General features: G+C 71.7%; 55 protein-coding genes (2 of these 55 running past the window's edge). 40 read left to right on the forward strand and 15 right to left on the reverse strand.

Translation table 11 applies throughout. The annotated features are described in order from the left end of the window. The 7 genes from hemL to B0I33_RS22140 all read left to right on the forward strand — a co-directional run. Nucleotides 1-1,066, forward strand: the 3' portion of a protein-coding gene (gene hemL, locus B0I33_RS22110; protein ID WP_106180752.1) for a glutamate-1-semialdehyde 2,1-aminomutase. It extends 239 nt beyond the left edge of the window; 1,066 of the gene's 1,305 nt are visible here — the last part of the coding sequence; its start codon lies off the left edge, out of view; its stop codon occupies nt 1,064-1,066. Beyond that, on the forward strand, nt 1,063-1,689 hold the full coding sequence (locus B0I33_RS22115) for a histidine phosphatase family protein (RefSeq protein ID WP_106180753.1): 627 nt from the start codon (nt 1,063-1,065) through the stop codon (nt 1,687-1,689). The genes hemL and B0I33_RS22115 overlap by 4 nt, the downstream gene beginning before the upstream one ends. Then, nucleotides 1,686-2,264, forward strand: a complete 579-nt coding sequence (locus B0I33_RS22120; protein WP_106180754.1) for a TlpA disulfide reductase family protein — start codon at nt 1,686-1,688, stop codon at nt 2,262-2,264. The genes B0I33_RS22115 and B0I33_RS22120 overlap by 4 nt, the downstream gene beginning before the upstream one ends. A gap of 46 nt (nt 2,265-2,310) precedes the next feature. Further along, nucleotides 2,311-3,084: a cytochrome c biogenesis CcdA family protein gene (locus tag B0I33_RS22125; RefSeq protein ID WP_106180755.1), complete on the forward strand. Its 774-nt coding sequence runs from the start codon at nt 2,311-2,313 to the stop codon at nt 3,082-3,084. Continuing rightward, nucleotides 3,081-4,679: a cytochrome c biogenesis protein ResB gene (gene resB / locus B0I33_RS22130; RefSeq protein WP_245900928.1), complete on the forward strand. Its 1,599-nt coding sequence runs from the start codon at nt 3,081-3,083 to the stop codon at nt 4,677-4,679. Before B0I33_RS22125 ends, resB begins: the two co-directional genes overlap by 4 nt. Then, complete coding sequence (gene ccsB / locus B0I33_RS22135; protein WP_106180756.1) at nt 4,679-5,662, forward strand: c-type cytochrome biogenesis protein CcsB; 984 nt, start codon at nt 4,679-4,681, stop codon at nt 5,660-5,662. The genes resB and ccsB overlap by 1 nt, the downstream gene beginning before the upstream one ends. A 77-nt stretch (nt 5,663-5,739) precedes the next feature. Continuing rightward, nucleotides 5,740-7,020: a MinD/ParA family ATP-binding protein gene (locus B0I33_RS22140; protein WP_106180757.1), complete on the forward strand. Its 1,281-nt coding sequence runs from the start codon at nt 5,740-5,742 to the stop codon at nt 7,018-7,020. Between the two features lie 36 nt (nt 7,021-7,056). Here the strand turns inward: B0I33_RS22140 and B0I33_RS22145 are convergent, their stop codons facing one another. Beyond that, nucleotides 7,057-7,239, reverse strand: coding sequence for a hypothetical protein (locus tag B0I33_RS22145; protein WP_106180758.1), 183 nt, complete (start codon nt 7,237-7,239; stop codon nt 7,057-7,059). A 95-nt stretch (nt 7,240-7,334) separates the two neighbouring features. Beyond that, nucleotides 7,335-7,556 (reverse strand): BldC family transcriptional regulator, encoded by a 222-nt coding sequence (locus B0I33_RS22150; protein WP_106180759.1) that lies wholly within the window; start codon nt 7,554-7,556, stop codon nt 7,335-7,337. A 191-nt stretch (nt 7,557-7,747) separates the two neighbouring features. Here B0I33_RS22150 and B0I33_RS22155 point away from each other — a divergent pair, with 191 nt between their 5' ends. The 3 genes from B0I33_RS22155 to cds1 are packed head-to-tail and all read left to right on the forward strand — an operon-like array spanning nt 7,748 to nt 9,591. Continuing rightward, nucleotides 7,748-8,236 (forward strand): Lrp/AsnC family transcriptional regulator, encoded by a 489-nt coding sequence (locus B0I33_RS22155; RefSeq protein ID WP_106180760.1) that lies wholly within the window; start codon nt 7,748-7,750, stop codon nt 8,234-8,236. Between the two features lie 3 nt (nt 8,237-8,239). After that, nucleotides 8,240-8,527 (forward strand): DUF4229 domain-containing protein, encoded by a 288-nt coding sequence (locus tag B0I33_RS22160; protein ID WP_106180761.1) that lies wholly within the window; start codon nt 8,240-8,242, stop codon nt 8,525-8,527. Continuing rightward, nucleotides 8,524-9,591 carry an L-cysteine desulfhydrase Cds1 gene (cds1, locus tag B0I33_RS22165; protein ID WP_106180762.1) on the forward strand — a complete coding sequence of 356 codons (1,068 nt, stop codon included), beginning with the start codon at nt 8,524-8,526 and terminating at the stop codon, nt 9,589-9,591. Before B0I33_RS22160 ends, cds1 begins: the two co-directional genes overlap by 4 nt. 4 nt (nt 9,592-9,595) lie before the next feature. On the opposite strand, the gene B0I33_RS22170 is transcribed toward cds1, so the two are convergent. The 3 genes from B0I33_RS22170 to menE all read right to left on the reverse strand — a co-directional run bounded on the left by B0I33_RS22170 (nt 9,596) and on the right by menE (nt 13,149). Continuing rightward, on the reverse strand, nt 9,596-10,468 hold the full coding sequence (locus tag B0I33_RS22170) for a 1,4-dihydroxy-2-naphthoate polyprenyltransferase (RefSeq protein ID WP_106180863.1): 873 nt from the start codon (nt 10,466-10,468) through the stop codon (nt 9,596-9,598). A gap of 286 nt (nt 10,469-10,754) precedes the next feature. After that, complete coding sequence (locus B0I33_RS22180) at nt 10,755-11,933, reverse strand: hypothetical protein (RefSeq protein WP_146147543.1); 1,179 nt, start codon at nt 11,931-11,933, stop codon at nt 10,755-10,757. Between the two features lie 76 nt (nt 11,934-12,009). After that, complete coding sequence (gene menE, locus B0I33_RS22185; protein ID WP_106180864.1) at nt 12,010-13,149, reverse strand: o-succinylbenzoate--CoA ligase; 1,140 nt, start codon at nt 13,147-13,149, stop codon at nt 12,010-12,012. A gap of 56 nt (nt 13,150-13,205) precedes the next feature. Here menE and B0I33_RS30740 point away from each other — a divergent pair, with 56 nt between their 5' ends. Then, nucleotides 13,206-13,334, forward strand: a complete 129-nt coding sequence (locus tag B0I33_RS30740; RefSeq protein ID WP_281259454.1) for a hypothetical protein — start codon at nt 13,206-13,208, stop codon at nt 13,332-13,334. Here B0I33_RS30740 and B0I33_RS22190 read toward each other — a convergent pair. Continuing rightward, a complete protein-coding gene (locus B0I33_RS22190) occupies nt 13,328-14,251 on the reverse strand; it encodes a 1,4-dihydroxy-2-naphthoyl-CoA synthase (RefSeq protein WP_106180764.1) in 924 nt (307 codons plus the stop codon). The genes B0I33_RS30740 and B0I33_RS22190 overlap by 7 nt on opposite strands. Nucleotides 14,252-14,308: 57 nt before the next feature. Here B0I33_RS22190 and menD point away from each other — a divergent pair, with 57 nt between their 5' ends. The 3 genes from menD to B0I33_RS22205 all read left to right on the forward strand — a co-directional run bounded on the left by menD (nt 14,309) and on the right by B0I33_RS22205 (nt 18,089). Then, complete coding sequence (gene menD / locus B0I33_RS22195; protein WP_106180765.1) at nt 14,309-15,988, forward strand: 2-succinyl-5-enolpyruvyl-6-hydroxy-3-cyclohexene-1-carboxylic-acid synthase; 1,680 nt, start codon at nt 14,309-14,311, stop codon at nt 15,986-15,988. Nucleotides 15,989-16,115: 127 nt separating this feature from the next. After that, nucleotides 16,116-17,630, forward strand: a complete 1,515-nt coding sequence (locus tag B0I33_RS22200; protein WP_106180766.1) for a M1 family metallopeptidase — start codon at nt 16,116-16,118, stop codon at nt 17,628-17,630. A gap of 24 nt (nt 17,631-17,654) precedes the next feature. Further along, nucleotides 17,655-18,089, forward strand: coding sequence for a DUF3592 domain-containing protein (locus B0I33_RS22205; protein ID WP_106180767.1), 435 nt, complete (start codon nt 17,655-17,657; stop codon nt 18,087-18,089). On the opposite strand, the gene B0I33_RS22210 is transcribed toward B0I33_RS22205, so the two are convergent. Then, entirely contained in the window at nt 18,016-18,903 is an 888-nt protein-coding gene (locus tag B0I33_RS22210; RefSeq protein ID WP_106180768.1) for an inositol monophosphatase family protein, read from the reverse strand. The two genes, B0I33_RS22205 and B0I33_RS22210, sit on opposite strands and share 74 nt — an antisense overlap. Nucleotides 18,904-19,080: 177 nt before the next feature. Here B0I33_RS22210 and B0I33_RS22215 point away from each other — a divergent pair, with 177 nt between their 5' ends. The 20 genes from B0I33_RS22215 to B0I33_RS22310 all read left to right on the forward strand — a co-directional run bounded on the left by B0I33_RS22215 (nt 19,081) and on the right by B0I33_RS22310 (nt 42,025). After that, nucleotides 19,081-20,199, forward strand: coding sequence for a glycosyltransferase family 4 protein (locus B0I33_RS22215; protein ID WP_181193409.1), 1,119 nt, complete (start codon nt 19,081-19,083; stop codon nt 20,197-20,199). A gap of 1 nt (nt 20,200) precedes the next feature. After that, nucleotides 20,201-21,307, forward strand: a complete 1,107-nt coding sequence (locus B0I33_RS22220) for a glycosyltransferase (RefSeq protein ID WP_106180865.1) — start codon at nt 20,201-20,203, stop codon at nt 21,305-21,307. Between the two features lie 95 nt (nt 21,308-21,402). Then, nucleotides 21,403-22,119 (forward strand): demethylmenaquinone methyltransferase, encoded by a 717-nt coding sequence (locus B0I33_RS22225; protein WP_106180770.1) that lies wholly within the window; start codon nt 21,403-21,405, stop codon nt 22,117-22,119. Nucleotides 22,120-22,156: 37 nt separating this feature from the next. After that, nucleotides 22,157-23,431, forward strand: coding sequence for a geranylgeranyl reductase family protein (locus B0I33_RS22230; RefSeq protein WP_106180771.1), 1,275 nt, complete (start codon nt 22,157-22,159; stop codon nt 23,429-23,431). 474 nt (nt 23,432-23,905) lie between these two features. Continuing rightward, nucleotides 23,906-24,262, forward strand: coding sequence for an NADH-quinone oxidoreductase subunit A (locus B0I33_RS22235; RefSeq protein WP_106180866.1), 357 nt, complete (start codon nt 23,906-23,908; stop codon nt 24,260-24,262). A 3-nt stretch (nt 24,263-24,265) separates the two neighbouring features. Next, a complete protein-coding gene (locus B0I33_RS22240) occupies nt 24,266-24,814 on the forward strand; it encodes a NuoB/complex I 20 kDa subunit family protein (RefSeq protein WP_106180772.1) in 549 nt (182 codons plus the stop codon). A 7-nt stretch (nt 24,815-24,821) separates the two neighbouring features. Continuing rightward, the gene (locus tag B0I33_RS22245; RefSeq protein WP_106180773.1) at nt 24,822-25,592 is read left to right on the forward strand and encodes an NADH-quinone oxidoreductase subunit C; all 771 of its coding nucleotides are present in this window, start codon (nt 24,822-24,824) and stop codon (nt 25,590-25,592) included. Then, nucleotides 25,589-26,962, forward strand: coding sequence for an NADH-quinone oxidoreductase subunit D (locus B0I33_RS22250; protein WP_106180774.1), 1,374 nt, complete (start codon nt 25,589-25,591; stop codon nt 26,960-26,962). Before B0I33_RS22245 ends, B0I33_RS22250 begins: the two co-directional genes overlap by 4 nt. Beyond that, nucleotides 26,959-27,828, forward strand: a complete 870-nt coding sequence (locus B0I33_RS22255) for an NADH-quinone oxidoreductase subunit NuoE family protein (protein WP_106180775.1) — start codon at nt 26,959-26,961, stop codon at nt 27,826-27,828. Before B0I33_RS22250 ends, B0I33_RS22255 begins: the two co-directional genes overlap by 4 nt. Continuing rightward, the gene (gene nuoF, locus B0I33_RS22260) at nt 27,825-29,126 is read left to right on the forward strand and encodes an NADH-quinone oxidoreductase subunit NuoF (RefSeq protein ID WP_106180776.1); all 1,302 of its coding nucleotides are present in this window, start codon (nt 27,825-27,827) and stop codon (nt 29,124-29,126) included. The genes B0I33_RS22255 and nuoF overlap by 4 nt, the downstream gene beginning before the upstream one ends. Next, complete coding sequence (locus tag B0I33_RS22265; protein ID WP_106180777.1) at nt 29,123-31,603, forward strand: NADH-quinone oxidoreductase subunit G; 2,481 nt, start codon at nt 29,123-29,125, stop codon at nt 31,601-31,603. Before nuoF ends, B0I33_RS22265 begins: the two co-directional genes overlap by 4 nt. Beyond that, complete coding sequence (gene nuoH / locus B0I33_RS22270) at nt 31,600-32,934, forward strand: NADH-quinone oxidoreductase subunit NuoH (protein WP_106180778.1); 1,335 nt, start codon at nt 31,600-31,602, stop codon at nt 32,932-32,934. The genes B0I33_RS22265 and nuoH overlap by 4 nt, the downstream gene beginning before the upstream one ends. Then, nucleotides 32,921-33,487: an NADH-quinone oxidoreductase subunit NuoI gene (nuoI, locus tag B0I33_RS22275; RefSeq protein ID WP_106180779.1), complete on the forward strand. Its 567-nt coding sequence runs from the start codon at nt 32,921-32,923 to the stop codon at nt 33,485-33,487. Before nuoH ends, nuoI begins: the two co-directional genes overlap by 14 nt. Beyond that, a complete protein-coding gene (locus tag B0I33_RS22280) occupies nt 33,487-34,356 on the forward strand; it encodes an NADH-quinone oxidoreductase subunit J (protein ID WP_106180780.1) in 870 nt (289 codons plus the stop codon). Before nuoI ends, B0I33_RS22280 begins: the two co-directional genes overlap by 1 nt. Next, on the forward strand, nt 34,353-34,652 hold the full coding sequence (nuoK, locus tag B0I33_RS22285; protein WP_106180781.1) for an NADH-quinone oxidoreductase subunit NuoK: 300 nt from the start codon (nt 34,353-34,355) through the stop codon (nt 34,650-34,652). The genes B0I33_RS22280 and nuoK overlap by 4 nt, the downstream gene beginning before the upstream one ends. A 16-nt stretch (nt 34,653-34,668) precedes the next feature. Next, complete coding sequence (gene nuoL, locus B0I33_RS22290) at nt 34,669-36,567, forward strand: NADH-quinone oxidoreductase subunit L (protein ID WP_106180782.1); 1,899 nt, start codon at nt 34,669-34,671, stop codon at nt 36,565-36,567. Next, nucleotides 36,564-38,111, forward strand: coding sequence for an NADH-quinone oxidoreductase subunit M (locus B0I33_RS22295; protein WP_106180783.1), 1,548 nt, complete (start codon nt 36,564-36,566; stop codon nt 38,109-38,111). The genes nuoL and B0I33_RS22295 overlap by 4 nt, the downstream gene beginning before the upstream one ends. A 9-nt stretch (nt 38,112-38,120) precedes the next feature. Further along, nucleotides 38,121-39,695 carry an NADH-quinone oxidoreductase subunit NuoN gene (gene nuoN / locus B0I33_RS22300; protein WP_106180784.1) on the forward strand — a complete coding sequence of 525 codons (1,575 nt, stop codon included), beginning with the start codon at nt 38,121-38,123 and terminating at the stop codon, nt 39,693-39,695. A 166-nt stretch (nt 39,696-39,861) separates the two neighbouring features. Then, nucleotides 39,862-40,881, forward strand: a complete 1,020-nt coding sequence (locus B0I33_RS22305) for a polyprenyl synthetase family protein (RefSeq protein WP_106180785.1) — start codon at nt 39,862-39,864, stop codon at nt 40,879-40,881. Between the two features lie 16 nt (nt 40,882-40,897). Continuing rightward, nucleotides 40,898-42,025 carry a sunset domain-containing protein gene (locus tag B0I33_RS22310; protein ID WP_106180786.1) on the forward strand — a complete coding sequence of 376 codons (1,128 nt, stop codon included), beginning with the start codon at nt 40,898-40,900 and terminating at the stop codon, nt 42,023-42,025. Between the two features lie 135 nt (nt 42,026-42,160). Here B0I33_RS22310 and B0I33_RS22315 read toward each other — a convergent pair whose 3' ends face one another. The 4 genes from B0I33_RS22315 to B0I33_RS22330 all read right to left on the reverse strand — a co-directional run bounded on the left by B0I33_RS22315 (nt 42,161) and on the right by B0I33_RS22330 (nt 46,498). Then, nucleotides 42,161-43,222: a 2-oxoacid:ferredoxin oxidoreductase subunit beta gene (locus B0I33_RS22315; protein WP_106180787.1), complete on the reverse strand. Its 1,062-nt coding sequence runs from the start codon at nt 43,220-43,222 to the stop codon at nt 42,161-42,163. Next, nucleotides 43,219-45,129: a 2-oxoacid:acceptor oxidoreductase subunit alpha gene (locus B0I33_RS22320; RefSeq protein ID WP_106180788.1), complete on the reverse strand. Its 1,911-nt coding sequence runs from the start codon at nt 45,127-45,129 to the stop codon at nt 43,219-43,221. The genes B0I33_RS22315 and B0I33_RS22320 overlap by 4 nt, the downstream gene beginning before the upstream one ends. A 148-nt stretch (nt 45,130-45,277) precedes the next feature. Further along, the gene (locus B0I33_RS22325; protein ID WP_106180789.1) at nt 45,278-46,039 is read right to left on the reverse strand and encodes an enoyl-CoA hydratase; all 762 of its coding nucleotides are present in this window, start codon (nt 46,037-46,039) and stop codon (nt 45,278-45,280) included. 12 nt (nt 46,040-46,051) lie between these two features. Next, nucleotides 46,052-46,498, reverse strand: a complete 447-nt coding sequence (locus B0I33_RS22330; protein ID WP_106180790.1) for an Lrp/AsnC family transcriptional regulator — start codon at nt 46,496-46,498, stop codon at nt 46,052-46,054. A gap of 75 nt (nt 46,499-46,573) precedes the next feature. Here B0I33_RS22330 and ddaH point away from each other — a divergent pair, with 75 nt between their 5' ends. Continuing rightward, nucleotides 46,574-47,422, forward strand: coding sequence for a dimethylargininase (ddaH, locus tag B0I33_RS22335; RefSeq protein ID WP_342750082.1), 849 nt, complete (start codon nt 46,574-46,576; stop codon nt 47,420-47,422). 7 nt (nt 47,423-47,429) lie between these two features. On the opposite strand, the gene B0I33_RS22340 is transcribed toward ddaH, so the two are convergent. From B0I33_RS22340 to B0I33_RS22355, 4 genes are all read right to left on the reverse strand, one after another. Next, nucleotides 47,430-48,302, reverse strand: coding sequence for a metal ABC transporter permease (locus B0I33_RS22340; RefSeq protein WP_106180791.1), 873 nt, complete (start codon nt 48,300-48,302; stop codon nt 47,430-47,432). Between the two features lie 286 nt (nt 48,303-48,588). Beyond that, entirely contained in the window at nt 48,589-49,473 is an 885-nt protein-coding gene (locus B0I33_RS22345; protein ID WP_106180792.1) for a metal ABC transporter permease, read from the reverse strand. Further along, on the reverse strand, nt 49,470-50,225 hold the full coding sequence (locus B0I33_RS22350) for a metal ABC transporter ATP-binding protein (RefSeq protein WP_106180793.1): 756 nt from the start codon (nt 50,223-50,225) through the stop codon (nt 49,470-49,472). The genes B0I33_RS22345 and B0I33_RS22350 overlap by 4 nt, the downstream gene beginning before the upstream one ends. After that, nucleotides 50,222-51,220, reverse strand: a complete 999-nt coding sequence (locus tag B0I33_RS22355; RefSeq protein ID WP_106180794.1) for a metal ABC transporter solute-binding protein, Zn/Mn family — start codon at nt 51,218-51,220, stop codon at nt 50,222-50,224. The genes B0I33_RS22350 and B0I33_RS22355 overlap by 4 nt, the downstream gene beginning before the upstream one ends. Nucleotides 51,221-51,420: 200 nt before the next feature. Here B0I33_RS22355 and B0I33_RS22360 point away from each other — a divergent pair, with 200 nt between their 5' ends. The 5 genes in view from B0I33_RS22360 to B0I33_RS22380 are tightly spaced (at most 4 nt apart) and all read left to right on the forward strand, a layout consistent with a single transcriptional unit that may run on beyond the window. Further along, entirely contained in the window at nt 51,421-52,656 is a 1,236-nt protein-coding gene (locus B0I33_RS22360) for a class I SAM-dependent methyltransferase (protein WP_106180795.1), read from the forward strand. Continuing rightward, nucleotides 52,653-53,450 (forward strand): sugar phosphate nucleotidyltransferase, encoded by a 798-nt coding sequence (locus B0I33_RS22365; protein WP_106180796.1) that lies wholly within the window; start codon nt 52,653-52,655, stop codon nt 53,448-53,450. Before B0I33_RS22360 ends, B0I33_RS22365 begins: the two co-directional genes overlap by 4 nt. Next, nucleotides 53,447-54,094, forward strand: a complete 648-nt coding sequence (locus B0I33_RS22370; protein WP_106180868.1) for a PIG-L deacetylase family protein — start codon at nt 53,447-53,449, stop codon at nt 54,092-54,094. The genes B0I33_RS22365 and B0I33_RS22370 overlap by 4 nt, the downstream gene beginning before the upstream one ends. Before the next feature lie 4 nt (nt 54,095-54,098). Further along, complete coding sequence (locus B0I33_RS22375) at nt 54,099-55,121, forward strand: NAD-dependent epimerase/dehydratase family protein (RefSeq protein WP_106180797.1); 1,023 nt, start codon at nt 54,099-54,101, stop codon at nt 55,119-55,121. Continuing rightward, a protein-coding gene (locus tag B0I33_RS22380; RefSeq protein ID WP_106180798.1) for a DUF4910 domain-containing protein crosses the window boundary here: on the forward strand, nt 55,121-56,210 show its 5' portion. The gene runs 179 nt beyond the window's last position; the window shows 1,090 of its 1,269 coding nt (coding positions 1-1,090); its start codon is at nt 55,121-55,123; its stop codon lies off the right edge, out of view. The genes B0I33_RS22375 and B0I33_RS22380 overlap by 1 nt, the downstream gene beginning before the upstream one ends.

Raw genomic sequence — 56,210 nt, forward strand, 5'->3', positions numbered from 1 at the left:
CGAGGCCGCCTCGTCCGGGCTGTCGTTCGGCACGCCGACCACCGGTGAGGTGGAGCTCGCCGAGGAGATCATCCGGCGGGTCGAGCCGGTCGAGCAGGTGCGGTTGGTCAACTCCGGCACCGAGGCCACGATGAGCGCGATCCGGCTCGCCCGCGCCTTCACCGGTCGCAGCCGGATCGTCAAGTTCGCCGGCTGCTACCACGGGCACGTGGACGCCCTGCTGGCGCAGGCCGGTTCGGGCGTCGCGACGCTCGGCCTGCCGACCTCACCCGGCGTCACCGGCGCCCAGGCCGCCGACACCGTCGTCCTGCCCTACAACGACCTCGATGCGGTCCGGCGGACCTTCGCCGAGGACCCCGACGGCATCGCGGCGATCATCACGGAGGCCGCCGCGGGCAACATGGGCGCGGTCGCGCCAGGCGACGGCTTCAACGCCGCACTGCGCGACATCGCGCACGAGCACGGCGCGCTGCTCGTCATGGACGAGGTGATGACCGGTTTCCGCGTCTCCGCCGCGGGCTGGTACGGCCTCGACGGAGTCCCCGGCGACCTGTACACCTTCGGCAAGGTCATGTCCGGAGGGCTGCCCGCGGCGGCGTTCGGCGGGCGCGCCGACGTGATGGCGCGGCTCGCCCCGAGCGGCCCGGTGTACCAGGCGGGCACGCTCGCCGGGAACCCGGTGGCCGTCGCCGCGGGCCTGGCCACGCTGCGGGCCGCCGACCAGGAGGTGTACCGGGCGCTCGACGCGAACGCGCGGCGGCTCGGCTCGCTGCTCGGCGCGGCGCTGGAGAAGGAGGGCGTCGCGCACACGGTCTCCTTCGCGGGCAACCTGGTGAGCGTGTTCTTCACCGGCACCCCCGTGCGCGACTACGCGGGCGCGGCCGCGGCCGAGTCCTGGCGCTTCCCGCCGTTCTTCCACGCGCTGCTCGAACACGGTGTCTACGCGCCGCCGAGCGCGTTCGAGGCGTGGTTCGTCAACGCGGCGATGGGGGACGCGGAGTTCGAGGCGATCGAGGCGGCACTGCGGCCAGCCGCGGCCGCCGCCGCGGCGGCGGAACGGCCATGAGCACGATCGTCCACCTGCTGCGGCACGGTGAGGTCGACAACCCGGCGGGTGTGCTGTACGGCAGGCTGCCCGGGTTCCGGCTCTCCGAGCGCGGCAGGCAGCAGGCGCTGACGGTGGCGGAGGCGCTCGCCGGGCACCACCTCGTGCACGTGGTCGCGTCCCCGCTCGACCGCGCCAGGGAGACCGCGGCGCCGATCGCGGCCGCCCACCGGCTGGACGTGCGCACGGACGACCGGTTGATCGAGGCGGGCAACCTGTTCGAGGGCGAGCGGGTCGGCGTCGGTGACGGCGCGCTGCGGGAACCGAGGCACTGGCCGAAACTGGTGAACCCGCTGAAGCCGTCGTGGGGCGAGCCGTACGTCGAGATCGCCCACCGCATGCTGGGCGCGGTGCACGCCGCGCGCGTGGCGGCGGAGGGCGCCGAGGCCCTGTGCGTGTCCCACCAGCTGCCGATCTGGACCCTGCGCCGGTTCCTGGAGGGGAGGCGGCTGTGGCACGATCCGCGCAGGCGGCAGTGCTCGCTGGCGTCGCTGACCAGCCTCGTCTTCGACGGCGACCGGCTCGCCGAGGTCGTCTACAGCGAACCGGCTGGCTCGACGGACCCCACGGTGACCGGCGCATGAGCCGCGCACTGCTGGGGTCGCTGCTGGCGGTGCTCCTCGTGCTGGCCGGGTGCTCGACCGGGGACGACGCCGTGTCACGGGGCAGCAGCTTCTCGTTCGTCTCGCCAGGAGGGCAGACCGACATCAGCTACCCGCCCGGCGAGCGGCAGGAGCCGATCGAGCTGTCCGGCGAGGACCTCTTCGACCCCTCGAAGACCATCTCCACCGCCGACTTCGCGGGCAAGGTCGTCGTCGTCAACATCTGGGGCCAGTGGTGCGGACCGTGCCGTGTCGAGGCGCCCGAGCTGCAGAAGGTGTACGAGCGCACGCGGGACGAGGGGGTCCAGGTCCTCGGCATCGACGTCCGCGACTACGACCGCGAGCCGCCGCAGGATTTCATGCGCGACCGGGGGCTGACCTACCCGTCGATCTACGACCCGCCCGGCCGCTCGCTGCTGAAGCTCAAGGGCTACCCGCGCAGCGTGGTGCCCTCGACGATCGTTCTGGACAAGCAGCACCGGGTGGCCGCGATCTTCCTGCGCGACCTGCTCGCCTCCGACCTGCTTCCGGTGGTGCGGCGGCTCGCGGCGGAATGACCGGCCCGGACGCTTCACACGAAACCCATTCCTTACGCTGAGGCGTGTGGATGCGGTGACCGAGCTGGCGATCTCGGGACCGCTGCTGCTCGCCGCGGGGGTGGCGCTGCTGGCCGGTGCCGTGTCGTTCGCCTCGCCCTGCGTGGTGCCGCTCGTGCCCGGTTACCTCGCCTATCTCGCCGCGCTCGTCGGCGCCGACGCACCCGCGGTCGGTCCCGGCGAGGCCCGCAAGAAGGGCCGGTGGGCGGTGGTCGGCGCGGCGGCGCTGTTCGTCGCCGGTTTCACCGTCGTGTTCACGGCGGGCGTCGGCACCGTCGTGTGGCTCGCGGACGCGCTCCTGCTGAACCAGGACCTCCTGCAGCGCGTGGGCGGGGTGGTCACCATCGCGATGGCCCTGGTGTTCCTCGGGCTGGTTCCCGGCCTGCAGCGCGACCTGCGCTCGCACCACGTCCCGCGCACGGGGCTGTGGGGCGCGCCGCTGCTGGGTGCCGTGTTCGGCCTCGGCTGGACGCCGTGCATCGGGCCGACGCTGTCCGGGGTGCTGGTCATCGCCACCGCCAGTGGCGGGACAGGGATGCGCGGGTTCCTGCTGGTGCTCGTCTACTGCGTGGGGCTGGGCCTGCCGTTCCTGCTCATCGCGGCGGGCGCGGGCTGGGCGGTGCGCGCCACCGACTGGCTGCGCCGCAACGGCCGCCGGGTCCAGCTCTTCGGCGGCGGCCTGCTGCTGGTGGTCGGGATCATGCTGGTCACCGGGCTGTGGGGGGAGCTAGTGGCCTGGCTGCGCGATGCCTTCATCACCGACACGAGGCTCCCGCTGTGACGGCCACCGCCCCGCCCGAGCAGCGCGCGTACCGCGTCACGCGCGCCGGCCGGGTGCTCGCCTTCCTGCGCAACACCTGGCGCGGGCTGACATCGATGCGCACGGCGCTGATCCTGCTGTTCCTGCTGGCGCTGGCCGCGATGCCCGGCGCCCTGCTGCCGCAGCGCCAGCTCAACCCACCCAAGACCGCGGAGTACATCGAGCAGCACGGCTGGTGGGGCACGCTGCTGGACCGGCTGCAGTTCTTCGACGTGTATTCCAGCGTCTGGTTCTCGGCGATCTACCTGCTGCTGATGGTGTCGCTCGTCGGCTGCCTGCTGCCCCGCAGCGTCGAGTACGTGCGGTCGATGCGCGCGAAGCCGGTGCTGACCCCGCGCAACCTCGCGCGGATGCCGCACTTCAGCCGGGCCGAGGTGGCCGGGGACGTCGACGAGGTCATGTCGGCGACGCGGTCGCGGCTGCGCGGCTGGCGGCTGGCCGAGCGCGGCGAGGACGGTGGCGCCCGCACCGTCAGCGCGGAGCGCGGGTATCTGCGCGAGACCGGCAACCTGCTCTTCCACTTCGGCATGCTCGGCCTGGTCGTCGCGTTCGCACTCGGCAAGATGTACTTCTACGAGGGCCAGGTGATCGTGCATGCCGACGGCAGCCAGTTCTGCAACTCCGGCACGTTCGCCTACGACTCGTTCAACCCCGGCCTGCGGGTCGACGGCACCGAACTGACCCCGTTCTGCGTACGGGTCGACGACTTCGCCGCCCAGTACACCGCCGTGGGCCAGCCGGTGAGCTACGAGGCCGACCTCGGCTACCAGATCGGCGACGACCTCACGACCGGCACGTGGCGGCCGTACCACCTCGAGGTGAACGAGCCGCTGCGCCTCGGCGGAGACCGGGTGTACCTGCTCGGCCACGGGTTCGCACCGACCTTCACGGTGACGTTCCCCGACGGCACGTCCCGTACCCAGACGATCCAGTGGCGGCCGGTGGACCAGACGACGCTGCTGTCCGAGGGTGCCACCAAGTTCGACCCGCCCGGGGTCACCGACCCCGAGAAGCGGCGGCAGAACCAGATCGCGATCACCGGGCTGTTCGCGCCGACGGCCGCGTTCCAGGGCAAGATCCTCTCCTCGGCCGACCCGCGCCTGCGCGACCCGGCGGCGGCGGTCGACGTCCTGCGCGGGGACCTCGGGCTCAGCTCCAGCCAGTCGATCTTCGAGATCGACCAGTCCATGGTCGACAGCGGCAGGCTCGAACGTGTCGCGAGGGAGAACCTCCGGGTCGGCGAACGGATCACCCTCGACGACGGCACCCGGATCGAGTTCGAGGGGGTCCGGCGCTGGGTGTCCCTGCAGGTGTCGCACGACCCGACCCAGATGTGGGTACTGGGCTTCGCCGTCGCCATGTTCGTCGGGCTGGCGGGGTCGTTGCTGGTGAAGCGCCGCAGGCTCTGGGTGCGGGCCACCCCCGCCGGGGACACCGACGGTGAACGACGTACTGTAGTAGAAGTGGGTGGCCTGGCCCGCACCGACCAGGCCGGTTACGGGGAGGAGTTCACCAGGATCGCTGGTGACCTCCTCGCGCAGAGAAGGGCACGCTGATGCCGGTGAACGAGACGCTTTCGCAGTACAGCGACTGGTCCTACACCACCGCCGTCGCGGTCTACGTGCTGGCGATGGTGTTCTTCCTCGTCGAGCAGTCGTTCGGGCGCAAGGGCCGGGCGGCCGCCGAGCGGACGCGGGAGCGGGCCAGGGAACTCGTCGGCGCCGGGGGAGTCCCGGTCGAGGCCGGGCAGGTGCCCGCCACCCCCGCGGACCGGCCCGCGCGCTCCCGGCCCGAACGGATCGGCCGGATGGGTGTCGCGCTCACCGTGCTCGGCGCGCTGCTGCACCTGTCCGCGCTGGTGCTGCGCGGCCTGGCGACCAGCCGCGTGCCCTGGGGCAACATGTACGAGTACATCATGGCCGTGTGCTTCATCGCGGTCGTGACGTGGCTCGTGGTGGTGCGCAAGTTCCCGGTGCGGCGCCTCTCGGCGCTGGTGCTGCTGCCGGTGGTGATCCTGATGTTCGTCGGCGGCACGATGCTCTACGCCGTGGCCGCCCCCGTGCAGCCCGCGCTGCAGTCGTACTGGCTGGTCATCCACGTCTCCGCCGCCGCGGCGTCCTCGGGCGTGTTCCTGGTGCCCGGTGTGGCGAGCGTCCTCTACCTCATCCGGGCGCGGCACGACCGCGACCCGGCCGCGTTCGCGCGGTTCGGTCCCCGGCTGCCCGGTGCCGACGTCCTCGACCGCATCGCCTACCGGACCACGGTGTTCGCGTTCCCGGTGTTCACCTTCGGTGTGCTCTGCGGAGCGATCTGGGCGGAGGCCGCGTGGGGCAGGTTCTGGGGCTGGGACCCGAAGGAGACCACCGCGTTCGTCGCATGGGTCGTGTACGCGGCGTACCTGCACTCGCGGGCGACCGCGGGCTGGCGCGGGCAGCGGGCCGCGGTGATCAACGTCGTCGGTTTCGCCGTCACCGTGTTCAATCTCTTCTTCGTCAACCTGGTGACCACCGGACTTCACTCGTATGCCGGAGTGGGCTGACGCGAATGGTCGATACGGGCTACCGTCGCAGGTGAGAGCAGGGGGAACGCGATAGCAACCAGCGGAGGATTGACGCGGTGACCGGACCCAACGAGTCGGTGCCTGGCCACCAGGACAGCCCGGACAGCCCGACGCGGTGGCAGCAGCCGCCCGCGGCGCCGCCGGAGGGCAACGGGCAGGAACCGCTCTACTCCGACAACTCCGAGGAGCGCACGGACTCCACCCCGCACCCCGCGGTGCCCGGCCCTCCACCACCGGCACAGCCGCCCTACCCGCCCCAGCAGGGCTATCCGGTGGGCCAGGACCCGAACCTGCCGCCACTTCATCCGCCGTACCAGGAGACCGGCTACCCCCAGCAGCCGCAGCCCGGTCAGCCACCACAGCCCGGTCAGCCGCCGCTGCCGCAGCCGCAGCGGGGCAGACACGCGCTGTCGAACGGCACCGAGCTGGCGAGCGCGCACCTGGTCCGGCGCGCGAAGCGGCGCCCGCAGTCGGGCTGGCGCAAGGCCGTCTATCTGGGCACCGGCAAGCTCATCAATCCCGGGGAGAGCCCGGCCGACCGCAGGCGGCGCGAGCTGATCTCGCGGGTCAACCAGCCGCTGCGCGGGTGCTACAAGATCGCGATGCTGAGCCTGAAGGGCGGCGTCGGCAAGACCACCATGACGACGACGCTCGGGGCGACGTTCGCCTCGCTGCGCGGCGATCGCGTCATCGCCGTCGACGCCAACCCCGACCGGGGCACGCTGTCCCAGAAGATCCCGATCGAGACCACGGCGACCGTGCGGCACCTGCTGCGCGACGCCGACCGGATCACCCGCTACAGCGACGTCCGTTCGTACACCTCGCAGGGCTCGAGCCGGCTGGAGATCCTCGCCAGCGAGCAGGACCCCGCGGTGTCGGAGGCGTTCTCCGAGCGTGACTACCGGCGCACGGTCGACCTGCTGGAGCACTTCTACAACATCGTGCTCACCGACTGCGGCACCGGGCTGATGCATTCGGCGATGAAGGGCGTGCTCGACGTCGCCGACTCGCTCGTCGTCGTGTCGTCGGGGTCGGTCGACGGAGCGCGCAGCGCCTCGGCCACGCTCGACTGGCTGGACGCGCACGGATACGGTGAGCTGGTCAAACGGTCGGTCGCGGTGATCAACTCGGTACGGCCGAGGGCGGGGTCGGTCGATCTGGACAAGCTCGCCGCCCACTTCGCCGCGCGGACGCGCGGCGTCTGCCGGATCCCGTTCGATCCGCACCTCGAGGAGGGCGCGGAGATCGAGCTGGACCGGCTGCAGGATCAGACGCGGGTGGCCCTGCTGGAACTGGCCGCGACCGTCGCGGACGGGTTCGCGGCGCTGCCTCGCTGAGCGCGGGTTGGCCGGGCGGGGTGCCCGGCCAACCGGTCACGAGTCCTCGTCCTCGCGGTGCTTGCGCTGTTCCTCGCTCAGCTTGCGCAGGAAATCGGGGTCGTCGTCGGGAGCGACAGCAGGCGGCCGCGAAGCCACTCCGACGCGTTCGGCGCCGAACGCTCGCCACAACAGTACGGCGATGGTGAGCGCGCCGATCGCCGCGAGCAGGTAGAGCATGCCCGCTCCCTTCCGGAGTGTGCGCGGTGAACTGCTGCCCCGAGATTAACCCTTTTGCCGGGATCGCGGGCGCGCGGTGCCTCGCGGCACCGCGGTCAGTCCCGCCGCTCCGTGTCGTTGCCGTCGCTGGCGTCGGTGGTCAGGCGGGCCAGCAGCTCGTTGACCTCGGCCTCGCGGAACCTGCGATGACCACCGGGCGTACGGATGGAGCCGATCCGGCCCGCGGTCGCCCAGCGGGTCACGGTCTTCGGGTCGACTCGGAACAGAGCGGCGACCTCACCCGGGGTGAGGAGCCTGCCTCCCATCGTCGCGGTCACTTTCCGCCTCCTTCACGCGCTGAGTGCTACACCGGGAGCGCGTCGAGCTTCACGTGCCGTGCCCGGTTGATTGACACCTCAATCGTTACACTCCACGTGCCGGGTACTCGAACGGTTGTCAGACGGTAAAGGGGTAGTAAGGGACAAAAGGGCCGGTTCGGACAGGGTTTCGGCCTGGTTACAGTGGACTGGTGGACCGGCTCGACCGCAAGATCATCGCTGAGCTCCGGCGCAACGGCAGGGCGACGTACGCCGAGCTGGGCAGGATCGTCGGCCTGTCCGCGTCCTCGGTGCACGAGCGCGTGGGCAAACTCGAGGCCGCCGGCGTGATCACCGGCTACCACGCGATGGTCGACCCGCGCACGGTCGGCCTCGGCGTCACCGCCCTCGTCGGCATCCAGCCCACCGACACCGCGTCCGACGAGGACGTCGCCGACGCCCTCGCGGAGCTGCCCGAGGTGGAGAGCTGTTACGGCGTGGCGGGCGAGGAGGCCTTCGTCGTCAAGGTGCGGGTCCCCACGGTCGACGAGCTCGAGCACACGCTCGGCCGGCTCCGCCGGATCGACGGGGTCGCCCGCACGCACACCACCGTCGTGCTGTCGACCCGGTTCGAGGGGCGCCCCAACAACACCGGCCTGGACCTGCCTGAGGACACCGGGCGCGGCGGCGTAGCCTCGTAGGACGTGAGCGAACACCCCGGTGACCACCTTTACCGCGACCTGACTCTGTACCTGCTGGCGCGCTTCGCGCTGGTCGCGGTCGTCGCCGCCGTCCTCGTGCTGTTCGGGGTCCCGCTGCTGGTGGCGCTCGCGGTCGGGCTCGTCGTCGGGCTGCCCGTCGGGCTGCTCCTGCTGCGCCCGCTCAACGCCAGGGTCACCGCGGGACTCGCCGCCCGCAACGAGCACCGCGCCCGGGAGCGCGCCCGGCTGCGAGCGGAGCTGCGCGGCGAGGACCGGCGGGACACCGAATGAACCGCGCCGAGTGGGTGCGCGAGGCAGTCCGCATCATCGAGGCCGACGCCAACCGCAGCGCCGACACCCACCTCCATTGCTTCCCGCTGCCCCCGGACTGGGGCATCGATCTCTACCTGAAGGACGAGTCGGTGCACCCCACCGGCTCGCTCAAGCACCGGCTCGCCCGCTCGCTGTTCCTCTACGGTCTGGTGAACGGGCAGATCGGGCCCGCAACCCCGCTCATCGAGGCCTCCAGCGGCTCCACGGCGGTGTCCGAGGCCTACTTCGCGCGGATGCTCGGGCTGGAGTTCACCACCGTGGTGCCGCGCAGCACCAGCCGGGAGAAGATCGACCTCATCGAGTTCTACGGCGGCCGCTGCCACTTCGTGGACGTGCCGCCTGCCATGTACTCCGAGGCCGAGCGGCTGGCTGCGGAGTGCGGCGGTCACTACCTCGACCAGTTCACCTACGCCGAGCGGGCCACCGACTGGCGCGGCAACAACAACATCGCCGAGTCGGTGTTCGCGCAGCTGCGCTCGGAGCGGCACCCGGTCCCGTCGTGGATCGTGGTGGGCGCCGGGACGGGCGGCACCAGCGCGACCTTCGGCCGGTACGTCCGCTACCGCAGGCACGACACGAAGATCGCGGTGGTCGACCCGGAGAATTCGGCGTTCTACGGCGCGTGGGAGACCGGCGTGCGGGGCTACGCGACCGGCATGCCGTCCCGCATCGAGGGCATCGGGCGGCCGCGCGTCGAGCCGTCCTTCCTCCCCGAGGTCATCGACGAGATGTTCCAGGTACCCGACGCCGCCTCGCTCGCGGCCATCCGGTTCCTGCGGGAACGCACCGGGCACTGGGCGGGTGGCTCGACGGGCACGAACCTGTACGGCGCGTTCAGCCTCATCGCGCGCATGCTCGCGGCGGGGGAGCGGGGCAGCGTGGTGACGTTGCTCTGCGACGGTGGCGAACGTTACGCGAACACCTACTACGACGACGGGTGGATCGCCGAGAAAGGGTTCGACCTGGCGCCGCACCGGAAGGCCATGGAACGGTTCCTGGAGACCGGCCGCTTCCCCTCGTGAACGGTCACGCCAGGGCGAGGCCGGTGGCGGTGAGCACGGACCAGGCGAGCATGGCCAGCCCGGTGTCGCGCAGCACGGGCACCAGTCCGAGACCGTCCCTGCCCGCGACGATCGTGCGCACCGGCCGCACCAGCAGCGGGGCGGCGAGCAGGGCGAGCAGCGTCACCGGGTGCGCCAGCCCCATGGCCACCGTGATCACGAACGGCACGGTCACCAGCGCCAGGTAGAGACTGCGGGTGCCCGCGTCGCCGAGGCGCACGGCCAGCGTGCGCTTGCCCGCCGCGCGGTCGGTGGGGATGTCCCTGAGGTTGTTGGCGCCGAGCACCGCCATGGAGAGGCTGCCGACCGCGACCGCGCAGCCCGCCGCCGCCCAGCTGATCGTCTCCGCCTGCACGTACACGGTGCCGAGCACCGCGGCCAGCCCGAAGAACAGGAACACGGCCACCTCGCCGAGGCCCGCGTAGCCGTACGGCCGCCGCCCCCCGGTGTAGAACCAGGCGGCCGCGAGGCACGCCGCGCCCATGACCAGCAGCCACCACGTGCCGGTGAGGGCCACGAGCACGAGACCGAGCACCCCGGCGAGGCCGAGCGCGGCCAGCGCCGCGCCGAGCACCGCCTTCGGCCGCGCGGCGCCGGAGCCCACCAGCCGCGGCGGTCCCACGCGGTCGGCGTCGGTGCCACGGACGCCGTCGGAGTAGTCGTTGGCGTAGTTGACGCCGACGATCAGGGACAGGGCGACCAGCAGCGCCAGCAGCGACCGCCACCACGAGAACGCGCCCAGCTCCGCCGCCGCACCCGCACCGGCCACGACCGGCGCGACGGCGTTGGGCAACGTCCGCGGCCGCGCCCCCTCGATCCACTCCGCAAGACTCGCCATGCGGGCCATTCTTCGCCATGCACCCGCCGTGCCGATCACGTCCCCACTGTGGCGTTGGTTGCGGTGGACGCACCGAGTGCCGCGTTGATTGCGGTGGACGTACCGAATGTGGCGTTGGTTGCGGTGGACGTACCGAATGCCGCGTTGGTTGCGGTGGACGCACCGAATGCCGCGTTGGTTGCGGTGGACGTACCGAATGTGGCGTTGGTTGCGGTGGACGTACCGAATGCCGCATTGGTTGCGATGAACGCACCCAATGCCACATTGGGGAGCTCGAACGCGCGCGTCAGCAGGGGCGGGGCGCGGGGGCGCCCTCGGGGCGGTCGACGTAGGCGGCCGACACGTGCTTGCCGGGCGCCAGGCGGTACCAGACGTCGGTGCTGCCCTGGGTGCCGTTCGCCACGGCGCCGCGCAGCGAGCACACGATCCGGACGCGCGCGTGCCGCGCCGCGAAGCCGACCTGCTGCGTACCCGCCGAGGTGCCCCGCCGCACGTTGAGGTGGACGCCCCTCGGGGTCACGACCGTGCCCCACGGCCCGCGCCGGGCCCACTCGTACGTCACGTTCACCCACGCGTTCGTCTTCAGCCGCAGCCCGTCCCAGAACGTGCCGTCGGCCAGGTCGATGCCCGCGGGGTTGCGCACCTCGCGCCCGAACCCGTCCCGGCCGCCGTTGTGGCCGTCCTGGTACGCAGCCTCCGCCTGCGGCCTGCCGTGCGGCAGGTCCGGCCAGTGCTCGCGGCCGGGGTTCCAGTGGTCGTCCCGCACGTTCCACGGTCCGACATCCCACACCGGGGCCCACTCGCAGCGCGCGTTGTCGGTGGTGCACACGCGGACCGTGTACTCGCCGCTGCCCCTGCCCGACAGCCCGCGCCGGGACGGCAGCGCCACGAAGTGGTCGCGCCGGGTGATCTTGTGGCCGTTCGCGGTGGTGTGGCCGACCAGGCCCTCGCGGGTGGCGAAGATACGGAACGTCGGGACCCGCTGTGCCGACTGCGCGCTCGCCGGTGAGCCACCCGGTGAGTCCGCCTGCGGCCCCGCCGCGGCACGCCACGCGGTGAGCTCGATCCGCCGCACGTCGTCGGCGGTTCCGGTGGCCGCGCGCACCAGGCGTGCCTGCACGGCCGTCGTCGCCTCCGGCAGCGTGGCGCGACCGCCCCCGGGCACCGGCAGCCATTCGGTCCACCCGCCGTCGGCCCGCTGCCCGCGCACGTCGACGGTGGTGCCCGGGGCGTGCTCGTACCGGGCGGACACGGTGTCCACGGGCCGGTCCAGCCGCTCGGCGGGGAACGTCCGGACCCCCATGCGGTGGGCGTCCATGGTGGTGGAAAGCGCGCCCGCACCGGCCGGGTGGGGGTGCAGCGTCCAGGTCACGGAGTCCTGCGCCGTCGCGGGGAGGGGCGCGAGCCCGAGCGCGGCACAGGCCAAGGTCAGCAGCACGGCCGAGTGCCGTCTTCCACGTCTCACGGCGAGAAGCCAAAACCCCAGCTCAGAGGCTGTCAACGCGAGCAGCCGGGGCAGGGCCGCACGCCAGCCGGACGAGTTAACCCGCCAGGGTGGCCCGCACCCGCGCGCGGTCGACCTTGCCCGGCCCCACGAGCGGCAGTTCCGCGACGAACCGCCAGCGTTTGGGCACCCCGGCCGGGCCGATCTCGGCGCGCACGGTAGCGCGCAGCTCGGCCAGGCCGGGTGGTGGGTCCCCGGCGACGACGGCGGCGGCCACCACCTGACCCCACTCCGGGTCCGGCAGCGGCACCACGCAGGCCTCCCGGACCCCCGGATGGGTCCGCAGCGCCCGCTCGACCTGACCGGCGGACACCTTCACCCCACCGGTGTTGATCACGTCGTCCAGCCTGCCGAGCACCTCCAGCCGCCCTCCGGGGCGCAGCCTGCCGAGGTCACTGGTGCGGAACCAGCCGTCGGCGAACGCCTCGGCCGTGCGGTCCGGGTCGAGCCGGTAGCCGTGCGCGAGGGTCACCCCGCCGATCTCGACCCGGCCGCCCTCGCCGAGCCGCACCCGCACCCCGCCGAGCGGGGACCCCTCGTAGACGCAGCCGCCCGCGGTCTCGCTCATGCCGTACGCGGACACCACACGCACCCCCGCCGCGGCGGCCCGCTCCCGCAGCCGGTCGTCCAGCGCAGCCCCGCCGACCACGATGGCGGTGAACCGCTCCGCACCGGCCCCGCCCGCGTCGAGCAGGCGGGCCAGCTGCGTCGGCACCAGCGCCGTGTAGTGCGGCCCGCTCCCGGTGCACGTCGCCCGCGCGGCCTCGGCGAACGCGTCCGGGTCGAACCCCCTCGCCGTGTCGAGCACCACCGGCTCCGTGCCAGCCAGGTGCGCGCGGACGAGGACCTGCAGGCCGCCGATGTAGTGCGCGGGGGTCGCCAGCAGCCACCGGCCCGGCCCGCCGAGCCGGTCGTGGGTCGCGCCCGCCGAGGCCAGCAGCGCCGCGGCCGAGAGCAGCACGCCCTTCGGCGCGCCCGTCGAACCGGAGGTGGGCACGACCACCGCCGTTCCCGGTTCGGCGGGCCGGTCGGGCGCCATGGCGGCCCGCACCCGCTCCGCGCCGGGGTCTCGCGGATCGAGCGGCAGCACGGCGGCGCCGCCGTCGAGCGCGCCGAGCACGGCGGCCCGCAGGCGGGCGACCGCCTCCGGGCTGCCGTCGGTGTGCACCGTGCGCATGTCCCGCCCCGTCTCGTGCCTGAAGCCGGTGGCCAGCACCACGCTAGGGTGCCCGCATGGTCGCTCTGCCCGGCTTCGCCCTCCACCTGGTCCTGGTCGCCCTGTTCTTCGTGGTGCTGTACTTCGTCGTGCGCGCCGCGGTCCGCGACGGCGTCCGCAAGGCGCGGTCGGACGGCGATCAGTAGTAGTACGGGTAGGCGCTCCAGTCGGGTTCGCGTTTGCCCAGGAAGGCATCGCGCCCCTCGACGGCCTCGTCCTGCATGTAGGCCAGCCGGGTGGCCTCGCCCGCGAACACCTGCTGGCCGACCATCCCGTCGTCGACCAGGTTGAACGCGTACTTCAGCATCCGCTGCGCGGTCGGTGACTTCCCGATCACCTCCCACGCCCAGTCCAGGGCCTCCGCCTCGAGCCGGTCGTGCGGCACGGCGGCGTTCGCCGCGCCCATCGCCACCGCCTGCTCCGCCGTGTAGGCCCGGCCGAGGAAGAAGATCTCCCGCGCGAACTTCTGGCCCACCTGCCGCGCGAGGTAGGCCGACCCGAACCCGCCGTCGAACGACCCCACGTCGGCGTCGGTCTGCTTGAACCGGGCGTGCTCCGCGGACGCGAGCGTGAGATCGCACACGACGTGCAGCGAGTGCCCGCCGCCCGCCGCCCAGCCGGGAACGACGGCGATCACCACCTTCGGCATGAACCTGATCAGCCGCTGCACCTCCAGGATGTGCAGCCGCCCCGCCCGCGCCGGATCGACCGTGTCGGACGTCTCGCCGGTGGCGTACTGATACCCGGACCGACCGCGAATACGCTGGTCACCACCGGAGCAGAACGACCAGCCGCCGTCCTTCGGCGAGGGGCCGTTTCCGGTGAGCAGGACGCACCCGACGTCGGGGCTCATCCTGGCGTGGTCGAGCGCGCGGTACAGCTCGTCCACGGTGTGCGGCCGGAAGGCGTTGCGCACCTCCGGCCGGTCGAAGGCCACCCGCACGACGCGCTTGCCGGACCGGGATGCCGTGGAACGGTGGTAGGTGATGTCGGTGAAGTCGAACCCCTCGACCGGGGTCCATGTTTCCGGGTCGAACAGTTCGGATACCTGGGCGTCACGCACGTTTGGGAGAATAGGCCGTGTGCTCATGTCGACCGTGACAGCGTGGGGGGTCGCCCGGTGAACCCGTCCACCGCGCAGGCGAGGGTCATCGTCGACGAGCTCGTGCGCAACACCGTGTCCCACGTCGTGCTCAGCCCCGGCTCCCGCAACGCGCCGCTGTCGCTGGCGCTGTACGACGCCGCGGCGGCGGGCAAGCTGACCCTGCACGTCCGGATCGACGAGCGCGGCGCCGCGTTCCTCGCACTGGGCATGGCGGCGCGCACCGGCCGCCCGGTCGCGGTCGTGTGCACGTCGGGCACCGCCGCCGCGAACTTCCACCCCGCCGTGCTGGAGGCCGACCGGGCGGGCGTGCCGCTGATCGTGCTCACCGCCGACCGGCCGCCCGAGCTCCGCGCCGCGGGCGCCAACCAGGTCGTCGACCAGCAGCGGCTCTACGGCGACGCCGTGCGCTATTTCGACGAGCTCGCCGTCGCCGAGCGCAGGGCCGGGCAGAACGCGTACTGGCGCAGCCAGATCTGCCGCGCCTGGAACGCGGCCTACGGCGAGTGGCGGTGCGGGCCCGTCCACCTCAACGTGCCGTTCCGTGAACCGCTCGTCCCGGACGGCGGGGACGAGGCGGACGACTGGTACGAGTCGCTCGAGGGCAGGCCGCGGGGTGCGCGCTGGACCGAGCTGCGCGACTTCGGCGCCCTGCCGTCCTTCGTGGTGCCCTCGACCCGGCACGGCCTGGTGATCGCGTGCGACGCGGGCGTGCGCGCCGCGAGCGAGTGGGCCGAGCAGCACGGCTGGCCGGTCATCTCGGAGACCGGCGGTCTCGGCCTCGGCGGGTCGACGGCCGTCTCCTCCGGCGCCTGGCTGCTCGGCGTGGAGGAGTTCCTGGAACACCACCGGCCCGAGCAGGTGCTGTGCATCGGAAGGCCCACGGTGTTCCGGCAGCTGCAGGGACTGCTGTCCGACCCCGCCGTCGAGGTGCTGCTCGTGCGGCCCGACTCCGACTGGCCCGCGCCCGCCCACAACGTGCGCCAGGTGGGCCAGTGGTTCGACGAACCGACCAAACCGGCTGATCCGGACTGGCTCGGTCGCTGGCAGCGGGCCGACGCGGCCGCCGCGGCGGCGGTGCGCGAGGCCGTCGCCGCCGAGCCGTGGCCGAGCGGGCTGCGGGTGGCCACCGAGCTCGTGGACACCCTGCCCCGGGACTCGCTGCTCGTCGTCGGCTCCTCCAACCCCACCCGGGACGTCGCGCTCGCCGGCGGGCTGCGTCCGGACGTCCTCGTGCACCGCAATCGCGGGGTCGCCGGGATCGACGGCACGGTGTCCACCGCCATCGGGGCGGCGACCGTGCACCACGGTCCCTCGTACGCGCTGCTGGGCGACCTGACGTTCCTGCACGACGCGAACGGCCTGCTCACCGGCACCGGGCAGAGCCGCCCCGACCTGACGATCGTCGTGCTCAACGACGACGGCGGCGGCATCTTCTCGCTGCTGGAGCAGGGCGCGCCCGAGCACAGCCAGAGCTTCGAGCGCGTGTTCGGCACGCCGCACGGCGCCGACCTCGGCGCGCTGTGCGCCGGCTACCGGGTGCCGTACACGCTCGCCGAGACCGCCGCCGACCTGCGGGCGGCCCTGCGGCCCGAGCCCGGCCTGCGGGTGGTCGAGGTGCGGGTGGACCGCACCCGGCACCGCGACCTGCACGCCCGCGTCCGGCAGGCCGTCACGGCCGCCGTGCTCGGCGCCTGACCCGCGCGAACGCAGCACTCGCGGCGGCCACCAGTGCCGCGTTCAGGGCCGTGCGTGCCGCGTTCGGGGAGTGCGGACCCCACGATCGGCCGTGTCGGCGGTGGGAACTTCCCGCTAGTTTCCCGCCATGGGGAAAACTTCTCGCGCCGCCATCGGCGCGATCGCGACCGGCTTCGCGACCGTCCTGCTCGTGACCACCGCGACAAGCACAGCCGCGGACGGCACCGCCCCCGGCGCGCCCGGCCTCGGCGACCCGTACTACCCGGGCCAGGGCAACGGCGGCTACGACGTCGCCCACTACGACATCCGGCTGACCTACCACCCCGGTACCGACCGGCTGGCGGGCACCACGACCATCCTCGCCACCACGACCCAGGAGCTGTCCAGCTTCAACCTCGACTTCGGGCTCGCCGTCCGCTCGGTGCGCGTCGACAACCGGCCCGCCCGTTTCGCCAAGGACGCCGACGACCCGAGCGAGCTCGTGGTCACGCCGAGGCGGCCCCTCGCCGAGGGCGAACCGGTGACCGTCGCCGTGAGCTACGCGGACGTGCCCTCCGAGGTCGCCCTCGACGGCTTCACCGCCTGGAAGCGCACGGCCACCGGGGCGCTCGCGGTGGACGAACCGCACATCGCCGAGTGGTGGTTCCCCGCCAACGACCACCCCACCGACAAGGCGACGTTCGACGTGTCGGTCGAGGTACCCGACGACGTGGCCGCCCTGTCCAACGGCAGCCTCGTGCGCAAGTCCAAGCAGCGGGCCGGATGGACCAGGTGGAGCTGGCGGAGCACCCAGCCGCAGACGACCTACCTGGCCTTCCTCGCGATCGGCGACTACGAGGTCCGGCAGTCCACCACCCCCGACGGGCAGCCGTTCATCACCGCCTACGACCCCGCGCTCGGCGCGAGCCTGCCCGCCGCGAAGGCCAGCATCGAACGCAGCCCCGAGGTCGTCGAGGTGCTGGCGGAGTACTTCGGTCCCTACCCGTTCGAGGCGCAGGGCGGCATCGCCACCACCGGGCTCGGCTTCGCGCTGGAGAACCAGACCCGCTCGGTGTACGACGCCGCGTTCTTCCGCGCGGGCGCCAACCTGTCGGTGGTCGCGCACGAGAGTGCGCACCAGTGGTTCGGCGACTCCGTGGCGCTCGGCAGGTGGAGCGACATCTGGCTCAACGAGGGCTTCGCCAGCTACGCCGAGTTCCTCTGGTCCGAGCACGAGGGCGAGGGCACGGCCGACGAGCTCGCGCAGTACCTGTACGACTCGGTGCCCGCGGACGACCCGTTCTGGCAGATGCTGCCCGGCGACCCCGGTGCGGACAACCAGTTCCACGCCGCCGTCTACGACCGGGGTGCCCTCGCCGTGCACGCGCTGCGCAAGACCGTCGGCGACGAGACGTTCTTCCGGATCCTGCGGTCGTGGCTGGCGGAGAAGAAGGGCGGCCACGGCACGATCGAGGAGTTCGTGGCGCTGGCCGAGCGCCTTTCCGGGCAGCGGCTGGACGAGCTGTTCGACGTGTGGCTGTTCACCCCGGGCAAGCCGGCGACCGGCCCGAACGGTGCCGGGGCGCGGACGGCGGCCGTCGCCGAGCCGGAGTCCTACCGTGAGCTGCGGCTCACCCACGAACTGCTGGCCAGGCGGAACTAGCGAGGTGGCTATGCTCGCCGGGTGATGGCGAGCAACGAGCGAGCGTGGCGCATCGGGGCCCGGGCGGTGCTCGGGATCGCCGGTGTCATCACGCTGCTCTGCGTGCTGCTCGTGTTCGGGGCGATCCGCAACGACAACGCCATCGAGAGCAACCTCGGCACCGCCACCGCCCAGGTCGAGCAGGTGAACTTCGACCGGACCATCATCCGGTTCGAGACGCCCGACGGGGTGGCGCACAACCCGCGCAACGGGGTGCTCTACCCGCGGGGCCTGCTCGAAGGGCAGCTGGTCCGGATCGAGTACGACACCACCGACCCGGACCTCGCGCGGGTCGCGGGCCGCACGTGGCTGCTCACCCTGCTGCCGGTCGGCACCACGATCGCGCTCACGTGGCTGGTGGCGGGCCCGGTGCTGTGGTGGATCCGTTCGCGGCTGCGGGTGCCGATCCTCCGCTCCTGAGCCACCAGGCCAGCACCTCCTCCGCCACCTCGGGCGCCGCGACGAGCAGGCCGTCGGGCGGGAGGGTGGTGCCCTCGCCGTGCCGGTCGAGCACCACGGCACCGGCCTCCACGGCGAGCGCGACCGCTCCGGCCACGTCCCACTCGTGGTAGCTGTGCAGCACCGCGGCCGCCGCGTGGCCCAGCGCCACCTGCGCGACCGACAGCGCGGCCGAGCCCAGCACCCGGACGCCCGCGTGCGCGGCCGCGGCCTGCTCGATGAACCCGCCGAGGCCGGGCCACGGCCCGCCGCGGGTCAGCTCGGTGCACACGATCGCGCCCGCGGTGCCGTGCCTGCCGGGCAGCCGGACCGGTGTGCCGTTGGCCCGGGCACCCCGGCCTCTGGCGGCGGCGTAGATCTGTCCCCGGTACGGGTCGGCGACCACGCCGACCACCGGGCCCGAGGCGTCCACCAGGGCGAGGCTGTACGCGCACCACGGCACGCCCGCGACGTAGTTCGCCGTGCCGTCGACGGGGTCCACCACCCACCGGTACTCGGCGGTGTCCGCGCCGGTGTCGGCGCCGAACTCCTCGCCGACCACCGGCATCCCGGGGAACTCGGCGGTCAGCACGCGGCGGGTGTGCCGCTCCAGGGTGCGATCGGTGTCGGTGACCCAGTCGAACGGCGACTCCTTGGTGTCGGGGTGCGCGCCGCGGCCCGCGGTCGCCGTGATCACGTCGGTCGCGTCGTTGGCGAGCCTGCCCGCCACCTCGAGCGCCTTGGACAGCAGGCCGGGCTCGACGGGAAGCCAGGTGCGAGAGGACAGGAGGGTCATGCCGGTCTAGCATGGCCACGCCGAGTGACCGGAATGCGACATCGAGGTGACGCCCGGTCCGCCATTGCCCGACGATCGGCGAGAGCCCGTACGTAGGCGAAGTGTTTCGGTAGCGTTGACCCGCCGGTCACGCGACTGTGGTCCGGATGGCCCAGCTCGGCTGCGACAGTTCTCGCTGTGCGAGTCGCGATTGTCACCGAGAGCTTCCTTCCGCAGGTGAACGGCGTGACCAACTCCGTGCTGCGGGTCGTGGAGCACCTGCGGGAACGGGCGCACGACGTGCTGGTGGTCGCGCCCGGCCCCGGTCCCGGCGAGTACCGGGGCGCCCCGGTGGTGCGCGTGCCCGCGGTCGGGCTGCCGGTCGTGAACTCGCTGCCGATCGGCGTGCCGACCAGGACCGTGCTCACGGCGCTCGCCGAGTTCCGCCCGGACGTGGTGCACCTGGCGTCCCCGTTCGTCGTCGGCGCGCGCGGGCTCGCGGCGGCCAGGCGGCTGCGGGTGCCGTCCGTGGCCGTGTACCAGACCGATGTGCCCGGTTTCGCCGCCGCGTACGGGCTCGGACTCGGCGCCAGGGCCGCCTGGCGCTGGGTCCGCAGGCTGCACTGCAGGGCCGACCGGACGCTCGCCCCGTCCACCCACTCGGTGCGGGAGCTGCGACTGCACGGCGTGCCGCGGGTGCACCGCTGGGGACGTGGCGTCGACATCGAGCGGTTCCACCCCGCCCACGCCGATCCGGCACTGCGAGCCGAGCTGGCCCCGAACGGGGAGCTGCTCGTCGGTTTCGTCGGGCGGCTGGCCCCGGAGAAGGAGGTCGAGCGGCTCGTGCCGCTCGACCGGGTGCCCGGGGTCCGGGTGGTGGTCGTCGGCGACGGTCCCGACCTGCCCGTGCTGCGCGAGCGGATGCCGGGGGCGGTCTTCCTCGGCGCCCGTTACGGCGCCGAGCTGGCCACCGCGTACGCGAGCCTCGACGTGTTCGCGCACACCGGCCCGCACGAGACGTTCTGCCAGGCCGTGCAGGAGGCGATGGCGTCCGGGCTGCCCGTGCTCGCCCCGGCCGCGGGCGGGCCGAAGGACCTCGTGCGGCACGGCCGGACCGGCTACCTGCTGCCCGTGGAGCCCACCGCGTTCGAGCGGGAGCTGCTGGCCCGCGTCGCGGAGCTGCGGCACGACGGCGTGCGCGCCCGGATGGGGGAGCAGGCGAGGCGCGCTGTGCTCGGCCGCACGTGGCCCGCGGTCTGCCAGGAGCTCGTCGGCCACTACGAGGCCGTGCTGGGTGGGCTGGCCCGTGCCGCGTGAGCTGCACATCGTCCAGCTGGCGAACTTCTACGGCCCGCGCTCGGGCGGGCTGCGCACCGCCCTGCACCACCTCGGCGCGGGCTATGTCGCGAGCGGGCACCGGGTGACGCTCGTGGTACCCGGCCCCCGGCAGGCCGAGGAGGTGCTGCCGACCGGGGTGCGCCGGTGCACGCTGCCCGCGCCCCGGATCCCCGGCACCGGTGGCTACCGGGCGGTCGACCCCTACCGGGTGCGGGCGCTGTTGCGGCGGCTGCGGCCGGACCGGCTGGAGGTGTCCGACCGGCTGACGCTGCGGGGCATGGGCCGGTGGGCCCGCGAGCACGACGTCCCCAGCCTGGTCATCTCCCACGAGCGGCTGGACCGGCTGCTGGAGCAGTTCCTGCTGCCCGCGCCGCTGGCCAGGCGGGTCGCGGACACGGCCAACCGGCGGATGGCGGCGAACTACGACTCCGTGGTGTGCACGACGGGCTTCGCCCGCGCCGAGTTCGACCGGATCGGCGTGCCGAACGTGCGGCGGGTCCCGCTGGGGGTGGACCTGCGCACGTTCACGCCCGCCGCGCGGGACGACGGCTGGCGGCGCGAGCTGGCGGGCGGCGCCGATGCCCTGCTCGTTCACTGTGGCCGGTTGTCGCCGGAGAAGCACGTGGAGCGCAGCGTCGACACGATGGCCGCGCTGACGGACGCGGGCGTGCGGGCGCGGCTGGTGGTCGCCGGGGACGGCCCGCGCCGCCGCGCGCTGGAGCGCAGGGCCCGCGGGCTGCCGGTGACGTTTCTCGGCTTCGTCGCCGAGCGGCACACCGTCGCGCGGCTGCTCGCCAGCGCCGACGTCTCGCTGGCCCCCGGCCCGCACGAGACGTTCGGCCTCGCCGCGCTGGAGGCACTGGCCTCGGGCACGCCCGTGGTGGTGTCGGCGTCCTCGGCGCTGCGGGAGATCGTGCGGCCGGGCTGCGGTGCCGCGGTCGCCGACCACGCGCCTGCCTTCGCCACCGCGGTCACCGGCCTGCTGGACGCGCCGGAGCCCGCGCGCCGCGCGGCCGCCCGCGCGCGGGCGGAGGAGTTCGCCTGGCCGGTGTCCGTGCGCGGGATGCTGGCCGCGCTGCCCGGCTGACGCCGTGTCCGCCGTCCGTGCACGCGTGCCCGCGTCGCACGACGCGGGCACGTGTACGTGGATCGCGGACACGGTGGCGGGGATAGGGTCGGGGTATGTCCCGAGCCAGCCTGGACAAGGACCCGCGCGAGGTCGCCGCGATGTTCGACGACGTCGCACCCGGCTACGACCGCGCCAACTCCGTCATGACGTTCGGCTTCGACCGGCGCTGGCGCACCACCACGGCGCGGGTGCTCGACGCCAGAGCCGGTGAGACCGTGCTCGACCTCGCGGCGGGCACGGGGGTGTCCACCCAGGAGTACGCCCGCGGCGGGGCGTACTGCGTGGCGGCGGACTTCTCGCTCGGCATGCTGCGCAGCGGGAGGCACCGGGGTGTGCCGATGGTCGCGGCCGACGCGCTCCGGCTGCCGTTCGCCGACGAGAGCTTCGACGCCGCGACGATCACCTTCGGCATCCGCAACTTCGTGGACACCAAGGCGGCGCTCACCGAGATCGCCAGGGTGGTCAGGCCCGGCGGCAGGCTCGTGATCTGCGAGGTGTCGACGCCCACGTTCGCGCCGATCCGGTTCGTGTACCGCAAGTTCCTGCTGCGGGCGATGACGTGGCTCGGCCGCCGCTCGTCCAGCAACCCGGAGGCGTACGCCTACCTCGCCGAGTCCATGCTCAACTGGCCCGACCAGCGCAAGCTCGGCGAGCTCATCGCCGCCTCGGGCTGGCACAACGTCGAGTGGCTCAACCTCACGTTCGGCGTCGTCGCCATCCACCGGGCACGGCGGGCGCCCGCCCGGCACCCGACCACCACCCCCCATTGAGGCGCTCCGCGCCGCCGTGCCCCATAGACTCGGCCCCATGACGCAGGATGCCGAGGTCATCGTCGTAGGCGCAGGGCCGGCGGGCTCGACCGTCGCCACGTATCTCGCCAGGGCGGGCGTGGACGTGCTGCTGCTGGAGAAGACCACGTTCCCCCGGGACAAGGTCTGCGGCGACGGCCTCACCCCGCGTGGTGTCAAGCAGCTCATCGACCTCGGCATCGACACCAGCCAGGAGGCGGGCTGGGTGCACAGCAGGGGGCTGCGCATCCTCACCGGCGAGCTGACGCTGGAGCTGGACTGGCCGGATCTGGCCAGCTACCCGCCGTACGGTGTGGCGCGCACCCGGCACGACTTCGACGACCTGCTGGCGCGGACCGCGGTGAAGGCGGGCGCGCGGCTGCGGGAGCGCACCACGGTCACCGGCGCGATCACCGACGAGCGCACGGGCCGGGTGGTCGGCGTCGAGGCGAAGGCCGGGGAGGACCGCCGCCCGGTCAGCTACCGGGCCCCGCTGGTGCTGGCGTGCGACGGGGTGTCCGCGCGGCTGGCCCTCTCCGTCGGCATCGAGAAGGACGACCGGCGGCCGATGGGGGTCGCGGTGCGCCGGTACTACCGGAGCCCGCGGCACGCCGAGCCGTACATCGAGGGCCACCTGGAGCTGTGGGACCGCAGCGACCCGGCGCGGCCCCGGCTGCTGCCCGGCTACGGCTGGGCCTTCCCGCTCGGGGACGGCACGGTGAACGTCGGGCTCGGCATCCTGTCCACGTCCAAGGCGTTCCGCAACACCGACTACCGGGCGTTGCTGCGGTCGTGGCTCGACTCGACGCCGGAGGAGTGGGGTTACCGCGAGGACAACGCCGTGGGCCGGATCGGGGGCGCGGGCCTGCCGATGGGTTTCAACCGCACTCCGCACTACCGCGACGGCCTGCTGCTGCTCGGCGACGCGGGCGGCATGGTGAGCCCGTTCAACGGCGAGGGCATCTCCGCGGCCATGGAGTCGGCGCAGCTCGCGGCCGAGCACGTCGTCCAGGCGCTGGCCCGCCCCGAGGGGCCGTCCCGTGAACGCGTGCTGCGCGGGTATCCGGTGGCGCTCGGTGAGCTGATGGGCGGCTACTACCGGCTGGGCAACCTGTTCGCCAAGGCGATCGGCAAGCCGTCGGTGATGCGGGCGGCGACCAGGTACGGGCTGCGGGTCAATCCGCTCATCCCGCTCGTCTACAAGGGCCTCTCCGGGTGCTACGACGCCAAGGGTGGCGACTTCGTCGACCGCCTCATCTCGGCCGCCTCGCGCCTCACCCCCAGCCCCCGCTGACCGGGCGTCCCCTGCCGAGCCCCGGCTCCCGGGCCCACGTGGGAAAACTCACAGGACGGGCGTACTCCAGCGGGCCGGGCTCTCCGGATGTCCCTTTTGTGCTGGTCCCGGGCCCGCGTGCGGGGTCGCGGACAGGTCGCTGGCCTGCGCAGTGAGGCGACCCTTATATCGCAGGGGCTAGCGACAAGGCTGTGACCCGCGTCCTACACTGACGCCATGCTTTGTGAACGCGTTCACAACGTCGTCGACAAGCTTGTGAAGCTTTTCACAAGCGACCGAAGTGGTTGAGTACCCGCGGTAAGGCTGCCCTAACCCTCGGACGTGTGATCCAGGTCCCTTAGGGTGCGCCCCAGGTAGTTGCAACAGACCACGTGCACAACGCAGCGGCGCGGAAAGGATGGGTGCCCAGTGTTGCTGTCGCAGGCCACGGGAGGGGCGGCGCTGGCGCAGGAAGGCGCGGGACCCGGGCTGGACATGTACCTGCCGTTGGTGATCCTGTTCGCGCTCGCGCTGGGTTTCGCGCTCTTCTCCGTCCTGCTCGGCCCGCTCGTCGGTCCCAGCAGGTTCAACAAGGCGAAGCTCTCCGCCTACGAGTGCGGTATCGAGCCCTCCCCGCAGCCGGTGGTGGGCGGTGGCCGGATGCCGGTCGCCTACTACGTCACCGCGATGCTGTTCATCCTGTTCGACATCGAGATGGTGTTCCTCTTTCCGTACGCCGTCTCGGCCGACGCGCTCGGGTTGTGGGGCGTCGCCGCCATCACCCTGTTCATCGCCACGTTCTTCATCGCCGACATCTACGTGTGGCGGCGCGGCGGCCTGGATTGGAACTAGCTCATGGGTCTGGAAGAGAAACTCCCCAACGGGATCCTGCTGGCCAGCCTCGAAGGGCTGGTGAACTGGGCACGGAAGAACTCGCTGTGGCCGGCGACCTTCGGGCTCGCCTGCTGCGCGATCGAGATGATGACCACCGGCGGCTCCCGTTACGACATCGCGCGGTTCGGCATGGAGCGGTTCAGCGCCACCCCGCGCCAGGCGGACCTGATGATCGTCGCGGGCCGCGTGACCCAGAAGATGGCGCCGGTCCTGCGCCAGATCTACGACCAGATGGCCGAGCCGCGCTGGGTGCTCGCCATGGGCGTGTGCGCCTCCTCCGGCGGGATGTTCAACAACTACGCCGTCGTGCAGGGCGTCGACCACATCGTGCCGGTCGACATGTACCTGCCCGGCTGCCCGCCGAGGCCGGAGATGCTGCTCGACGCGATCCTCAAGCTGCACGCGAAGATCCAGGACGAGCCGCTGGGACCGCGCCGCGCCGCGTTGCGCGCCGCCAGCGGCGAGCGCACCGAGATCGTCCCGTCGTCCATCAAGTACGCGAAGAAGTAGGTCGCCGATGCCTGAGCACGACCCAGAGAAGCCGGTACCCGGCGACGAGCAGTCCAGCGCCGACCGGGCCGAGGCCGGGCTGGAGCCGCGCGGCTCCGAACCCGCGCGGCCGGTGGAGCCGGTCGTCGCGGGCCGGGAGCGCCGGGGCATGTTCGGCGTGCACGGCACCGGCGACACCTCCGGCTACGGTGGCCTGCGCCTGCCCGCCTACACACCGCCGCCCGCCGAGCGGCCCTACGGTGGCTGGTTCGACGAGTTCGCCGACGAGTTCTTCGCCGCGCTGGCCGACAACGGAATCCCCGCCGAGGCGGTCCAGCAGGTGACGGTCGACCGCGACGAGATCACCTTCTACGTGGCCCGCGAGCACCTGGTCGCGATCTGCCGCACCCTGCGCGACGACGCGGGGCTGCGCTTCGAGCTGTGCAGCTCGGTGTCCGGTGTGGACTACGGCGAGGGCGTGCCGCAGCGGCTGCACTCGGTCTACCACCTGACGTCGATGACCTACCGGCGCCGCATCCGGCTCGAGGTCACGCTCGAAGTCGATGACCCACACGTGCCGTCCATCGTGGACGTCTACCCGACGGCGGACTGGCACGAGCGTGAGGCGTACGACATGTTCGGGATCGTCTACGACGGTCACCCCGCGCTGACCCGCATCCTCATGCCGGACGACTGGGACGGCTTCCCCCAGCGCAAGGACTACCCGCTCGGCGGGATCCCGGTGGAGTACAAGGGCGCGGAGATCCCGCCGCCCGATCAGCGGAGGTCTTACTCATGACCACGAGCGATCGCATCGCCGAGAAGAGCACCGGCACCGACACCACCCCCGAGGGCTCCGACAGCGCGCCCTACGCCGAGTCGCGGGAGACCACCGAGGGGCGCGTCTACACGGTCAGCGGCGGTGACTGGGACGACGTGCTCTCCGATGCCACGCACGACGAGCGCATGGTCATCAACATGGGCCCGCAGCACCCCTCGACGCACGGCGTGCTCCGCCTCGTGCTCGAGATGGAGGGCGAGCGGGTCACGCAGCTCCGCTCGGTCATCGGCTACCTGCACACCGGGATCGAGAAGAACTGCGAGTACCGCACGTGGACGCAGGGCGTCACGTTCGTGACGCGGATGGACTACCTGGCCCCGCTGTTCAACGAGATGGGCTACTGCCTCGGCGTCGAGAAGCTGCTCGGCATCGAGGTACCCAGGCGGGCGCAGCTGCTGCGCGTGCTGCTGATGGAGATCAACCGGATCGGCTCGCACCTCGTCTACATCGCCACCGGCGGCATGGAGCTCGGTGCCACCACCGCGATGACGCTCGGGTTCCGGGAGCGCGAGGAGGTCCTGCACCTGCTCGAGTACCTCACCGGCCTGCGGATGAACCACGCGTTCATCCGGCCCGGCGGGCTCGCCCAGGACATGCCGGACGACTTCCACGAGGTCATCACCAAGTTCTGCCAGGTGATGGACGAGCGGCTGCCGCTGTACGACAAGCTGTTCACCGGCCAGCCCATCTGGCGCAACCGGCTCAAGGACGTCGGCTACCTGCCGGTCGACGCGTGCATCGCGCTCGGGGTAACCGGGCCGGTGCTGCGCTCGGCCGGGATCCCGTGGGATCTGCGCAAGGTCGAGCCCTACTCCTGCTACGACGAGCTCGAGTTCGACGTGCCGACCTCCACCGACGCGGACTGCTGGGCGCGTTACCTCATCCGCGTCGAGGAGATGCACCAGTCGCTGCGGATCATCCGGCAGGTGCTGAAGATGCTGGAGCCGGGTCCGGTCATGGTGGAGGACAAGAAGGTCGCCTGGCCCGCGCAGCTGTCCATCTCCAGCGACGGCATGGGCAACTCGCTGGAGCACGTCCGCAAGATCATGGGCCAGTCGATGGAGTCGCTCATCCACCACTTCAAGCTGGTCACCGAGGGCTTCTCGGTGCCGCCGGGGCAGGTGTACACGCCGGTGGAGTCGCCGCGTGGTGAGCTCGGCTACCACCTGGTCTCCGACGGCGGCACCCGCCCGCTGCGCGTGCACGTCCGGGAGCCGAGCTTCGTGAACCTGCAGTCGATGCCCGCGATGTCCGAGGGCGGTCTGGTCGCCGACGTGATCGCCGCCATCGCCTCGATCGACCCCGTGATGGGGGGAGTGGACCGATGACCGAGCACCCCGAGGTCACGCCGACGCCGCGCCCCGGCTCGCGGCTGGCGGAGCAGACCCACGCCGCGGCCGACGACCAGGTCGACGTCATGGCCATCTCGCCGGTGCGCGAGGAGGGCATGCTGGAGGAGTCCACGGCGGACTCGCCGTTCGGCCCGGACATCGTGGCGAAGGCGAAGGACCTGATCGGCCGGTACCCGCAGTCCCGCTCGGCCCTGCTGCCCATGCTGCACCTGGTGCAGTCGGTGCAGGGCTTCGTGAGCCAGGAGGGCATCACGTTCTGCGCCGAGCAGCTGGACCTCAGCGAGGCCGAGGTGAGCGCGGTCGTGACGTTCTACACGATGTACAAGCGCAAGCCCTGCGGCGAGCACCTGGTCAGCGTCTGCACCAATACACTGTGCGCCGCGCTCGGCGGGGACGCGATCTACCGGCGGCTGGCCGAGCACCTCGGCGAGGACGGCAGGCCGCTGGGGCACGAGGAGGTCGCGGGCACGCCCGGCGAGCGGGGCTCGGTGATGCTGGAGCACGCCGAGTGCCTCGCCGCCTGCGACCTCGCGCCGGTGCTACAGGTCAACTACGAGTACTTCGACAAGCAGACGGAGGAGTCGGCGGTCGAGCTCGTGGACGCGCTGCGGCGCGGCGAGAAGCCACAGCCGAGCCGGGGCGCTCCGCTGGCCGACTTCAAGTCGGTGGAGCTGCAGCTCGCCGGGTTCTTCCCGGAGGAAGAGGACGCCTACCGCGCCGACGTGGACGGTCCTTCCCGGGCCGTCGAGACGGTGCGCGGCGCGCAGCTGGCCGCCGACCGCGGCTGGACGGCGCCGTCGATGCCGGACGATGCCCCGCTGCCGGAGGTGGAGGCGAAATGAACACCGACCCGTTGACCCCGGTCCTCACCAAGCGGTGGCTCTCGCCGCAGTCGTGGCGGATCTCCACCTACGAGAAGCTCGAGGGCTACACCGCCTTCCGCAAGGCACTGGCCGGAACGCCGGAGCAGCTGGTCCAGCTCATCAAGGACGCGGGCCTGCGCGGCCGGGGCGGTGCGGGCTTCCCCGCGGGCGTGAAGTGGTCGTTCATGCCGCAGAACGAGGAAAAACCTCACTACCTGGTCATCAACGCCGACGAGGGCGAGCCGGGCACGTGCAAGGACATCCCGCTGATGATGGCCGACCCGCATTCGCTCATCGAGGGCTGCATCATCGCGGCGTACGCGATGCGCTCGCACCACTGCTTCATCTACGTACGCGGTGAGGCGCTGCACTGCATCCGCAGGCTGAACGCGGCGGTGCGGGAGGCCTACGACGCGGGCTACCTCGGCCGGAACATCATCGGCTCGGGCTTCGACCTCGACATCACGGTCCACGCGGGCGCGGGCGCCTACATCTGCGGCGAGGAGACCGCGCTGCTCGACTCGCTGGAGGGCCGCCGCGGCCAGCCCCGGCTCAAGCCGCCGTTCCCCGCGGCCGCCGGGCTCTACGCGGCGCCGACCACGGTGAACAACGTCGAGACGATCGCCAGCGTGCCGTTCATCGTCAACGGCGGCGCCGACTGGTTCCGGCAGATGGGCACCGAGAAGTCGCCCGGCCCGAAGATCTACTCGATCTCCGGGCACGTCGAGCGGCCCGGCCAGTACGAGGCTCCGCTCGGCACCACGCTGCGCGAGCTGCTGGAACTGTGCGGCGGCATGAAGGACGGCATCCCGCTCAAGTTCTGGACCCCGGGCGGGTCGTCGACCCCGCTGTTCACCGCGGAGCACCTCGACGTGCCGCTCGACTTCGAGGGCGCGGCGGAGGCGGGCTCGATGCTCGGCACGACCGCCGTCCAGGTGTTCAACGAGACGGTGTCGGTGCCCTGGGCCGTGATGAAGTGGACACAGTTCTACGAGCACGAGTCCTGCGGCAAGTGCACGCCGTGCCGGGAAGGCACCTACTGGCTGGCCCAGGTGCTCGAGCGCATGGTCGAGGGCAGGGGCACCGAGGAGGACATCGACACACTGCTCGACGTCTGCGACAACATCCTCGGCCGTTCGTTCTGCGCGCTCGGTGACGGCGCGGTCAGCCCGATCACCAGCGGCATCAAGTACTTCCGGGACGAGTTCCTCGCCCTGTGCCAGGACGCCAGGGAGCGGAACGCGACGGTTCCCGAACTCGTGGGAGCGCAACAGTGACGATCGCACCCGACAAGTCGGCCACCGCCGAGACGCCCGTCCCCGAGGGGCACGTCCGGCTCACCATCGACGGCGAGGAGGTCATCGCCCCGAAGGGGGAGCTGCTGATCCGCACCGCCGAGCGGCTCGGCACGGTCATCCCCCGGTTCTGCGACCACCCGCTGCTCGACCCGGCGGGCGCGTGCCGCCAGTGCCTCGTCGAGGTCGAGATGAACGGCAGGCCGATGCCGAAGCCGCAGGCCTCGTGCACGATGACGGTCGCCGACGGCATGGTGGTGAAGACCCAGCTCACCTCGCCGGTCGCCGACAAGGCGCAGCAGGGTGTGATGGAGCTGCTGCTCATCAACCACCCGCTCGACTGCCCGATCTGCGACAAGGGCGGCGAGTGCCCGCTGCAGAACCAGGCGATGGCGCACGGCAGGGCGGACTCGCGCTTCCGCGACCGGAAGCGGACCTTCCCGAAGCCGTTGCCGATCTCCACGCAGGTGCTGCTCGACCGGGAACGCTGCGTGCTCTGCCAACGGTGCACCCGGTTCTCCGACCAGATCGCCGGCGACCCGTTCATCGACCTGCTGGAGCGGGGCGCCCACCAGCAGATCGGCACGGCCGAGACGGCCGACGTGTTCGACCTCGCCTCGCGCACGAGCAGCGGCAAGCCGTTCCACTCGTACTTCTCGGGCAACACGATCCAGATCTGCCCGGTGGGTGCGCTGACCAGTGCGCAGTACCGGTTCCGGTCCCGGCCGTTCGACCTGGTGTCCTCGCCGAACGTCTGCGAGCACTGTGCCTCCGGTTGCGCGGGCCGCACCGACTACCGGCGCGGGCGCGTCATGCGCAGGCTGGCCGGGGACGACCCCGAGGTGAACGAGGAGTGGCTGTGTGACAAGGGCCGCTTCGCGTTCCGCTACGCGCAGGCGGCCGACCGGCTGCGCAGGCCGCTGGTCCGCGACCGGGAGACCGGCCGCCTGGAGGAGGCGCCCTGGACCGAGGCGCTGCGGGTGGCCGCCGAAGGGCTGGCGAAGGCGCGGGACGGCAAGGGCGCCGCGGTGCTCACCGGGGGCAGGCTGACCGTCGAGGACGCCTACGCCTACAGCAAGTTCGCCCGGATCGCGCTGCGCACCAACGACATCGACTTCCGGGCGCGGGCGCACTCCCCCGAGGAGCTCGACTTCCTGGCCTCCCGCGTGGTGGGGACGAACCCGGACAACGGGGTGACCTACGCCGAGCTGGAGAACGCGCCGCTCGTGCTGTGCGTCGCGTTCGAGCCGGAGGAGGAGTCGCCCATCGTCTTCCTGCGGCTGCGGAAGGCCGCACGGAACAAGGGCACCAAGGTCGTCCACGTCGGACAGTGGTCGACCCCCGCCGTGCGGAAGACGTTCGGCGAGCTGCTCGCGTGCGTGCCCGGCGGCGAGGCCGCCGCGATCGAGGGCATCGCGGAGCACGCGACCGACCTGGACGAACAGCTGCAGCAGGACGGCGCGGTGGTGCTCGTCGGGGAGCGGGCGGCCGAGGTGCCCGGCCTGTTCTCCGCGCTGCACCGGCTGTCCTCGCGCACCGGCGCCCGCCTCGCGTGGGTCCCGCGACGCGCGGGTGAGCGGGGCGCGCTGCACGCCGGTGCGCTGCCGACGCTGCTGCCCGGCGGGCGGGCGGTCACCGACGCCGACGCCAGGGCCGAGGTGGAGCGCACCTGGGGTGTCGAGGCGGGGGCGCTGCCCACCGAGCCGGGACGCGACACCGCGGGCATCGTCGCGGCGGCGGCCTCGGGCGAGCTGGACGCGCTGCTCGTGGGTGGCGTCGACCCGGACGACCTGCCCGACCCCGCCCTCGCGCGGAAGGCGCTCGCGGCAGGCTGCTTCGTGGTCAGCCTCGAACTGCGGCCGAGCGCCGTCACCGAATACGCGGACGTGGTGCTGCCCATCGCGCCGGTGGACGAGAAGTCCGGCAGCTACCTCAACTGGGAGGGCCGCCGCCGGGAGTTCTCGGTGACGCTGGAGGGCACCGGCGCGCTGCCCGACTGCCGGGTGCTCGACACCCTCGGCGTCGAGATGGACGCCGACCTGTTCACCCAGACCCCGGAGGCCGCCTGGGACGACCTGTCCCGGCTGCCCACGCGGCCCCAGCGCAACGGCGCGCCGGACGTCCCGCACGCGCAGCCGCCGGCGCCGGGCAGCGGGCAGGCGGTGCTCGCCACGTGGCGGCAGCTGCTCGACGACGGTTCCCTGCAGGTCGAGGAGCCGCACCTGGCCGGGACGGCGAGGCGGGTGGTCGCGCGCCTGTCGAAGGCGACCGCCGAAGGCCTCGGTGACCGGGTCACCGTGTCGACCGGCCGGGGCTCGGTGACGCTGCCGGTCGAGGTGGCCGATCTGCCGGACGGCGTGGTGTGGCTGCCCGGCAACTCCGAGGGTTCGAAGGTCCGCGCGTCGCTCGGCGCCGGACACGGTGCCGTGGTCTCGATCGCGGCCGGAGGTGAACGATGACCCCGATGCTGGCCCAGGCGCAGGAGCCGATGACCAGGGCCGAGCTGCTCGCGGACGATCCGCTGTGGCTGATCCTGCTCAAGTGCGTCGTGGTGCTGCTGATCGGCCCGATCCTGACGATCTTCCTGATCGTGTGGGAGCGGAAGGCGGTCGGCCGGATGCAGAACCGGACCGGCCCCAACCGCGTCGGCCCGCACGGTTACCTGCAGTCGCTCGCCGACGCGATCAAGCTGCCGTTCAAGGAGCAGGTGATCCCGGACACCGCCGACCGCAAGATCTACTTCATGGCTCCGGTGATCGCGGTCGTGCCGGCGCTGATCGGGCTCGCGGCCATCCCGTTCGGGCCCGAGGTGTCGATCTTCGGCGAGCGCACCGTGCTCCAGCTGGTCGAGCTCCCGGTCGGGGTGCTGCTCGTGCTCGCGGGCGCGTCCATCGGCGTGTACGGGATCGTGCTGGCCGGCTGGTCGTCCGGGTCGCCGTACCCGCTGCTCGGCGGGCTCCGCTCCACGGCACAGGTGATCTCATACGAGATCGCCATGGGCCTGGCGATCATCGGCGTCGCGCTCTACGCGCAGTCGCTGTCCACCGGCCAGATCGTCGACGCCCAGCAGTCGGGCTGGTTCTTCTACCTGCTGCTGCCGAGCTTCGTGATCTACCTGATCTCGATGGTCGGGGAGACCAACCGCGCGCCGTTCGACCTGCCGGAGGCCGAGTCCGAGCTGGTGGGCGGCTTCCACACCGAGTACAGCTCGATGAAGTTCGCGATGTTCTTCCTCGCCGAGTACGTCAACATGGTGATCGTCTCGGCGTTCGCGACCACGCTGTTCCTCGGTGGCTACCTGTTCCCGTTCGTGGGTGCCGACTCGCCGCTCAACCAGGGCTGGCTGCCGGTGCTGTGGTTCTTCGCCAAGACGTTCCTGCTGCTGTTCTGCTTCATCTGGCTGCGGGGAACGCTGCCCCGGTTCCGCTACGACCAGTTCATGAAGCTGGGCTGGAAGGTGCTCGTCCCGCTCGGCCTGATCTGGGTCGTGCTCATCTCGGCGGTCCGGGCCATCCGCAACGACGGCAACGTGTCGACCGGGCAGATCCTCGTCATCGGCGGCATCGTCATCGCGGTGATCGTGCTGCTGAGCCTGCTGCTGCCGGAGAAGAAGGTGCCGGACTCCGACTCGGTGCCGGTCACGGGCGGTGGTCACCCGGTGCCCCCGCTGGACCTGCGGGTGCCGGAGACCACCCCGCGCCGCAAGGCGCTCAAGGCCAAGGCGAGGTCCAGCAGGAAGCAACCGGCCGCGGTCGCCTCAGCCAAGGAGGATTCCGATGGGGATGTTTGATCCCATCAAGGGTTTCGGCGTCACCTTCTCGAACATGTTCAAGAAGGTGGCCACCGAGGAGTATCCGGAGATCGGTGCCCCCGCGGCGCCGCGCTACCACGGCAGGCACCAGCTCAACCGGCACCCGGACGGGCTGGAGAAGTGCGTCGGCTGCGAGCTGTGCGCGTGGGCCTGCCCCGCGGACGCGATCTACGTCGAGGGCGGCGACAACACCGACGAGGAGCGCTACTCGCCGGGCGAGCGGTACGGCAAGGACTACCAGATCAACTACCTGCGGTGCATCGGCTGCGGCCTGTGCATCGAGGCCTGCCCCACCCGGTCGCTCACCATGATCAACTTTTACGAGCTGGCCGACGACGACCGGCAGAAGCTGATCTACACCAAGGAGGACCTGCTGGCGCCGCTGCTGCCCGGTATGGAGCAGCCGCCGCACCCGATGCGGCTCGGTGACGACGAGCAGGACTACTACGTCAACGGTCCGGATCTCGCCCGCGGCCGCGGCGTCCCCGAGGGGGAGACGGTGGAGACGTCCGAAGAAAAGGCGATGCAGTGATGACGCCGATGACGCCGACGACGCCCCTGCTCGCTCAGGCCACGGCCGAGGCGACCGTCTCGACGGGGGAGGCGATCGCGTTCTGGATCCTCGGCCCGCTGGCGCTCGCCGGCGCCCTCGGCATGGTGTTCGCCCGCAACGCCGTGCACTCGGCGCTGTGGCTGGTCCTGACGATGCTCACGCTCGGCCTGCTCTACCTGGCCCAGCAGGCGCAGTTCCTCGGCTTCACGCAGATCATCGTCTACACCGGCGCGATCATGATGCTGTTCCTGTTCGTGCTCATGCTCGCCGGGCGCGACTCCTCCGACTCGGTCGTCGAGGTCCTGCGCGGGCAACGGCTGGCCGGTGCGCTGCTCGGCGTCGGCGTCGCCGGGCTGTTCGCCACGGCGATGGCCAGGGGACTCGCTGACGTCACGCCCGCGGCTCCGCTCGACCCGTGGAGCCCGGAGGGCGGCGGCGCCGGTGGCCTCGGCCGCGTGATCTTCGGCGACTACCTGTTCCCGTTCGAGCTCACCGCGGCGCTGCTGATCACCGCGGCGATGGGCGGGATGGTCCTCTCGTTCACCACCCGCCACGGCAAGGGCGGCCGGAAGACACAGCGGGAACTGGTCGAGGCGCGCTTCCGCGGCGAGTACGAGCGGCCTTCGCCCAAGCCGGGGCCGGGTGTGTTCGCCACCGCCAACTCGGTGGCCACCCCCGCGCTGCTGCCCGACGGCTCGGTCGCGCCGGAGTCGCTGTCCGAGCTGATCGAGAACACCTCGGCGGCGCGGCTGGAGGAGCAGCGCAGGCAGGTGGCCGGTGACGTGCCCAAGCCGGACGCGCACGCGCTCGTCGCGCCGGACGAGTCCGAGGAGGGGAAGGGCAAGTGACGCCGACGTACTACCTGCTGCTGTCCGCGCTGCTGTTCACCATCGGCGCGGTCGGTGTGCTCGTGCGGCGGAACGCCGTGGTGGTCTTCATGTGCGTCGAGCTCATGCTCAACGCGGTGAACCTCTCCCTGGTCACGTTCGGCCGCATCAACGGCGAGATCGACGGTCAGGTGATGGCGTTCTTCGTGATGGTGGTCGCCGCGGCCGAGGTCGTGGTGGGGCTCGCGATCATCATGGCGATCTTCCGCACCCGCCGGTCGGCCTCCATCGACGACACCAACCTGCTCAAGTACTGAGGGACGGGATTCCAAGGTGATCGCATCATCGTGGCTGCTGGTCGCGTTCCCCGCGCTGGGTGCGCTGATCCTGCTGGTCGGCGGCAGGCGTACCGACGCGTGGGGGCACCTGCTCGGCTGCGCGACCGTCATCGCGTCCTTCGGGTACGCCGTGGCGATGTTCGTCAGCAGCTCCCTGGCTGAGGCCACCGACGTCGCGCTGTACTCGTGGATTCCGGTCGATGCGCTGCAGGTGGAGTTCGGCCTGCGGATCGACCCGCTCTCGATGACGTTCGTGCTGCTGATCACGGGCGTCGGGGCGCTGATCCACGTCTACTCGATCGGCTACATGGCCGACGACGCCGGGCGCCGCCGCTTCTTCGGCTACCTGAACCTGTTCGTGGCGTCGATGCTCGTGCTGGTGCTCGGCAACAGCTTCGTGACGCTGTACCTCGGCTGGGAGGGCGTGGGCCTCGCGTCGTACCTGCTGATCGGCTGGTACACCGGGCGGCCGAGCGCGGCCACCGCCGCGAAGAAGGCGTTCCTGATGAACCGCGTCGGCGACGTGGGGCTGGCGCTGGCGATCTTCCTGATGTTCTCGGAGATCGGCAGTACGAGCTACGCGGCGGTGTTCGCGGGCATCGGCGACCTGTCGCCGGCCGTCATCACGGCCATCGCCCTGCTGCTCCTGCTCGGGGCGTGCGGCAAGTCCGGTCAGTTCCCGCTGCAGGCGTGGTTGCCCGACGCCATGGAGGGTCCGACCCCGGTCTCGGCGCTGATCCACGCGGCGACGATGGTCACCGCGGGGGTGTACCTCGTCGCCCGCGCCGCGCCGATCTACAACCTGACGGAGACCGGCCGCCTGCTCGTCACGATCGTCGGCGCGTTCACGCTGTTGCTCGGCGCGATCATCGGCTGCGCCTACGACGACATCAAGAAGGTGCTCGCGTACTCGACGGTGAGCCAGATCGGGTACATGATGCTCGCCGTCGGCCTCGGCCCGTTCGGCTACGCGCTCGGCATCATGCACCTGCTGACGCACGGTTTCTTCAAGGCAGGGCTGTTCCTCGGTGCCGGTTCGGTGATGCACGGCATGAACGACGAGGTCGACATGCGCAAGTTCGGCGGCCTCTACAAGCGGATGCCGATCACCTTCGCCACGTTCGGCCTCGGCTATCTCGCGCTGATCGGGTTCCCGTTCCTGTCCGGCTTCTACTCCAAGGACGCGATCATCGAGGCGGCCTTCGGCAGTGAAGGCTGGCAGGGCTGGGTGTTCGGCGGCGCCGCGATGCTCGGCGCCGGGATCACCGGCTTCTACATGACGCGCCTGGTGCTGATGACGTTCTTCGGCAAGGAGCGCTGGCGGGAGCTCAAGTCCGCGGACGGCAGGGAGTTCCACCCGCACGAGTCGCCACCGGTGATGACCGTTCCGATGATCGTGCTGGCGGTCGGCTCCGTCGGTGCCGGATTCTTCTTCGCCCTCGGCGACCGCCTGGTGGAGTTCCTCGCCCCCTCGGTCGGCGCGCTGTCCGAGGCCGAGCACACGGCGTTGCCGCACGCGCTGATCCCGTGGCTCACCGTCGGGCTGTCGCTGTTCGGTGCGCTGGTGGCCTGGCTGATCTTCGGCAGGCGCGACGTTCCGGTGGAGCGGCCGCAGAACGTCTCGCCGGTCACCCGCGCCGCCCGTAACGACCTGTACGGCAACGCGCTGAACGAGGCGCTGGTGGCCACGCCCGGCCTCTGGACGACCCGGTTCGCGGTGTACCTGGACAACAAGGGCGTCGACGGCGCGGTCAACGGGCTCGCGGCCGCGCTCGGCGGGAGCTCGGGCAGACTGCGCAGGTTGCAGACCGGCTTCGTCCGCTCGTACGCCCTTTCGATGCTCGGCGGCTCGTTCCTGATCGTCGCGGCCCTGCTGATGGTGAGGTTCTCATGAGTTGGCTGCTCGCCCTGATCCTGCTGCCGCTCGCCGGCGCCCTCGCGGTGGCCGGACTGCGGAGCAACGACCGGCTCGCGACGCTCACCGCGCTCGGGGTGTCGATCGCGAACCTGGCGCTCGTCGTTCCACTGTGGATCGCCTACGATCCCGGTGGCGAGCGCATCCAGCAGACCTGGTCGATGGACTGGATCCCCGCCTTCGGCGTGCACGTCTCGTTCGGCACCGACGGCATCGCGCTGCTGATGATCGCGGTGATCGCGCTGCTCGTGCCGATCGTGATCGGCGCGCTGAGCTCGACCGACAGGCTGCCGGAAGGCCGCACCGCGGGCGGTTTCCTTTCGCTGATCCTGCTGCAGGAGGCGCTCACCATCGCCGTGTTCGCGGCGACCGACGTGTTCCTGTTCTACGTGCTGTTCGAGATCATGCTGATCCCGATGTACTTCCTCATCGGCTACTACGGTGGTGCGCGGAGACAGTACGCGGCGGTCAAGTTCTTCCTCTACTCGTTCCTCGGCGGCCTCATCATGCTGGCGTCGGCCATCGGCGCCTACTCGATCGCCTCGGACGAGCTGGGCGAGGGCACGTTCGACTGGGCCACCCTCGTCGCCGTGGTGAGCGACGCCCCGACGACCACGCAGATCTGGCTGTTCCTCGGCTTCTTCCTCGCCTTCGCGATCAAGGCGCCGCTGGTGCCGTTCCACACCTGGCTGCCGGACGCGGCCGGCCAGGCGCCGATCGCCGTCACCGTGCTGCTGGTCGGTGTGCTCGACAAGGTGGGCACGTTCGGCTTCCTGCGGTACAGCCTGCCGATGTTCCCGGAGGCGAGCCAGGAGCTGGCGCCGCTCGTGCTGGTGCTGGCCGTGGTCGGCGTGATCTACGGCTCGATCCTCGCGGCGGGCCAGCAGGACATGAAGCGGTTCGTCGCCTACGTGTCGATCGCCCACTTCGGCTTCATCGCCCTCGGCATCTTCGCCTTCACGACGCAGGCGATGGTCGGGTCGGCGACCTACATGCTCAACCACAGCATCGCCACCGGCATGCTGATCCTGGTGGTGGGCATCGTCGCGACGCGCGGCGGGTCCACCCGGATCTCCGACTACGGCGGCATGGCGAGGGTGACGCCGATCCTCGGCGCGATGCTGCTGATCGCGGGCCTGTCCACGCTGTCGCTGCCGGGCACGAACTCGTTCATCAGCGAGTTCCTGGTGCTGCTCGGCTCGTTCGGCACGCGGCCGGTGTACACGATCATCGCGACCGTGGGCATGGTGCTCGCCGCGATGTACGTGCTGTGGCTCTACCAGCGGATCATGACCGGCCCCGTGCGTGGCGACGCCCTGGTGGGTGCCGGGGGCGGCCCGGGGACGGCGGTCGCGCCCGAGGTGGGCGCGAAGAAGGCCATCCGGGACCTGTCCACGAAGGAGATCGCGGTGCTCGCGCCGCTGGTGGTGCTCGTCCTGGGCCTCGGCTTCTACCCGAAGCCGGTGCTCGACACAGTGACGCCGTCGGTGGAAGCGACGCTGTCCGCGGTGCAGGAAAGGTGACTGGAAGCGGTGTTGAATCCCTTTTTGGCGCAGCAGGGTGGCGCGATCGAGACGCCGCAGATCGACTACGCCGCGATCCTGCCGATCCTCATCGTCCTCGGCGCGGCGTGCGTCGGGGTGCTCCTGGAGGCGTTCCTGCCCAAGCACCAGCGGTGGCCGGTGCAGGTCGGACTGACCCTGCTGACGATCGTCGCCGCCGGGGTCGCGCTCGGCGCGTACGTCGGGGACGCACCTGAGCAGGGCATCACCACGCTCAGCGGCACCGTCGCCGTCGACGCGCCCGCGCTGTTCCTGTGGGGCACCCTGCTGGCGCTGGCGCTCGGTGCGGTGCTGCTCATCGCGGACCGGTCCGTGGAGCCGGGCGGCGCGTTCGTCGCCCAGGCCGGTATCAGCCCGGGCACCGTGCAGGACCGCGCGCAGGTGTCCTCGACGGGGATGCAGACCGAGGTGTTCCCGCTGACGCTGTTCGCGCTCGGCGGCATGATGACCTTCACCGCGGCGAACGACCTGCTGACGATGTTCATCGCGCTGGAGGTGCTGAGCCTGCCGCTGTACCTGATGTGCGGCCTGGCGCGCAGGCGGCGGCTGATCTCGCAGGAGGCCGCGGTCAAGTACTTCCTGCTCGGCGCGTTCGCCAGCGCGTTCTTCCTCTACGGCATCGCGATGCTCTACGGCTACGCGGGCTCGGTGCGGCTCGCGGACATCGCGGCCGCGACGGCGGGCACCGACCGTTCCGACACGCTGCTGTTCGCCGGGTTCGGCCTGCTGATGGTGGGCCTGCTGTTCAAGGGTTCGGTCGGGCCGTTCCACACCTGGACGCCCGACGTGTACCAGGGCGCACCGACCCCGATCACGGCCTTCATGGCCGCGTGCACGAAGGTCGCCGCGTTCGGCGCGCTGCTGCGGGTGCTGTTCGTGGCGTTCGAGTCGACCAGCTGGGAGTGGCGCGGCGTGCTGTGGGCGGTCGCGATCATCTCGATGGCGGTCGGCGCCATCCTCGGCCTGACGCAGACCGACGTGAAGCGCATGATCGCCTACTCGTCCATCGCGCACGCGGGCTTCCTGCTCGTCGGCACGATGGCGATCACGGACGAGGGGCTGTCCGGCACGTTGTTCTACCTGCTGGCGTACGGCTTCACCACGCTCGCCGCGTTCGGGGTGATCTCGCTGGTGCGGGACGCCTCGGGCGAGGCGACCCACCTTTCGGCGTGGGCGGGACTGTCGAAACGGTCGCCGCTGCTGGCCGCGGTGTTCACCTTCCTGCTGCTCGCGCTGGCGGGTATTCCGTTGACCAGCGGGTTCGTGGGCAAGTTCGTGGTGTTCTCCGCCGCCCTGTCCGACGGGATGGCGCCGCTGGTGGTGATCGCGCTGGTGTTCAGTGCCGTCGCGGCGTTCTTCTATCTGCGGGTGGTGGTGCTGATGTACTTCTCGGAGCCCGCTCCGGAAGGGCCCACGGTCAGCGTTCCCGGTGCGTTCACGACGGCGGCGATCACGCTCGGCGTGGTGGTCACCCTGCTGCTTGGCGTGCTGCCCGCGTTCGCGCTCGACTGGGCGGGTGCGGGCGGCTTCGCGCTGTCGTCCTGACGGTTCCGACGACCGTGCCGAAGGAGGTCGCAAGCGTTTGCGCCGTCGCTTTCCGCCCGGTGTCACGTTCGTCACGTAAGCCCTTGACCAGCGGGTCATCGGCCCCGAACCGGCTGCCATTAGGCTGAGGGCAACCGTGACCCAGTGCCGAGAGGGCGGAGCCGACGTGTCAGTGCGTGAAGGCACCCTGGACGAGTTGCGCGCTGCAGTCGGCCTGCAGATCGCCGATGAGCAGCTCCTGCGCACGCTCGCCAGCGGCCTGAACGATGTGGAGGACGTGCTGCGCGAGGTGGTGCGCAGCGACGTCCAGGCCGTGAACGAGGCGGCCACTCACCTGGTGGAAGCGGGCGGCAAGCGCTTCCGCCCGCTGTTCACGATCCTGGCCTCGCAGTTCGGCAGCGGAGGGCGCGATGCGGTGATCACCGCCGCCGCGTCGGTGGAGCTGGTGCACCTGGCCACGCTCTACCACGACGACGTGATGGACGAGGCCACGATGCGGCGCGGGGCGGAGAGCGTCAACGCCCGCTGGGACAACACCATCGCGATCCTCACCGGCGACTTCCTCTTCGCGCACGCGTCCCGGTTGGTCGCCGACCTCGGCACGGACGCGGCGCGGATCATCGCCGAGACGTTCGGCGAGCTGGTCACCGGGCAGATGCGGGAGACCGTGGGACCCGCGGAGGGCGAGAACCCGGTGGAGCACTACCTGTCCGTGATCGGGCAGAAGACCGGCTCCCTGATCGCCACCGCGGGCCGGTTCGGCGGCATGATGTCCGGAGCGGCGCCGGAACACGTCGAGGCGCTGTGCCGGTTCGGCGAGATCATCGGCGCCGCCTTCCAGATCTCCGACGACGTCATCGACATCGCCTCCCCGTCGCACGAGCTGGGCAAGTCCCAGGGCACCGACCTGCGCGAGGGCGTGCGCACGCTGCCGATCATCTACGAGCTGTCGGCCGAGGACCCCGACCCCCGGCTCGTCGAGCTGCTCGGCAAGCCGCTCACCGACGACGTGCTGGTCGCTGAGGCCCTGGAGCTGCTGCGCGGCTCCACCGGACTCGAACGCGCGCGGGCCACCCTTTCCGATTACGCTCGGCGCGCGAGATCGGAGCTCGAGGCACTGCCACCGTCGCCGGCGCGGGACGCCTGCGAGTCGGTCGCCGAGTACCTCGTGGCACGGACTCACTGAGGAGGACGGCGAGGCTATGTCCCTGTTCGGACAGGTGTGGGTGTTCAGCGCGGCGGCGTTCGTGCTGGGTGCGCTGCTCGCCTGGCTGTTCCTGGTCCGCCCGGCGCAGCGCCGGATCCGCGAGCTGGAGCGTGCGCTCGCCGCGTACGAGACCTCGGCGGCGCCCACCGCGCACCAGGGCGCCTCGAGCCGCTCGGCTGCGGACTGGGACGACGAGGAGCCGGTCGCGGCGGTCCCGCCCACCCGGACGTTCGTCCCCGCCGAGGAACAGCCGGAGGAGCCCGCTCCGCGCGAGCCCACCGAGCGGCTCGCGCCCGCCCCGCACTGGCTGGAGCAGGACAGCCTGCAGGGCTACCGGTCCGAGCACCCCGAGCACTCCGGCGACGAGCGGGCCGAGGACGACCGGTGGGACCATGAACCCGGCGCGGCCGAGCTGACCTCGGTGCTGGACCCGGCCTCCGGCGACTACACCGGGCGGTATCCGGGCGACCGTCCGGAGGACCATCCCAGGGATGATGAATACGGCCGGTACGCCGAGCACTACGCCGACGAGCCGGAACCGGAGCGGCAGCCCCGGCCGGGCAGCCTCTTCGAACCCGCCTACGAGCCGGTCGAGGAGGACGAGCCGGACCAGCGGGCGACCACCGCGCAGCCGCCCGCCTACGCGTTCGGCGACCCGGAGGCGGATCCCGCCGACGAGCCGGTGGTCGAGCAGACGCATGTCCTGCCCAAGCGGCAGCCGAGGCAGGCGCTGCGGGGCGGTTTCGAACCGCCCAAGCCGATCCAGCCTTCGATGCGAGCGGTCACGCGGCGGGAGCCCGAGGATGCGGGTGTGCAGAGCGGGTCGCTGTTCGAACCGGCGGTCACGGCCAACACGGGCGGCCGGGACAGCGGCGCGGACACCCCGCCCGCGCGCGAGCCCGGCGGCTACGACGACGGGCTGCCCCCGGGACCGTTCGGGCCCGGCTCGGCGATGCCGCTGCCCGGCGGGGCCCCGCCGTCCGCCGAGTACACGGTGAAGGCCAGCGTCACCGCGCTGCGCTACTGCACCGAGGAGTCGGACCAGTTCCCGAACATGGTCGCCGAGGTGTGGTTCCGCACCCCGGCCGACGCCGAGCGGGTCGGCTTCCGCCCCCTCGCCTAAGCACGCGACCGGGCCAGACCGCACTGGGCCTGACCGCGCTGGGCGTGCACGCGCTGGGCCGGTGCAGTGAAGGCCACCTTGACTGCGTTGAACGCAACCAGGGTGGCCTTCACTGCCTCTGGCTGGGGGCCCCGGTCAGGTGACGGTCCAGGTGTCCTTGCCGCGGAGGAGGGCCTGCAGGTCGGGGGTTTTGGCCTCGCGGGCCTGTTCGACCTGGTGGCGGGCGAGGTCGTCGTAGGTGGGGCGGGTGACCTGGCGGAAGATGCCGGTGGGGGTGTGGTGCAGGTCCTGGCCGCCGAGGCGGGACAGGGCGAAGGCGTAGGCGGTGTCGGTGATGGCGGGGTCGTGGACGACGAGGTTGTCCTCGCCGATCTCGGAGACCTTGCCGACCTCGAGCCCGCCCCAGGCGCTGCGGGTGACGCCGTAGTCGCCGTCGGGTCCGAAGCGGATGGGTTCGCCGGTGCGCAGCGGGATGATGCGCCGTTCGGCCTCGTCGCGGTCCTTGAGCACGTCGAACGCGCCGTCGTTGAAGATGGGGCAGTTCTGGTAGATCTCGACCAGGGCGGAGCCGCGGTGCTGTGCGGCGGCGGTGAGGACCTCGGTGAGGCCCTTCTTGTCGCTGTCCAGCGCGCGGCCGACGAAGGTGGCCTCGGCCCCCAGTGCCAGCGAGACGGGGTTGAACGGGGTGTCCACGCTGCCCATGGGGGTGGACTTGGTGACCATGCCCTGGTCGGAGGTGGGGGAATACTGGCCCTTGGTCAGCCCGTAGATCCGGTTGTTGAACAGCAGGATCTTGAGGTTGACGTTGCGGCGCAGGGCGTGGATGAGGTGGTTGCCGCCGATGGACAGCGCGTCGCCGTCGCCGGTGACGACCCACACCGACAGGTCGGGCCGGGTGGTGGCCAGGCCGGTGGCGATGGCGGGGGCGCGGCCGTGGATGGAGTGCATCCCGTAGGTGTTCATGTAGTACGGGAAGCGGGACGAGCACCCGATCCCGGACACGAACACGATGTTCTCGCGCTTGAGCCCGAGGGTGGGCAGGAAGGACTGGATCGTGTTGAGCACGACGTAGTCCCCGCAGCCCGGGCACCAGCGCACTTCCTGGTCGGACTTGTAGTCCTTGGCCTTCTGGGCCTCGTCGGTGCCGGGGACCAGGTCGAGCCCGCCGAGGGCAGGCAACCCCAGATCGGTGGTCATGCCGCCACGACCTCCTTGATGATGTCGGTGAAGACGCCTTCCAGCTCTTCGGCCTTGAACGGGAGCCCGGCGACCTTGTTGTACGAGCGGATGTCGACCAGGTACTTCGCGCGCAGCAGCATCGCCAGCTGTCCCATGTTCATCTCGGGTACCACGACGAGGTCGTAGGAACGCAGCACGTCACCCAGGTTGGCCGGGAACGGGTTGAGGTGGCGCAGGTGGGCCTGGGCGATGGGCAGGCCCCGCTTGCGCACGCGCCGGCAGGCGGCGCCGATCGGGCCGTAGGACGAGCCCCAGCCCAGCGCGAGCACCCGCGCCTTGCCGCCCGAAGGGTCGTCGACGGCGAGGTCGGGGACGTCGATCCCGTCGATCTTGGCCTGCCGGACGCGCACCATGTGGTCGTGGTTGTCCGGGTCGTAGGAGATGCTGCCCTTGCCGTCGGCCTTCTCCAGCCCGCCGATGCGGTGCTGCAGGCCGGGGGTGCCGGGCACCGCCCACTCGCGGGCCAGGGTCCGCGGGTCGCGCAGGTAGGGCCAGAACTCGCCGGACCCGTCGGTGGCGTTGGGCTCGGTCGCGAAGGACACGCGCAGATCGGGCAGGTCGTCGACGTCCGGGATCAGCCACGGCTCCGACCCGTTGGCCACCGCCCCGTCGGACAGCAGCAGCACCGGCGTGCGGTAGGTCAGCGCGATCCGCGTGGCCTCCAGCGCGATGTCGAAGCAGTCCGCGGGCGAGCACGGCGCCACGATCGGCACCGGCGACTCACCGTTGCGGCCGAACATCGCCTGCAACAGGTCGGCCTGCTCGGTCTTGGTCGGCAGGCCGGTGGAGGGCCCACCCCGCTGCACGTCGATGACCACCAGCGGCAGCTCGGTCATCACCCCGAGCCCGATCGTCTCGCTCTTGAGCGCCACCCCCGGACCCGAGGTGCTGGTCACCCCCAGCGCACCGCCGTAGCTGGCACCCAGCGCGGCCCCGATCCCGGCGATCTCGTCCTCGGCCTGGAACGTGGTGACACCGAAGTTCTTGTGCTTGGACAACTCGTGCAGGATGTCCGAAGCCGGGGTGATCGGATAGGTGCCCAGCAGGATCGGCAGCCCCGACCGCTGCCCGGCCGCCACGATCCCGTACGCCAGCGCCGCGTTCCCCGTGATCTGCCGGTACGTGCCCGGCGCCAGCTTGGCCGGCGCCACCTCGAACGTCGTCGCGAACGACTCGGTGGTCTCGCCGTAGTTCCACCCCGCCCGGAACGCCAGGATGTTCGCCTCGGCGATGTCGGGCTTCTTCGCGAACTTCTCCCGCAGGAACCGCTCGGTGCCCTCGGTCGGCCGGTGATACATCCACGACAGCAACCCGAGCGCGAACATGTTCTTGCACCGCTCGGCGTCCTTCTTACCCAGCCCGGTCTCGGCCAGCGCCCCCTGCGTCAGCGTCGACATCGCCACCCGGTGCACCTCGAACGCCGACAGCGTGTCGTCCTCCAGCGGATCGGCCGCATAACCGACCTTGGACAGGTTGCGCTTGGTGAACTCGTCGACGTTGACGATCACCGTGCCCCCACGCGGCACATCCGCCAGGTTCGCCTTCAACGCCGCCGGGTTCATCGCCACCAGCACGTCCGGCCGGTCCCCCGGCGTGAGGATGTCGTAGTCGGCGAAATGCACCTGGAACGACGAGACCCCCGGAATCGTGCCCTGCGGCGCCCGGATCTCCGCCGGAAAGTTCGGCAACGTCGCCAGATCGTTCCCGAAAGCCGCCGCCTCCGACGTGAACCGGTCACCCGTCAGCTGCATACCGTCCCCGGAGTCACCCGCGAACCGGATCACCACCCGGTCCAGTTGGTTGACCTCCGTCGGCCGGGACGCCGACAGCGCGCCGGTGCCACTGCCGTTCGCACTGGTGCTCATGGGCCAGGGATTCCCTCTCTCACGACTGGGCGCGGGCGAGCGCCGTAATACTTCGAGATTACTTCTTGTTTTCGACCGCCGTGCGACGGTGTGATCCGGCTTACCTGTTACTCGCGGTAACAGCCTACTTGCTCCCATCCTGTGGGATTCATCGCCCCGCGATGCGGGCGCGCAACGCCTCCAGCCGGGCGGTGAACTCCGGCGAATCCAGCGACGTCAGCTGGGGTTCGAGTTCGGCGTCGACGGCGGCGGCGTGGTCATCGAGGCCTCGGGTGTGCCGCATCGTGCGCTTGATCGTGATGACGAGCTCGCGCGGGGCCTCGACGGCGGGCCGGGCGAGCTCCCTGGCGGCCGCCACCAGCTCGTCGTGGTCACCCTCCACCGTACGCAGCACGAGCCCGGCGCGGGCCGCGGCCTCCGCGTCGAGGATCTCGCCGAACAGGGTCATCGCCATGGCCTGCTGCGTCCCCACCAACCGCTGCGACATCCACGTCATCCCACCGCCGGGATGCAGGCCGAGTTGCAGGAACCGGGCGTCGAAGCGGGCCTTCGGACCGGCCAGGCGCACGTCCGCGGCGAGGGCGAGGTTGAGACCGGCGCCGACCGCGGCACCACCCACGGCGGCGATCGTCGGCAGGGTGCAGCGCGCCACCGCGAGGAAACCCGCGTAGATCTCGCGCAGGCCCTCCTCCTTGGCGGCGCCGAGTGCCGTGAGGTCGGCACCCGCGCAGAACGCGGGCGGGGTCCCGGTCACGATCACCGCGTGCACGTTCTCGTCGCGCTCCGCCGCCGCGATCGCGTCGACCAGCTCGGCCGACAGCCGGAGGGTGAGCGCGTTGCGGCGGTCCGGGGCGTCGACGGTGATCAGCGCGACGCCCGCACTGTGCTCGCTGAGAATCCGTTCGCTCATGAGGGCATCGTGTCAGCGATCCGGGCTCGGCGGGCGTTCGAGCAGCCGGGACAGCACCACGGTCGACTCGGTGCGGTCCACGATCTCCAGCCCGCGCAGCCGTTCGAGCGCGTCCTCGAGGTGGTGGATGTCCGCGGCCCGCAGGTGCACGATCGCGTCGGCCGCGCCGGAGACCGTGTACGCGGCCACCACCTCGGGCAGTGGCTCCAGGCGCGCGCGGATACGGGCGGGGGAGATGTTGCCCCGGCAGTGGACCTCCACGAACGCCTCGGTGCCCCAGCCGAGTGCCTCCGGGTCGACGACCGCGGTGAACCCGCGCAGCACGCCCGTCTCGAGCAGCCGGTCGACCCTGCGCTTGACCGCGGGCGCGGAGAGGCCGACCACCTTGCCGATCTCCGCGTAGCTCGACCGGGCATTGGCGACAAGGCATGAAACGATCCGCTGATCCAAGGTGTTCACACGCAACGTTTAGCACAACAGCACGCAACCAACAGAGATTGCTTGCGCAACGAAGCCACGCATACATTCGAAACCATGACGGACGCCTCTGCGCTACCCGCGCGTGTGCCCACGACCCGGCACTACCTCATGTGCCCGCCCCGGTACTTCGCGGTCGAGTACGTGATCAACCCGTGGATGGACCCGGACGAACCGGTCGACGTCGACCGCGCCATGGAGCAGTGGACCGTCCTGCGCGACACCTACCGGCGGTTCGGCCACGAGGTCGACGAGATCGAGCCGCAGCCGGGGCTGCCGGACATGGTGTTCGCCGCCAACTCGGGCACCGTGATCGACGGCCGGGTGCTCGGCGCCCGCTTCCGCGCTCCGCAGCGGGCTGCGGAGGCCGAGCACTTCCGGCGGTGGTTCGTGGAGCACGGCTACCGCGAGGTCACCATGCCCACGAAGATCAATGAGGCGGAGGGCGACTTCGCGTGGACCGGCAGGGAGCTGCTGGCCGGCACCGGCTTCCGCACCGACCCGGACGCGCACGCCGAGGCGCAGGAGCTGCTCGGGGTGCCGGTGGTCTCGCTTCGGCTGACCGATCCGCGCTACTACCACCTCGACACGGCGCTGTTCGTGCTCGCCGAGGCGACCGATTCGGCACCGGCGCAGGTGGCCTACAACCCGGCCGCGTTCTCCGCGGGTTCGCGGCGCGTGCTGGCCCGGATGTTCCCCGACGCGGTGCTGGTGCGCGAGGCCGACGCGGCCGTGTTCGGCTGCAACGGCATCTCCGACGGCCGCAACGTGATCCTGCCGAGGGAGGCGAGGGGGCTGGCCGACCAGCTCGCCGTCCGCGGGTACGAGCCGGTGCTGCTGGACATCTCGGAGCTGCGCAAGGCCGGCGGCGGCCCCAAGTGCTGCACGCTGGAGATCCGCAAGTAGGCCTCCCTCAACCACGAGCCCGCCGGCGCCTGGTCAGCAGGCCGCGGCGGGGTGCGCACAGCAGCGCCAGGACGAACAGGATCCCGCTGGCCAGGCCGATCGTGCCCGGGATGGACGTGTCGAACGTCAGCGCCGCCTGGTGGCCGCCGAGCGAGGCGGCCCAGCCGACGGCCACCGCGACCACGAGCATGGTGCTCATCCGGCCGGTCAGCAGCCGTGCCGTCGCGGCGGGCACGACGAAGAACGTGATCACCAGGATCGCGCCGACGCTGTCGAACGCGACGACGGCCAGGCCCGCCACCGCGACCAGCAGGATCCGCCCGGCGAGCCGCCCGCGCAGGCCGCCCAGCTCAGCGAAGTCCGGGTCGAACGTGCTCGCCTGCAGCGGCCGCCACAGCAGCACGACGAGCACGCCGATCACCACCGCGGCGATGCCCGTGACCACGAGCGACGTCGGCACCTCCAGCCCGCCGAGTTCCATCGTGCGCAGCGGGGCGAACGTGATGTCGCCGTAGATCGCCGAGTCCAGGTCGATGTGCGCGCCGGAGGCGAACTCGCCGATGCCGAGGATGCCGAGCGAGAACAGGGCGGGAAACACCAGCGCGAGCGCCGCGTCGGAGCCGACGATCCGGGTCCGGCGCAGCCACTCGAACCCGGCGACACAGAGCACCCCGAACGCGGTGGCCCCCAGCACGGTGAACAGGGACGCCCGCTGGCCGGTGAGCAGGAAGACGAGCACGATGCCGGGCAGCACGGCGTGGCTCACCGCGTCCGGCAGCAGCGCCTGTCTGCGCAGCACCAGGAAGCTGCCCAGCAGCGCGCACGCGGTGGACAGCAGCCCGGCGATCACGACGATCAGCACGTCGTCCGCGGTACTCACGCCCCGCCCCCTTCCCCGCGGGAAGCTCCCCAATGTGGCATTGGTTGCGTTGGACGCACCGAATGCCGCATTGGGTGCGCCGAACGCACCGAATGCCGCATTGGGTGCGTGGGGCGCGTCGGATGTACCGGATGCCGCATTGGGTGCGTGGGGCGCGTCGGATGTACCGGATGCCGCTTTGGGTGCGTTGAACGCACCGAAAGCCACATTGGGTGCGTGGGGCGCGTCGGATGTACCGGATGCCGCTTTGGGTGCGTTGAACGCACCGAAAGCCACATTGGGGAAATCACGATGCCTCCCGGAACCGGTGGCGGAGCCGGGCGAGCACCCCGCGCCGCGGGGCGAACACCACGGACAGCAGCGCCGCCCCGGTGGCCAGCAGCACGATCACCGGCCCCGCGGGCAGTTCCGCCCGGCCGGACAGCACGCCGCCGACCGCGCCGCACACCGCGCCGATGACTCCCGCGAGCGGCACCAGCGCGGAGAGCCGCTTGGTCAGCTGCCGTGCCGCCACCACTGGCGCCACCAGCAGCGCCACCATGAGGATCGCGCCGACGGTGCGCACGCCGAGCACCACGGCCAGTGCGAGAAGCCCGGTGCCCGCCGCGTCGACGGCCCACGTCGGCACGCCCGCGACCGCGCTGAAGCCGGGGTCGAACGTCGCCGAGCGCAGCACCCGGAAACCCACCACCAGCACGGCCAGTGCGACGGCCCCGAGCGCGAGCGCCACCACGATGTCCTGCTCCACCATCCCGGCGGCCTGGCCGAGCAGGTACTCGTCGAGTCCCGCCTGCTGGCTGTTGCCCGTGCCCGCGATGTGGGTGAGCAGCACGATGCCGAGCGAGAGTGTCACCGAGAGGACCACGCCGATCGCGGCGTCGGCACGCAGCCTGCCCGCCCGTTCCAGCCCGATCATGGCGAACGCCGCGATCGCCGCGGCCAGCGCGGCGCCCGCAAGCAGTGCGGCGGGCGCCTTCGTCCCGGTGAGGAGGAACGCCACCGCGACGCCGGGCAGGGTGCCGTGGCTCATCGCGTCACCGAACATGCTGCGCGTGCGCAGCACGGCGAGCGGGCCGAGCGCGCCGGCGACGAACCCGATGACCGCGGTGCCGACCACGACCACCGCGTCCGGGTACGGCAGCGGCAGCGCGGCGAGGAACCACTCGATCATGTCCGCTCGACGAGCAGGCCCAGCCCGTAGGCCCGCTCGAGGTTGCCGGCGGTCAGCACCTCCCGTGGCGGTCCCGCCGCGACCACCCGGCCCGCCAGCAGCGCGGCGTGGTCGAACCGGTCGCGCACCGTCCGCAGGTCGTGGTGCACGGCCACCACCGAGCGCCCCCGCTCGCACAGCCCGGTCAGCACCTCCAGCAGCGCCGACTCCGTGCGCGCGTCCACCGCGGTGAACGGCTCGTCGAGGATCACCAGGTCCGCCTGCTGCGCCAGCGCGCGGGCGAGAAAAACCCGCTGTCGCTGGCCGCCGGACAGCTCGTCGATCGGCTGGTCCGCGAGCGCCTCGACGCCCACCTGCGCCATGGCGGCGGCGACCAGTTCGTCGTCGTGCCGGGTGAGGCGGCGCAACCATCCCCGGTGCGGGTACCGGCCCATCTCCACCACCTGCACGGCGGTGATCGGGAAGTCCCGCGCCACCGTGTCCTGCTGCGGCACGTACGCGACCCGGCTCCGGATCCGGCGCAGCGGCTCGCCGAGCAGCCGGACCTCACCGCGCACGGCGGGCACCAGGCCGAGCGCGGCCTTGACGAGCGTCGACTTGCCCGCCCCGTTGGGCCCGACCACGGCGCTCAGCCTGCCGCCGGGGATGTCCAGGTCCACGTCCTCGAGCACGGCGCGCCCGCCGTAGGAGGCGGACACCCCGCGCAGCGCCAGCGCGGGCGGCCGCCGCTCGTCCACCACCACGCCGGTCATGCCAGCCCCGCCACGAGGGTTTCGGCGTTCGCACGGATCATGCCGAGATACGTCCCTTCCGGTGTGCCGTCGTCTCCCGCGGAGTCGGAGAACAGTTCGCCGCCGATCCGCACGTCGTGGCCCCGCTGCCGGGCCGCCGCGAGCACCGCGTCGAGGGTCTGCCTCGGCACGCTGGTCTCGACGAACACCGACCGCACGCCGCTGCGCGCGATGAGCCCGGCGACCCGGCCGATGTCGGTGGTGGTCGCCTCCTCCTGCGTCGAGATGCCCTGGATCGCGACGACGTCCATGCCGAACGCGCGGCCGAAGTACCGGAACGCGTCGTGGGAGGTCACGATCTGCCGGTACCGGGGCGGGATCCGGTCGAGGGTCGCGCGGACCTCGTCGGCGAGCGCGAGCACCCGCTGCCGGTACTCGGCGCCCCGCTGCCGGTAGCCGGCGGCGTGCTCGGGGTCGAGCTCGGCCAGCTGCGCCGTGATGGCGTCCACCGCGTACGCCCACAGGTGCGGGTCGTGCCACACGTGCGGGTCGTACTCCTCCTCGGGCGCCGCGTCGGCGGGCGGGCTGAGCAGCTTCTCCTCCGGGATCGCCTCCCCGGCGAACAGCACGGGCTTGGCGCGGCCGACCTCCCCGAGCGTCCGCTGCAGCGAGCCCTCCAGGTACAGGCCGACGGCGATCACGGCGTCGGCCCTGCGCATGTCGTGCAGGTCGCTTGCCTTGGCCTGGTAGAGGTGCGGGTCCACGCCGGGGGCCATCAGCCGCACGGTCCGGATGTGCTCGCCGCCGATCCGGCGGACGGTGTCGTCCAGGAAGTTGGTGGTGGTGACGATCAGTGGCCTGCCGTTGGCGGCCGCCACCGCCTCGTTGGCGGCGCGGACCGCGTTGGCGGCGACCCAGGTGAGCACCAGGACGAACACCGCGGCGAGCGCCGTGAGCGCGAGTGCGCCGCGGGTACGGGCGCGCCGCCTACGGTGCGCGGCCGTCCAGGCGCTCATCGCATTCCTCCCGGATTTCGGTTCGCCGAAAACCATCATACGGGTGAACGAACACCGTGGCGCAAGAGCGGTGTCGTGCAGGTCTCGGTTCGGAATCGGTGTGTTCCCCGCCCGGCGGGTGCTGTAACGACCGTTCGGCGGTCCGCGAATCAGGGGGTGTCACGCCGCCGCGTTCGCGAGCCAGCCGAGGAGCCAAGTCAATGACCACGTGCCGACTCTGTGGCTCGACGAACACGGCGAGTGTCGTCGATCTCGGGGCCACGCCGCCCTGTGAGCGGTTCCTCACCGCGGACCAGCTCGACGAGTCCGAGCCCACGTATCCGCTGCGGCTCGAGGTGTGCACGGACTGCTGGCTCGCCCAGATCCCGCCGCTGATCACTCCCGAGGACACGTTCACCGAGTACGCGTACTTCTCGTCCTACTCGGAGTCCTGGGTCGAGCACGCGCGCCGGTTCGTCGGCGCGGCCGTCGACCGGCTCGGGCTGGACGCGGGCTCCTTCGTCGTCGAGGTGGCCAGCAACGACGGGTACCTGCTCCGGCACGTCGTGTCGCGCGGGATCCGGTGTCTCGGCGTCGAACCCTCGGTGAACGTCGGGCAGGCGGCCCGCGAGGCCGGCGTGCCGACGGAGACCAGGTTCCTCACCCCGGAGACCGGCGCCGAGGTGCGCGCGGCGCATGGCCCCGCCGACCTGGTGGTGGCCAACAACGTCTACGCGCACATTCCCGACGTCCTCGGCTTCACCCGCGGGCTGCGCGCGCTCGTGGCCGACGACGGCTGGGTCTCCGTCGAGGTGCAGCATCTGCTCACGCTGATCGAGAAGACCCAGTACGACACGATCTACCACGAGCACTTCCAGTACTACACCGTGGAATCCGCCCGGAGGGCGCTCGCGACCGGCGGTCTGTCCGTTGTGGACGTCGAGCTGTTGCCGACCCACGGTGGCTCCATCCGCCTCTGGGCCAGGCCCGCCGAGGTGGCGGGTGAACCGAGCGCACGGATGGCCGACGTCCTCGCGCGGGAGAAGGCCGCCGGGCTGCACGAGCTCTCCGGCTACACCGAGTTCGCCGACCGGGTCGCCCGGGTCCGGCGGAACCTGTTGCGGTTCCTCGTGGACGCCGCCGAACGCGGAGACACGGTCGTCGGCTACGGCGCCCCCGGCAAGGGCAACACGCTGCTCAACCACTGCGGCATCCGGCCGGACCTGCTGGCCTACACCGTCGACCGCAACCCGTACAAGCACGGCAGGTTCACCCCGGGAACGCGGATCCCCGTGCTGCCGCCCGAGCGCATCGCCGCCGACCGGCCCGACTACGTCCTCGTGCTCCCGTGGAACCTGCGTACCGAACTCACCGAGCAACTGTCCTATGTGGGCGAATGGGGCGGCAGGCTCGTGTTTCCCATCCCGGAACTGGACATTGTCGAGGTGAAGTCGTGAAGGTCGTCCTCTTCTGCGGCGGGTACGGCATGCGGATGCGCAACGGAACCGCCTCCGACGTTCCCAAACCGATGCAGATGGTGGGACCGCGCCCGCTCATCTGGCACGTGATGCGCTACTACGCCCACTTCGGGCACACCGACTTCATCCTGGCGCTGGGCTACGGCGCCCACCACATCAAGGACTTCTTCCTGAACTACTCGGAGACGGCCTCCAACGACTTCGTGCTCAAGGGCGGCCGCACCGAGCTGCTCTCGACGGACATCGCCGACTGGTCGATCACGTTCGTGCAGACCGGCATCGAGTCGGCGATCGGGGAGCGGCTGCGCCGCGTGCGGCGATTCCTCGACGGTGACGAGATCTTCCTCGCCAACTACGCGGACGTGCTCACCGACGCCCCGCTGCCCGAGATGATCGATCGGTTCGCCGCGTCCGACGCGGGCGCGTCGATGATGGTGGTGCCGCCGCAGTCGTCGTTCCACTGCGTCGAGATGGACGAGGGCGGCCGCGTCGGGTCCATCACGGCCGTGAGCGAGATGCCGCTGTGGGAGAACGGCGGCTACTTCGTCTTGCGGCAGGACGTCTTCGACCACATCCCGGCGGGCGGCGACCTCGTCGCCGACGGCTGCGCCGAGCTCGCCAAGCGCGGAAGGCTGCTCGCCTACCCGTACCGGGGGTTCTGGAAGCCGACCGACACCGTGAAGGAGCGGGCCGCGCTGGACGAGGCGTACGCGAAGGGCGACCGGCCGTGGGCGCTGTGGGAGACCGGGCACCGTACCGCGAGGACCGCATGATCGCGTTGCGGCCCGGCCGGATCCGCCGCGTCGTGGCGCTCGGCGCGCACTGCGACGACATCCCGATCGGGGCGGGCGGCACGTTGCTCACCCTGTGTGCCGCCAACCCGGGGGTCCGGGTCGACGCGCTGGTGCTCTCCGGCGGCGGCTCCCGGCGGGAGGACGAGGAACGGGCGGCGCTGGCGGCGTTCTGCCCCGGCGCGGACCTCGACGTCGCCGTGCTCAAGCTGCCGGACGGCCGGTTCCCCGCGCACTGGGACGAGGCCAAGTCGGCGCTCGAGGAGCTGCGCGCGAGGACCGAACCGGACCTGCTGCTCGCGCCCCGCACCGACGACGCTCACCAGGATCACCGGGGCCTCGCCTCGCTCGTGCCGACGTGCTTCCGCGACCATCTCGCCCTCGGCTACGAGATCGTCAAGTGGGACGGCGACCTCGGCACGCCCAACGCCTACCAGCCGCTGTCCCCGGAGACGGCGGAGGACAAGGTCCGCCTGCTGCACGAGCACTACGCCTCGCAGCGGCACCGTCCCTGGTACGACCGGGAGGCGTTCCTCGGCCTCGCCCGGATCAGGGGCATCGAATGCCAGGCCCGCTACGCGGAGGCCTTCTACGTGCACAAGTTCGTTCTCGGCCTGAAGGACTGAATTCATGCGGGTGCTACTGACCGGACACAAGGGATACCTGGGCACCGTCATGGCGCCCGTGCTCGCCGCCGGGGGGCATGAGGTGACCGGCCTCGACTCCGGGCTGTTCTCCGGCTGCGTCCTCGGCCCCGAGCCGCAGGACCCGCCCGGGCACGAGGTCGACCTGCGGGACGTCACGGCCGAGCACATGTCCGGAGTGGACGCCGTGGTCCACTTGGCCGCGCTGTCCAACGACCCGCTCGGCGCGCTCGCACCCGAGCTGACCTACGACATCAACCACCACGCCGCCGTCCGCCTCGCCCGGCTGGCGAAGGACGCGGGCGTGCGACGCTTCCTGTACGCCTCGACGTGCTCCGTCTACGGCGCCTCGGGCGGCGAGGGCCTGGTGAACGAGGACGCCCCACTGCGCCCGGTGACCCCGTACGCGGAGTCGAAGGTCCGGGTCGAGGACGACCTGCACGACCTCGCCGACGCCGGCTTCAGCCCGGTGTACCTGCGCAACGCCACGGCGTTCGGCTACTCGCCCCGGTTGCGCGCGGACATCGTGCTGAACAACCTGGTCGGCCACGCCTTCCTCACCGGCGAGGTGCTGGTGCTCTCCGACGGCACCCCGTGGCGGCCGCTCGTGCACGCCGCCGACATCGCGCGCGCGTTCGCCGCCGCGCTCACCGCCCCGCGCGAGGCCGTGCACGACCGCGCGTTCAACATCGGCACCGAGCGCAACAACGTCACGGTCGCCCAGATCGCCGAGGAGGTCGTGGCCGCGGTGCCCGGCTCACGGCTGTCCATCACCGGCGAGGCGGGCGCGGACCCGCGCTCGTACCGGGTCGGCTTCTCCCGCTTCCGGGAGGCCGTGCCCGGCTTCGACTGCGAGTGGACGGTCAAGGCGGGCGCGGTCGAGCTGATCGAGGCCTACCAGCGGCACGGGCTGACCCGCGACGCGTTCGACCGGCGGTTCACCCGGCTCGCCTGGCTCAAGGAGCGCACCGGTTCCGGTGCCGTCGACGACACGCTGCGGCGGGCGTGATGTCCGGCGCGGAGATGCACGCCCTGGTCGAGCGGCTGTACCCGATCTGCCGCAGCATCACCGGCGACGGGGTGCGCCGCACGCTGGAGCTCGTCTCCGAGCTGCTGCCGCTGGAGACGCACGAGGTCCCCACCGGCACCCCGGTGCTCGACTGGACGGTGCCGCTGGAGTGGAACATCCGCGACGCCTACATCGCCGACACCACCGGCAGGCGGGTGGTCGACTTCGCCGAGTCGAACCTGCACGTCGTCGGCTACAGCGTGCCGGTGCACGCCACGATGAGCCGCACTGAACTGGCCGAGCACCTGCACACGCTGCCCGAGCACCCGGCCTGGATCCCGTACCGCACCAGCTACTACGCGCCCACATGGGGCTTCTGCCTCGCGCAGCGGGCCCTCGACGCGCTGCCGGAGGGCGACTACGAGGTACACATCGACTCGACGCTGGCCGAGGGGCACCTCACCTACGGCGAGCACGTCGTGCCCGGCCGGGTCACCGACGAGGTGCTGGTGTCGTGCCACGTCTGCCACCCCTCACTGGCCAACGACAACCTCGCGGGCATCGCCGTGGCGACGTTCCTCGCCAGGGAACTCGCGGCGCGGCAGCCGTACTACACCTACCGCTTCCTGTTCGCGCCGGGCACGATCGGCGCGATCACCTGGCTGGCCCGCAACGCCGAGCGCGTCGAGCGAGTCCGGCACGGCCTCGTGCTGGCCTGCGCGGGTGACCGGGGCGCGCTGACCTACAAGCGGAGCAGGCGGGGAGACGCCCCGATCGACCGGGTGCTGGAGTACGTGCTGCGCACCTCCGGCCGGGAGCACACGGTCGTCGACTTCTCGCCCTACGGCTACGACGAGCGGCAGTTCTGCTCGCCGGGGTTCGACCTCGGCGTCGGCTCGCTGTCCCGCACGCCCTACGCCGGGTACCCGGAGTACCACACCTCGGCCGACGACCCGGGCTTCGTGTCCCCGGACGCGCTGGCCGACACCCTCGCCGTCTGCCGCGAGGCGTTCGCCGTGCTCGACCGCGACCGCCGCTACGTCAACCTGAGCCCCTACGGCGAGCCGCAGCTGGGCAGGCGGGGACTGT

It is taken from the genome of Prauserella shujinwangii, assembly GCF_003001955.1.
In the GTDB taxonomy this organism is placed as follows: Bacteria; Actinomycetota; Actinomycetes; order Mycobacteriales; family Pseudonocardiaceae; genus Qaidamihabitans; species Qaidamihabitans shujinwangii.

What these genes read in the sequence shown, in the direction of transcription:
- menE (WP_106180864.1), bottom strand. Translation starts at nt 13,149, where the DNA reads ATGCGCACGGTGCACACCGACGGCAGCCCGGAGGCGGTCGCCCGCCTG.
- B0I33_RS22355 (WP_106180794.1), bottom strand. Translation starts at nt 51,220, where the DNA reads ATGAGCGCCTGGACGGCCGCGCACCGTAGGCGGCGCGCCCGTACCCGC.
- B0I33_RS22250 (WP_106180774.1), top strand. Translation starts at nt 25,589, where the DNA reads ATGACCACGAGCGATCGCATCGCCGAGAAGAGCACCGGCACCGACACC.
- B0I33_RS22375 (WP_106180797.1), top strand. Translation starts at nt 54,099, where the DNA reads ATGCGGGTGCTACTGACCGGACACAAGGGATACCTGGGCACCGTCATG.
- B0I33_RS22115 (WP_106180753.1), top strand. Translation starts at nt 1,063, where the DNA reads ATGAGCACGATCGTCCACCTGCTGCGGCACGGTGAGGTCGACAACCCG.
- B0I33_RS22315 (WP_106180787.1), bottom strand. Translation starts at nt 43,222, where the DNA reads ATGACCACCGATCTGGGGTTGCCTGCCCTCGGCGGGCTCGACCTGGTC.
- B0I33_RS22310 (WP_106180786.1), top strand. Translation starts at nt 40,898, where the DNA reads ATGTCCCTGTTCGGACAGGTGTGGGTGTTCAGCGCGGCGGCGTTCGTG.
- B0I33_RS22230 (WP_106180771.1), top strand. Translation starts at nt 22,157, where the DNA reads ATGACGCAGGATGCCGAGGTCATCGTCGTAGGCGCAGGGCCGGCGGGC.
- B0I33_RS22120 (WP_106180754.1), top strand. Translation starts at nt 1,686, where the DNA reads ATGAGCCGCGCACTGCTGGGGTCGCTGCTGGCGGTGCTCCTCGTGCTG.
- B0I33_RS22360 (WP_106180795.1), top strand. Translation starts at nt 51,421, where the DNA reads ATGACCACGTGCCGACTCTGTGGCTCGACGAACACGGCGAGTGTCGTC.
- B0I33_RS22350 (WP_106180793.1), bottom strand. Translation starts at nt 50,225, where the DNA reads ATGACCGGCGTGGTGGTGGACGAGCGGCGGCCGCCCGCGCTGGCGCTG.
- B0I33_RS22240 (WP_106180772.1), top strand. Translation starts at nt 24,266, where the DNA reads ATGGGTCTGGAAGAGAAACTCCCCAACGGGATCCTGCTGGCCAGCCTC.
- ddaH (WP_342750082.1), top strand. Translation starts at nt 46,574, where the DNA reads ATGACGGACGCCTCTGCGCTACCCGCGCGTGTGCCCACGACCCGGCAC.
- B0I33_RS30740 (WP_281259454.1), top strand. Translation starts at nt 13,206, where the DNA reads ATGGTCGCTCTGCCCGGCTTCGCCCTCCACCTGGTCCTGGTCGCCCTG.
- B0I33_RS22145 (WP_106180758.1), bottom strand. Translation starts at nt 7,239, where the DNA reads ATGCTCTACCTGCTCGCGGCGATCGGCGCGCTCACCATCGCCGTACTG.
- B0I33_RS22345 (WP_106180792.1), bottom strand. Translation starts at nt 49,473, where the DNA reads ATGATCGAGTGGTTCCTCGCCGCGCTGCCGCTGCCGTACCCGGACGCG.
- B0I33_RS22370 (WP_106180868.1), top strand. Translation starts at nt 53,447, where the DNA reads ATGATCGCGTTGCGGCCCGGCCGGATCCGCCGCGTCGTGGCGCTCGGC.
- nuoI (WP_106180779.1), top strand. Translation starts at nt 32,921, where the DNA reads ATGGGGATGTTTGATCCCATCAAGGGTTTCGGCGTCACCTTCTCGAAC.
- B0I33_RS22235 (WP_106180866.1), top strand. Translation starts at nt 23,906, where the DNA reads ATGTACCTGCCGTTGGTGATCCTGTTCGCGCTCGCGCTGGGTTTCGCG.
- nuoF (WP_106180776.1), top strand. Translation starts at nt 27,825, where the DNA reads ATGAACACCGACCCGTTGACCCCGGTCCTCACCAAGCGGTGGCTCTCG.
- B0I33_RS22210 (WP_106180768.1), bottom strand. Translation starts at nt 18,903, where the DNA reads ATGACCCTCCTGTCCTCTCGCACCTGGCTTCCCGTCGAGCCCGGCCTG.
- B0I33_RS22255 (WP_106180775.1), top strand. Translation starts at nt 26,959, where the DNA reads ATGACCGAGCACCCCGAGGTCACGCCGACGCCGCGCCCCGGCTCGCGG.
- B0I33_RS22205 (WP_106180767.1), top strand. Translation starts at nt 17,655, where the DNA reads ATGGCGAGCAACGAGCGAGCGTGGCGCATCGGGGCCCGGGCGGTGCTC.
- nuoH (WP_106180778.1), top strand. Translation starts at nt 31,600, where the DNA reads ATGACCCCGATGCTGGCCCAGGCGCAGGAGCCGATGACCAGGGCCGAG.
- B0I33_RS22295 (WP_106180783.1), top strand. Translation starts at nt 36,564, where the DNA reads ATGAGTTGGCTGCTCGCCCTGATCCTGCTGCCGCTCGCCGGCGCCCTC.
- B0I33_RS22280 (WP_106180780.1), top strand. Translation starts at nt 33,487, where the DNA reads ATGACGCCGATGACGCCGACGACGCCCCTGCTCGCTCAGGCCACGGCC.
- B0I33_RS22325 (WP_106180789.1), bottom strand. Translation starts at nt 46,039, where the DNA reads ATGAGCGAACGGATTCTCAGCGAGCACAGTGCGGGCGTCGCGCTGATC.
- cds1 (WP_106180762.1), top strand. Translation starts at nt 8,524, where the DNA reads ATGAACCGCGCCGAGTGGGTGCGCGAGGCAGTCCGCATCATCGAGGCC.
- B0I33_RS22200 (WP_106180766.1), top strand. Translation starts at nt 16,116, where the DNA reads ATGGGGAAAACTTCTCGCGCCGCCATCGGCGCGATCGCGACCGGCTTC.
- B0I33_RS22170 (WP_106180863.1), bottom strand. Translation starts at nt 10,468, where the DNA reads ATGGCGAGTCTTGCGGAGTGGATCGAGGGGGCGCGGCCGCGGACGTTG.
- B0I33_RS22320 (WP_106180788.1), bottom strand. Translation starts at nt 45,129, where the DNA reads ATGAGCACCAGTGCGAACGGCAGTGGCACCGGCGCGCTGTCGGCGTCC.
- B0I33_RS22225 (WP_106180770.1), top strand. Translation starts at nt 21,403, where the DNA reads ATGTCCCGAGCCAGCCTGGACAAGGACCCGCGCGAGGTCGCCGCGATG.
- ccsB (WP_106180756.1), top strand. Translation starts at nt 4,679, where the DNA reads ATGCCGGTGAACGAGACGCTTTCGCAGTACAGCGACTGGTCCTACACC.
- B0I33_RS22245 (WP_106180773.1), top strand. Translation starts at nt 24,822, where the DNA reads ATGCCTGAGCACGACCCAGAGAAGCCGGTACCCGGCGACGAGCAGTCC.